The organism is Streptomyces sp. NPDC044984 (genome assembly GCF_040646935.1).
GTDB lineage: Bacteria > Actinomycetota > Actinomycetes > Streptomycetales > Streptomycetaceae > Streptomyces.
The window spans coordinates 222,795-276,280 of the sequence record NZ_JBEZBE010000001.1 but is presented as its reverse complement, the minus strand read 5'-3'; the positions used below and the strand labels follow the sequence as shown (position 1 = coordinate 276,280).

Annotated in this window: 66 protein-coding genes (2 of these 66 cut by a window edge); 14 read left to right on the top strand and 52 right to left on the bottom strand. The window is 69.6% G+C overall.

Annotation, left to right across the window (positions count from 1 at the left end; genetic code table 11):
- A protein-coding gene (locus AB0A94_RS01430; protein WP_361737020.1) for a hypothetical protein crosses the window boundary here: on the top strand, window positions 1-784 show its 3' portion. It extends 761 nt beyond the left edge of the window; the window shows 784 of its 1,545 coding nt (coding positions 762-1,545); the start codon falls outside the window, past its left edge; its stop codon occupies window positions 782-784.
- Between the two features lie 14 nt (window positions 785-798).
- Complete coding sequence (locus AB0A94_RS01425) at window positions 799-1,095, top strand: hypothetical protein (protein WP_361737017.1); 297 nt, start codon at window positions 799-801, stop codon at window positions 1,093-1,095.
- Window positions 1,096-1,102: 7 nt separating this feature from the next.
- Here the strand turns inward: AB0A94_RS01425 and AB0A94_RS01420 are convergent, their stop codons facing one another.
- From AB0A94_RS01420 to tsaB, 4 genes are read right to left on the bottom strand one after another with little or no spacing between them, the layout of a single operon-like run.
- A complete protein-coding gene (locus tag AB0A94_RS01420; RefSeq protein ID WP_361737014.1) occupies window positions 1,103-1,366 on the bottom strand; it encodes a hypothetical protein in 264 nt (87 codons plus the stop codon).
- Entirely contained in the window at window positions 1,363-2,460 is a 1,098-nt protein-coding gene (gene tsaD, locus AB0A94_RS01415; protein WP_361737011.1) for a tRNA (adenosine(37)-N6)-threonylcarbamoyltransferase complex transferase subunit TsaD, read from the bottom strand. The genes AB0A94_RS01420 and tsaD overlap by 4 nt, the downstream gene beginning before the upstream one ends.
- Window positions 2,453-3,034, bottom strand: a complete 582-nt coding sequence (gene rimI / locus AB0A94_RS01410; protein ID WP_361737008.1) for a ribosomal protein S18-alanine N-acetyltransferase — start codon at window positions 3,032-3,034, stop codon at window positions 2,453-2,455. Before rimI ends, tsaD begins: the two co-directional genes overlap by 8 nt.
- The gene (gene tsaB, locus AB0A94_RS01405; protein ID WP_361737006.1) at window positions 3,031-3,684 is read right to left on the bottom strand and encodes a tRNA (adenosine(37)-N6)-threonylcarbamoyltransferase complex dimerization subunit type 1 TsaB; all 654 of its coding nucleotides are present in this window, start codon (window positions 3,682-3,684) and stop codon (window positions 3,031-3,033) included. Before tsaB ends, rimI begins: the two co-directional genes overlap by 4 nt.
- A gap of 119 nt (window positions 3,685-3,803) precedes the next feature.
- Here tsaB and AB0A94_RS01400 point away from each other — a divergent pair, with 119 nt between their 5' ends.
- On the top strand, window positions 3,804-4,352 hold the full coding sequence (locus AB0A94_RS01400) for a hypothetical protein (protein ID WP_361737004.1): 549 nt from the start codon (window positions 3,804-3,806) through the stop codon (window positions 4,350-4,352).
- A gap of 164 nt (window positions 4,353-4,516) precedes the next feature.
- Window positions 4,517-4,705 carry a hypothetical protein gene (locus AB0A94_RS01395; RefSeq protein WP_361737001.1) on the top strand — a complete coding sequence of 63 codons (189 nt, stop codon included), beginning with the start codon at window positions 4,517-4,519 and terminating at the stop codon, window positions 4,703-4,705.
- 79 nt (window positions 4,706-4,784) lie between these two features.
- On the opposite strand, the gene tsaE is transcribed toward AB0A94_RS01395, so the two are convergent.
- From tsaE to AB0A94_RS01375, 4 genes are all read right to left on the bottom strand, one after another.
- Window positions 4,785-5,315, bottom strand: a complete 531-nt coding sequence (tsaE, locus tag AB0A94_RS01390; protein ID WP_361736998.1) for a tRNA (adenosine(37)-N6)-threonylcarbamoyltransferase complex ATPase subunit type 1 TsaE — start codon at window positions 5,313-5,315, stop codon at window positions 4,785-4,787.
- Complete coding sequence (locus tag AB0A94_RS01385; protein WP_361736995.1) at window positions 5,284-6,513, bottom strand: alpha/beta hydrolase; 1,230 nt, start codon at window positions 6,511-6,513, stop codon at window positions 5,284-5,286. The genes tsaE and AB0A94_RS01385 overlap by 32 nt, the downstream gene beginning before the upstream one ends.
- Complete coding sequence (gene alr, locus AB0A94_RS01380) at window positions 6,510-7,718, bottom strand: alanine racemase (RefSeq protein WP_361736992.1); 1,209 nt, start codon at window positions 7,716-7,718, stop codon at window positions 6,510-6,512. The genes AB0A94_RS01385 and alr overlap by 4 nt, the downstream gene beginning before the upstream one ends.
- Window positions 7,719-7,876: 158 nt before the next feature.
- The gene (locus AB0A94_RS01375) at window positions 7,877-9,310 is read right to left on the bottom strand and encodes an NAD(P)H-hydrate dehydratase (protein WP_361736989.1); all 1,434 of its coding nucleotides are present in this window, start codon (window positions 9,308-9,310) and stop codon (window positions 7,877-7,879) included.
- 148 nt (window positions 9,311-9,458) lie between these two features.
- Here AB0A94_RS01375 and AB0A94_RS01370 point away from each other — a divergent pair, with 148 nt between their 5' ends.
- Complete coding sequence (locus AB0A94_RS01370; protein ID WP_361736986.1) at window positions 9,459-10,634, top strand: hypothetical protein; 1,176 nt, start codon at window positions 9,459-9,461, stop codon at window positions 10,632-10,634.
- Window positions 10,635-10,705: 71 nt separating this feature from the next.
- On the opposite strand, the gene AB0A94_RS01365 is transcribed toward AB0A94_RS01370, so the two are convergent.
- From AB0A94_RS01365 to AB0A94_RS01350, 4 genes are all read right to left on the bottom strand, one after another.
- Entirely contained in the window at window positions 10,706-11,542 is an 837-nt protein-coding gene (locus tag AB0A94_RS01365) for an RNA polymerase sigma factor SigF (protein WP_217128243.1), read from the bottom strand.
- 107 nt (window positions 11,543-11,649) lie between these two features.
- Window positions 11,650-11,778: a hypothetical protein gene (locus tag AB0A94_RS01360; protein ID WP_361736983.1), complete on the bottom strand. Its 129-nt coding sequence runs from the start codon at window positions 11,776-11,778 to the stop codon at window positions 11,650-11,652.
- Between the two features lie 5 nt (window positions 11,779-11,783).
- Entirely contained in the window at window positions 11,784-12,155 is a 372-nt protein-coding gene (locus AB0A94_RS01355) for a holo-ACP synthase (protein WP_217128169.1), read from the bottom strand.
- Between the two features lie 1,007 nt (window positions 12,156-13,162).
- The gene (locus tag AB0A94_RS01350; RefSeq protein WP_361736980.1) at window positions 13,163-13,576 is read right to left on the bottom strand and encodes an ATP-binding protein; all 414 of its coding nucleotides are present in this window, start codon (window positions 13,574-13,576) and stop codon (window positions 13,163-13,165) included.
- A 206-nt stretch (window positions 13,577-13,782) separates the two neighbouring features.
- Between AB0A94_RS01350 and AB0A94_RS01345 the strand changes: the two genes are divergently transcribed.
- Together AB0A94_RS01345 and AB0A94_RS01340 are read left to right on the top strand one after the other, a co-directional pair.
- Window positions 13,783-14,619, top strand: a complete 837-nt coding sequence (locus AB0A94_RS01345; protein ID WP_361737540.1) for a helix-turn-helix transcriptional regulator — start codon at window positions 13,783-13,785, stop codon at window positions 14,617-14,619.
- Window positions 14,620-14,627: 8 nt separating this feature from the next.
- Complete coding sequence (locus tag AB0A94_RS01340; protein WP_361736978.1) at window positions 14,628-14,837, top strand: DUF397 domain-containing protein; 210 nt, start codon at window positions 14,628-14,630, stop codon at window positions 14,835-14,837.
- On the opposite strand, the gene glmS is transcribed toward AB0A94_RS01340, so the two are convergent.
- Together glmS and AB0A94_RS01330 are read right to left on the bottom strand one after the other, a co-directional pair.
- The gene (gene glmS / locus AB0A94_RS01335) at window positions 14,798-16,645 is read right to left on the bottom strand and encodes a glutamine--fructose-6-phosphate transaminase (isomerizing) (protein ID WP_361736975.1); all 1,848 of its coding nucleotides are present in this window, start codon (window positions 16,643-16,645) and stop codon (window positions 14,798-14,800) included. The genes AB0A94_RS01340 and glmS overlap by 40 nt on opposite strands.
- Before the next feature lie 110 nt (window positions 16,646-16,755).
- Window positions 16,756-17,538: a hypothetical protein gene (locus AB0A94_RS01330; protein ID WP_361736972.1), complete on the bottom strand. Its 783-nt coding sequence runs from the start codon at window positions 17,536-17,538 to the stop codon at window positions 16,756-16,758.
- A 211-nt stretch (window positions 17,539-17,749) separates the two neighbouring features.
- Between AB0A94_RS01330 and coaA the strand changes: the two genes are divergently transcribed.
- From coaA to AB0A94_RS01310, 4 genes are all read left to right on the top strand, one after another.
- Window positions 17,750-18,739, top strand: a complete 990-nt coding sequence (coaA, locus tag AB0A94_RS01325; RefSeq protein WP_361736969.1) for a type I pantothenate kinase — start codon at window positions 17,750-17,752, stop codon at window positions 18,737-18,739.
- Between the two features lie 16 nt (window positions 18,740-18,755).
- Entirely contained in the window at window positions 18,756-19,703 is a 948-nt protein-coding gene (locus AB0A94_RS01320; protein ID WP_361736966.1) for a DUF389 domain-containing protein, read from the top strand.
- Between the two features lie 794 nt (window positions 19,704-20,497).
- Window positions 20,498-21,100: a hypothetical protein gene (locus AB0A94_RS01315; RefSeq protein WP_361736963.1), complete on the top strand. Its 603-nt coding sequence runs from the start codon at window positions 20,498-20,500 to the stop codon at window positions 21,098-21,100.
- Window positions 21,101-21,435: 335 nt separating this feature from the next.
- Window positions 21,436-22,077 carry a hypothetical protein gene (locus AB0A94_RS01310; RefSeq protein ID WP_361736960.1) on the top strand — a complete coding sequence of 214 codons (642 nt, stop codon included), beginning with the start codon at window positions 21,436-21,438 and terminating at the stop codon, window positions 22,075-22,077.
- Between the two features lie 82 nt (window positions 22,078-22,159).
- Here the strand turns inward: AB0A94_RS01310 and glmM are convergent, their stop codons facing one another.
- From glmM to AB0A94_RS01290, 4 genes are all read right to left on the bottom strand, one after another.
- On the bottom strand, window positions 22,160-23,518 hold the full coding sequence (glmM, locus tag AB0A94_RS01305) for a phosphoglucosamine mutase (RefSeq protein WP_361736957.1): 1,359 nt from the start codon (window positions 23,516-23,518) through the stop codon (window positions 22,160-22,162).
- A gap of 301 nt (window positions 23,519-23,819) precedes the next feature.
- A complete protein-coding gene (gene rpsI, locus AB0A94_RS01300; protein WP_004927169.1) occupies window positions 23,820-24,332 on the bottom strand; it encodes a 30S ribosomal protein S9 in 513 nt (170 codons plus the stop codon).
- Between the two features lie 42 nt (window positions 24,333-24,374).
- Entirely contained in the window at window positions 24,375-24,818 is a 444-nt protein-coding gene (rplM, locus tag AB0A94_RS01295) for a 50S ribosomal protein L13 (protein WP_190166836.1), read from the bottom strand.
- Between the two features lie 233 nt (window positions 24,819-25,051).
- Window positions 25,052-26,248, bottom strand: coding sequence for a glycosyltransferase family 87 protein (locus AB0A94_RS01290; RefSeq protein ID WP_361736953.1), 1,197 nt, complete (start codon window positions 26,246-26,248; stop codon window positions 25,052-25,054).
- A 74-nt stretch (window positions 26,249-26,322) separates the two neighbouring features.
- Between AB0A94_RS01290 and AB0A94_RS01285 the strand changes: the two genes are divergently transcribed.
- The gene (locus AB0A94_RS01285; protein WP_361736950.1) at window positions 26,323-27,213 is read left to right on the top strand and encodes a hypothetical protein; all 891 of its coding nucleotides are present in this window, start codon (window positions 26,323-26,325) and stop codon (window positions 27,211-27,213) included.
- Between the two features lie 19 nt (window positions 27,214-27,232).
- Here AB0A94_RS01285 and truA read toward each other — a convergent pair whose 3' ends face one another.
- From truA to AB0A94_RS01125, 32 genes are all read right to left on the bottom strand, one after another.
- Window positions 27,233-28,090 (bottom strand): tRNA pseudouridine(38-40) synthase TruA, encoded by an 858-nt coding sequence (gene truA / locus AB0A94_RS01280; RefSeq protein WP_361736947.1) that lies wholly within the window; start codon window positions 28,088-28,090, stop codon window positions 27,233-27,235.
- 77 nt (window positions 28,091-28,167) lie between these two features.
- Complete coding sequence (gene rplQ, locus AB0A94_RS01275) at window positions 28,168-28,680, bottom strand: 50S ribosomal protein L17 (RefSeq protein WP_217128181.1); 513 nt, start codon at window positions 28,678-28,680, stop codon at window positions 28,168-28,170.
- Between the two features lie 183 nt (window positions 28,681-28,863).
- On the bottom strand, window positions 28,864-29,886 hold the full coding sequence (locus AB0A94_RS01270; RefSeq protein ID WP_003966937.1) for a DNA-directed RNA polymerase subunit alpha: 1,023 nt from the start codon (window positions 29,884-29,886) through the stop codon (window positions 28,864-28,866).
- 154 nt (window positions 29,887-30,040) lie between these two features.
- Complete coding sequence (rpsK, locus tag AB0A94_RS01265; protein WP_003956432.1) at window positions 30,041-30,445, bottom strand: 30S ribosomal protein S11; 405 nt, start codon at window positions 30,443-30,445, stop codon at window positions 30,041-30,043.
- A 64-nt stretch (window positions 30,446-30,509) separates the two neighbouring features.
- Entirely contained in the window at window positions 30,510-30,890 is a 381-nt protein-coding gene (rpsM, locus tag AB0A94_RS01260; RefSeq protein WP_004984507.1) for a 30S ribosomal protein S13, read from the bottom strand.
- Window positions 30,891-31,082: 192 nt separating this feature from the next.
- Entirely contained in the window at window positions 31,083-31,196 is a 114-nt protein-coding gene (rpmJ, locus tag AB0A94_RS01255; RefSeq protein WP_003998809.1) for a 50S ribosomal protein L36, read from the bottom strand.
- A gap of 59 nt (window positions 31,197-31,255) precedes the next feature.
- A complete protein-coding gene (infA, locus tag AB0A94_RS01250; protein ID WP_003948620.1) occupies window positions 31,256-31,477 on the bottom strand; it encodes a translation initiation factor IF-1 in 222 nt (73 codons plus the stop codon).
- Window positions 31,478-31,628: 151 nt separating this feature from the next.
- A complete protein-coding gene (gene map, locus AB0A94_RS01245) occupies window positions 31,629-32,465 on the bottom strand; it encodes a type I methionyl aminopeptidase (protein ID WP_361736943.1) in 837 nt (278 codons plus the stop codon).
- 299 nt (window positions 32,466-32,764) lie between these two features.
- Window positions 32,765-33,418 (bottom strand): adenylate kinase, encoded by a 654-nt coding sequence (locus tag AB0A94_RS01240; protein ID WP_361736940.1) that lies wholly within the window; start codon window positions 33,416-33,418, stop codon window positions 32,765-32,767.
- On the bottom strand, window positions 33,418-34,731 hold the full coding sequence (gene secY, locus AB0A94_RS01235) for a preprotein translocase subunit SecY (RefSeq protein WP_361736937.1): 1,314 nt from the start codon (window positions 34,729-34,731) through the stop codon (window positions 33,418-33,420). The genes AB0A94_RS01240 and secY overlap by 1 nt, the downstream gene beginning before the upstream one ends.
- A gap of 244 nt (window positions 34,732-34,975) precedes the next feature.
- Window positions 34,976-35,431: a 50S ribosomal protein L15 gene (gene rplO, locus AB0A94_RS01230; RefSeq protein WP_067018996.1), complete on the bottom strand. Its 456-nt coding sequence runs from the start codon at window positions 35,429-35,431 to the stop codon at window positions 34,976-34,978.
- A gap of 2 nt (window positions 35,432-35,433) precedes the next feature.
- A complete protein-coding gene (rpmD, locus tag AB0A94_RS01225; RefSeq protein ID WP_004984515.1) occupies window positions 35,434-35,616 on the bottom strand; it encodes a 50S ribosomal protein L30 in 183 nt (60 codons plus the stop codon).
- Between the two features lie 2 nt (window positions 35,617-35,618).
- Window positions 35,619-36,224, bottom strand: coding sequence for a 30S ribosomal protein S5 (gene rpsE, locus AB0A94_RS01220; RefSeq protein WP_030860989.1), 606 nt, complete (start codon window positions 36,222-36,224; stop codon window positions 35,619-35,621).
- 41 nt (window positions 36,225-36,265) lie between these two features.
- The gene (rplR, locus tag AB0A94_RS01215; protein WP_004927235.1) at window positions 36,266-36,649 is read right to left on the bottom strand and encodes a 50S ribosomal protein L18; all 384 of its coding nucleotides are present in this window, start codon (window positions 36,647-36,649) and stop codon (window positions 36,266-36,268) included.
- 3 nt (window positions 36,650-36,652) lie between these two features.
- A complete protein-coding gene (gene rplF / locus AB0A94_RS01210; protein ID WP_033272455.1) occupies window positions 36,653-37,192 on the bottom strand; it encodes a 50S ribosomal protein L6 in 540 nt (179 codons plus the stop codon).
- Between the two features lie 24 nt (window positions 37,193-37,216).
- Window positions 37,217-37,615, bottom strand: coding sequence for a 30S ribosomal protein S8 (gene rpsH / locus AB0A94_RS01205; protein WP_030831671.1), 399 nt, complete (start codon window positions 37,613-37,615; stop codon window positions 37,217-37,219).
- Window positions 37,616-37,827: 212 nt separating this feature from the next.
- A complete protein-coding gene (locus AB0A94_RS01200; RefSeq protein ID WP_003948630.1) occupies window positions 37,828-38,013 on the bottom strand; it encodes a type Z 30S ribosomal protein S14 in 186 nt (61 codons plus the stop codon).
- 5 nt (window positions 38,014-38,018) lie between these two features.
- Complete coding sequence (rplE, locus tag AB0A94_RS01195) at window positions 38,019-38,576, bottom strand: 50S ribosomal protein L5 (RefSeq protein WP_006130773.1); 558 nt, start codon at window positions 38,574-38,576, stop codon at window positions 38,019-38,021.
- A complete protein-coding gene (gene rplX / locus AB0A94_RS01190; protein ID WP_217128186.1) occupies window positions 38,576-38,899 on the bottom strand; it encodes a 50S ribosomal protein L24 in 324 nt (107 codons plus the stop codon). Before rplX ends, rplE begins: the two co-directional genes overlap by 1 nt.
- A 2-nt stretch (window positions 38,900-38,901) precedes the next feature.
- On the bottom strand, window positions 38,902-39,270 hold the full coding sequence (gene rplN / locus AB0A94_RS01185; protein ID WP_030831680.1) for a 50S ribosomal protein L14: 369 nt from the start codon (window positions 39,268-39,270) through the stop codon (window positions 38,902-38,904).
- A 137-nt stretch (window positions 39,271-39,407) separates the two neighbouring features.
- Window positions 39,408-39,695: a 30S ribosomal protein S17 gene (rpsQ, locus tag AB0A94_RS01180; RefSeq protein ID WP_361736927.1), complete on the bottom strand. Its 288-nt coding sequence runs from the start codon at window positions 39,693-39,695 to the stop codon at window positions 39,408-39,410.
- Window positions 39,692-39,916: a 50S ribosomal protein L29 gene (rpmC, locus tag AB0A94_RS01175; RefSeq protein ID WP_007494763.1), complete on the bottom strand. Its 225-nt coding sequence runs from the start codon at window positions 39,914-39,916 to the stop codon at window positions 39,692-39,694. The genes rpsQ and rpmC overlap by 4 nt, the downstream gene beginning before the upstream one ends.
- Window positions 39,916-40,335, bottom strand: a complete 420-nt coding sequence (gene rplP, locus AB0A94_RS01170) for a 50S ribosomal protein L16 (protein ID WP_007443989.1) — start codon at window positions 40,333-40,335, stop codon at window positions 39,916-39,918. The genes rpmC and rplP overlap by 1 nt, the downstream gene beginning before the upstream one ends.
- A gap of 5 nt (window positions 40,336-40,340) precedes the next feature.
- The gene (rpsC, locus tag AB0A94_RS01165) at window positions 40,341-41,168 is read right to left on the bottom strand and encodes a 30S ribosomal protein S3 (protein ID WP_004927271.1); all 828 of its coding nucleotides are present in this window, start codon (window positions 41,166-41,168) and stop codon (window positions 40,341-40,343) included.
- A complete protein-coding gene (rplV, locus tag AB0A94_RS01160) occupies window positions 41,168-41,515 on the bottom strand; it encodes a 50S ribosomal protein L22 (protein ID WP_019329637.1) in 348 nt (115 codons plus the stop codon). The genes rpsC and rplV overlap by 1 nt, the downstream gene beginning before the upstream one ends.
- A 42-nt stretch (window positions 41,516-41,557) precedes the next feature.
- Window positions 41,558-41,839 carry a 30S ribosomal protein S19 gene (gene rpsS, locus AB0A94_RS01155; RefSeq protein ID WP_010036728.1) on the bottom strand — a complete coding sequence of 94 codons (282 nt, stop codon included), beginning with the start codon at window positions 41,837-41,839 and terminating at the stop codon, window positions 41,558-41,560.
- A 12-nt stretch (window positions 41,840-41,851) separates the two neighbouring features.
- On the bottom strand, window positions 41,852-42,688 hold the full coding sequence (gene rplB / locus AB0A94_RS01150; protein WP_004927281.1) for a 50S ribosomal protein L2: 837 nt from the start codon (window positions 42,686-42,688) through the stop codon (window positions 41,852-41,854).
- A gap of 38 nt (window positions 42,689-42,726) precedes the next feature.
- Window positions 42,727-43,146 (bottom strand): 50S ribosomal protein L23, encoded by a 420-nt coding sequence (gene rplW, locus AB0A94_RS01145; RefSeq protein ID WP_030220990.1) that lies wholly within the window; start codon window positions 43,144-43,146, stop codon window positions 42,727-42,729.
- Window positions 43,146-43,805, bottom strand: a complete 660-nt coding sequence (gene rplD / locus AB0A94_RS01140) for a 50S ribosomal protein L4 (protein ID WP_361736921.1) — start codon at window positions 43,803-43,805, stop codon at window positions 43,146-43,148. Before rplD ends, rplW begins: the two co-directional genes overlap by 1 nt.
- Window positions 43,806-43,813: 8 nt before the next feature.
- Entirely contained in the window at window positions 43,814-44,458 is a 645-nt protein-coding gene (rplC, locus tag AB0A94_RS01135) for a 50S ribosomal protein L3 (protein ID WP_037929559.1), read from the bottom strand.
- Between the two features lie 17 nt (window positions 44,459-44,475).
- A complete protein-coding gene (gene rpsJ / locus AB0A94_RS01130; RefSeq protein ID WP_003948644.1) occupies window positions 44,476-44,784 on the bottom strand; it encodes a 30S ribosomal protein S10 in 309 nt (102 codons plus the stop codon).
- A gap of 409 nt (window positions 44,785-45,193) precedes the next feature.
- Window positions 45,194-46,792 (bottom strand): IS200/IS605 family accessory protein TnpB-related protein, encoded by a 1,599-nt coding sequence (locus AB0A94_RS01125; RefSeq protein ID WP_361736918.1) that lies wholly within the window; start codon window positions 46,790-46,792, stop codon window positions 45,194-45,196.
- 521 nt (window positions 46,793-47,313) lie between these two features.
- Here AB0A94_RS01125 and AB0A94_RS01120 point away from each other — a divergent pair.
- Window positions 47,314-52,224, top strand: coding sequence for a DEAD/DEAH box helicase (locus AB0A94_RS01120; RefSeq protein ID WP_361736915.1), 4,911 nt, complete (start codon window positions 47,314-47,316; stop codon window positions 52,222-52,224).
- Between the two features lie 66 nt (window positions 52,225-52,290).
- Here the strand turns inward: AB0A94_RS01120 and AB0A94_RS01115 are convergent, their stop codons facing one another.
- Together AB0A94_RS01115 and AB0A94_RS01110 are read right to left on the bottom strand one after the other, a co-directional pair.
- Window positions 52,291-52,479: a DUF397 domain-containing protein gene (locus tag AB0A94_RS01115; protein WP_361736912.1), complete on the bottom strand. Its 189-nt coding sequence runs from the start codon at window positions 52,477-52,479 to the stop codon at window positions 52,291-52,293.
- Entirely contained in the window at window positions 52,476-53,321 is an 846-nt protein-coding gene (locus tag AB0A94_RS01110; protein WP_361736909.1) for a helix-turn-helix transcriptional regulator, read from the bottom strand. Before AB0A94_RS01110 ends, AB0A94_RS01115 begins: the two co-directional genes overlap by 4 nt.
- A 143-nt stretch (window positions 53,322-53,464) precedes the next feature.
- On the opposite strand from AB0A94_RS01110, the gene AB0A94_RS01105 reads away from it, so the two are divergent.
- Window positions 53,465-53,486 carry the 5' end (the start) of an ATP-binding protein gene (locus tag AB0A94_RS01105; RefSeq protein WP_361736906.1) on the top strand. It continues 440 nt past the right edge of the window, so 22 of the gene's 462 nt are visible here — the first part of the coding sequence; it begins with the start codon at window positions 53,465-53,467; the stop codon falls past the right edge of the window.

Below are 53,486 nucleotides of genomic sequence, written 5' to 3'. Positions count from 1 at the left end.
GCTCCCGGACCCGCTGAAACGGCCGGCCACCCGCATCGCCCCGGGACTCGTCGAAGCGGGCGTCACCGAGACCGACGACGTGATGCGCACCTACCTGGCCCTCGAACTGGTCGGCGCCCGCGGCTCGTACGTCGTCACCGTGCACGTCCGTGCCCGGCTGGCCCGGTCACGCCTGTCGTGGGAGATCTCCGCCTCCTACCTGCCGCCCGTGTACGCGCACTTGAGCGCCTCGTACACCCGCCCCCTCGGCTTCGGCAAGCACGCCCTGACGGTCCTGCGGGTCACCCGGGAGCAGGTGCGCGACCAGCTCTTCGGATCCGCCCGCCGGATGCTGCGCCGCCCGGCGCGACGGCTCGCCGACACGGTACGGCTGCTGTGGCGGCGCAGCCGGATCTCCCGCCCCCGCAGCTACTTCGACTACGGCGCCGGCGGAACCCTGCGCGCCGTCGTCTCCGACACCGACCGGCAGCGGGACTACACCCAGCGCATGGACGCCAGGGACGCCATCCAGCGGATCCAGCAGGCCGTCCTGCGCGCCACCGAACAGTTCCTCGCGGCGCACCACATCGACACGTCCGACCTGCGCCAGGCCCACAAGACCATCAACAACCAGACGTACAACTTCCACGGACCGATCAACGGCCAGAACGTCTTCGGCGATCACGGGATCAACCTCGTGGCGGGCCTCCACCGGGGTCCCGGCCCCCACCCCGGAGCCGGCAAGGGCACCACCGGCAGCGGCAGTGCGGTCCCGTCGGCACCGTCGGGCAGCGCGGCGAAGTGAGGAAGGCGGCGGAGATGAGCACCTACAACTTCAACGGTCCGGTCAGCGGCCAGAACAACTTCGGCGACCACAACCAGAACCTGCTCATCGGGAACCTCGACGAGCTGGTGGAGCGCGTACGGGCGGAGCAGCCCGGTCAGGCGCGGGAGGCCGAGCTCGTCCGCGACGAGGTCGTCCGCGCGGCGGACGGGAACCGTCCGGTGGACGGTTCCCGGGTGCAGGACTGGCTCGCCACGATCCGCGAAGGCGCGGGCGCGGGCAGCGGTGTACTGGCCCTGGTCACGTCCCTGACCGCGCTCCTGGGGCTGTGAGGCGGCGTCAGTCCCCACCCAGTGACTCGAACCGCCACCGGTGCACCGCCCGCGTGACCAACTCCCCGTCCGGCTCCGGGAGTTCGGGGAGGTCGGCGTCGTACGGGGCGTCCCACCAGGTGATGACCAGGACCCGGTCCTGCGGGGCGCGGAAGGTCTCCCGGCGCAGGGGGCGGCGGGCGAGCTCCCGCGCGTGTTCCTCGGCCCAGGCCACCAGGTCCGCGCCCCGGCCGGGGACCGCCCGGGCCTCCCACATCAGCGCGACCGTCATGAGTACAGGTTGTCCTTGGCGGTCTCGTGCACGTGGTCGTGCGCGTGGGCGGTGCCCGGCACGTGCGGGTCCGTCACCGGCAGCGAGGAGTCGGCCGACAGGTCCCAGTCGGAGGCCGGACGGTTCCGGGCGACCATCTCCGCACCCAGCGCCGCCACCATCGCGCCGTTGTCCGTGCACAGCTTGGGGCGCGGCACGCGCAGCCGGATGCCGGCCGCCTCGCAGCGCTCCTGGGCCAGCGCCCGCAGCCGGGAGTTGGCGGCCACCCCGCCGCCGATCATCAGGTGGTCGACGCCCTCGTCCTTGCAGGCCCGTACGGCCTTGCGGGTGAGCACGTCCACGACCGCCTCCTGGAAGGACGCCGACACGTCACGCACCGGCACCTCCTCGCCCGCCGCCCGCTTGGCCTCGATCCAGCGGGCCACCGCCGTCTTCAGCCCCGAGAAGGAGAAGTCGTACGCGGGGTCGCGCGGGCCGGTCAGACCGCGCGGGAACGCGATCGCCTCCGGGTCGCCCTCGCGCGCGTACCGGTCGATGACCGGGCCGCCGGGGAAGCCCAGGTTCAGCACGCGGGCGATCTTGTCGAAGGCCTCGCCGGCCGCGTCGTCGATGGTCGCGCCGAGGGGGCGGACGTCGGAGGTGATGTCCGCGGAGAGCAGGAGGGAGGAGTGGCCGCCGGAGACCAGCAGCGCCATCGTCGGCTCGGGCAGCGCCCCGTGCTCCAGCTGGTCGACGCAGATGTGCGAGGCGAGGTGGTTGACGCCGTAGAGCGGCTTGCCGAGGGCGTAGGCGTACGCCTTGGCCGCCGAGACGCCGACCAGCAGCGCGCCGGCGAGTCCGGGCCCCGCGGTGACGGCGATGCCGTCGAGGTCGCGGGCGCTGACGCCCGCCTCCTTCAGCGCGCGCTCGATGGTGGGGACCATCGCCTCCAGGTGGGCGCGGCTCGCCACTTCCGGGACGACGCCGCCGAAGCGGGCGTGCTCGTCGACGCTGGAGGCGACGGCGTCCGCCAGCAGGGTGGTCCCGCGCACGATGCCGACACCGGTCTCGTCGCAGGAGGTCTCGATCCCCAGGACCAGGGGTTCCTCAGCCATTGGTTTCGGTTCCTTGTACGCCGTTCCCGTCGACGGGACTCGCCGGGTTCACGGAGGTGGAGGGGTCGGTCAGTCGCATCACCAGGGCGTCCACGTTCCCCGGCTGGTAGTAGCCGCGCCGGACGCCGATGGTCTCGAAGCCGAAGCGCTCGTAGAGCTTCTGGGCGCGCACGTTGTCGACCCGGCACTCCAGCAGCACCTCGGCGCACTCGAAGGCGGTCGCCGCCCGCAGCAGCTCGGTCAGCAGCCGCGAGCCGAGGCCGGTGCCCCAGTGGTCCCGGGTGACGGCGATGGTCTGCACGTCGGCCGCCCGGACGCTGTCGCCGCCCTGGTCGCCGTCGCCGTCGGTCTCCGCACCGGAGGTGGTGAGGCCCGCGTAGCCGACGATCCGGTCGCCCTCCTGGGCGACGACGTAGCGCCGGGTCGCCCCGGGCCCGCGCGCATGGGCCAGCTCGGACCAGAACATCCCGCGCGACCAGGCGTCCTCGGGGAACAGGTCCCGCTCCAGCTCCAGCACGGAGTCGATGTCCCACCAGCGCATCTCGCGCAGCACGGCAGTCTCGGATCCGGTCACTTGGGGGTGACCACCTTGTAGTTCTTGGGGACCTGGGCATCGGGCCGGCGCAGGTACAGCGGCCGGGGCGCGGGCAGCTCCTCGCCCGCCGCCAGCCGCTCGGCGGCCAGCCGGGCCAGGGCGGCGGCGGACACGTGCTCGGGCTCGTGCGCCCTGGGGAAGGTGTCCGGGTACAGCAGGGCGCCGGCGCCGACCGCGGGCAGGCCCTTCACCTGCTCGGCGATGTCGGCGGGCCGGTCCACGGCGGGCTCGGTGAGGCGGGTGCGGGAGTCCGCGTAGCGCGCCCAGTAGACCTCCTTGCGCCGGGCGTCGGTCGCCACGACGAAGGGGCCCTCCAGGTCGGCCGCGCGGGCCAGGCCGTCCAGCGTGCACACACCGTGCACGGGCACGCCGAGCGCGAGCCCGAAGGTGTCCGCGGTCATCAGGCCGACGCGCAGCCCGGTGTACGGGCCGGGGCCGGTGCCGACGACGATCCCGGTGACGGCGTCCAGCCGCAGACCTGCCTCGGCGAGCACCCGGTCGATCGCCGGGAGCAGCAGCTCACCGTGGCGGCGGGCGTCCACCTGGCTCGACGAGGCGATGACGTCGTGGCCGTCGTGCAGCGCGACGGTGACGGCGGGGGTGGCGGTATCCAGAGCGAGCAAGAGCACGCAAACAGCCTACGGCTCCCGCGCCCCGGCCACGGCCGCACGGGTCGGCCGGTCACGTACTGCTACGGTCACGTCGGCGTACGTACATAACAGGGCAGAGCGGGACAGGGGTGACGTCGGTGTCAGGCACCAGCTCGGCGGTCGTGGCGGGGCTGACCGCGGCGGCCCTCGCGACAATCGGCTACCTCGGCCACCGGGCGGCGGTGACCGTCCCGGACGGGCTGCGCCCTCCGGCGTCCGGCACCGCGACGGCCGCCCACAAGACCCTCCGGGACGGGAACCACCCGTTCGCCGTGCCCGCACGGTCGGGGACGGGCGAACGGGTCGTGTACTCACTGGGCGCCGACCGGGTGTGGCTGGTCGGGGAGGGCGGCGAGGTGCGGCGCACCTTCGGGGTCAGCCCCAGCACGGTGGACCCGGCGCCGGGCACCTACCGGGTCACGTCCCGGTCCGGGGCGGTCACCGGATCGGACGGCGTCCCGGTCGAGCACGTGGTGCGGTTCGCCTCCGTGGACGGCACGGCGATCGGGTTCAGCGCGGCGGTCGACGGCTCGGCGCCGCGGCTCGCCCCGGGGGAGCGGGCGGGCGGCATCCGCGAGACCCGCGCGGACGGCGCGGCGATGTGGGGGTTCGCGACGATCGGGCGGAAGGTCGTCGTCGTTCCGTGAGTCCCGGTGTGCGCGTTCCGGCCGGATCGCGTGAACGGGCGCCGTACGTTCCGACAAGACGTCGGCAAGATGTTGCGTTCGGCGTCCCGGGCGTGGTCACATGGTATCCAGCCCGTGGTTAGGTCTACCTAACCACGCCCGCCCCCGCCCTTCAGGAGGCGTCCATGCCGGCCCACCAGAACGCCCGCCGGACCACGGCGCAGCCGCGGCCCCAGCCGGCCTCCGGCCTCTCCGGAATCCCGATGCGCGACCTGCTGGCGTCCTGCGCCGCGGCCGCCGCGGTCTCCACCCCGCCCCGCGCGCCGGAACCCCGGCCCTGCGAACCGGCGAAGGACCACCGCGAGGCCGCGTGACCGCCTCCGCCGCAGGCCGGCAGCACGAGGCCGTGCCCCGCCCGGGCCGGCAGCACGAGGCCGCGTGACCGCTTCCGCCTCAGGCCGACAGCACGGTCAGGTCGGCCGCCGCCCAGCGTCCGCCCAGGCCGGTCACGGTCACCCGGCGCACCTCGTCGGTGGTGTCGCCGACCGCCCGGTGGATGACGACCTGGAGACGGTCCTCGGTCAGCTCCTCGACCTTGCCCTCGCCCCACTCCACGACGATCACCGACTCCGGCAGCGAGACGTCGAGATCGAGGTCCTCCATCTCGTCCAGACCGCCGGAGAGCCGGTACGCGTCGACGTGGACCAGTGGCGGACCGTCCCCCAGCGACGGGTGCACCCGGGCGATCACGAACGTCGGCGAGGTGACCGCGCCCCGCACGCCGAGCCCCTCGCCGAGCCCCCGGGTCAGTGTCGTCTTGCCCGCGCCGAGCTCGCCCGAGAGCAGCACCAGGTCACCGGCGCGCACCAGCTTGGCGAGCCTGCGCCCCAGTTCGCGCATCTGCTCGGGGGAGGTGACGGTCAGCTCGGCGGAGTTCGCGGACGGCGTCGGTTCAGCCGGGTTGTGCGGTGCTGCTGCTTCCATAGCCATTAACCGTAGCCCCTGCGGGCACCGCGCCCACGCGGGTAAGCAGGTCGGCGAGGCGGTCGGTGACCACCTCCGGGTGCTCCAGCATCACCAGGTGCCCGGCGTCCGGGACCAGCACCAGTTCCGCGTCGGGCAGCAGACCGGCGATCGCCTCGCTGTGCTCGCTCGGCGTCACCAGGTCCCGCACCCCGGCCAGCACCAGCACCGGCAGACCGGCGAAGTGGGCGAGGGCCTCGGTCTTGTCGTGGTCGCTGAACGCCGGGTAGTACTCGGCGACCACGTCGATCGGCGTGCCCTCGATCATCCGCTCGGCGAACCGGGCGACCGCCGGGTCCACGTCACGGGAGGCGAACGAGTACCGCTTGATCACCCCGGCGAACAGGTCCGCGGTGGCCCGGCGCCCCCGCTCCACCAGCTCGGCCCGCTGCCCCAGCGCCTTCAGCACCCCCGGCAGCACCCGCCGCACCGCGTTGACGCCGGCCACCGGGAGCCCGAAGTTGACCTCGCCCAGCCGCCCCGACGACGTACCGACCAGGGCGACGCCCACCACCCGCTCCCGGATCAGCTCCGGGTACTGGTCGGCGAGGGCCATCACCGTCATCCCGCCCATGGAGTGACCGACCAGCACCAGCGGCCCCTCGGGCGCCGCCGCGTCGATGACGGCCTTCAGGTCCCGCCCCAGCTGCTCGATGGTGACCGGCTCGCCCCGCTCCACCTGCGCCGCGCCCCGCTCCGAGCGGCCGTGGCTGCGCTGGTCCCAGTGCACGGTCCGTACGACGCCCCGCAGCGCGGCCCGCTGGAAGTGCCAGGAGTCCTGGCTGAGGCAGTAGCCGTGGCTGAAGACCACGGTGACCGGGGCGGGCGCCTTGCGGCCGAACAGCCGGCGCCGGCGCCCCGGGGTCGCCGCCGGATCGGGGTCCACGTCGTCGACCTCGTAGTACAGGCCGGTGCCGTCGTCGGCGTACGCCTTGCCCGGCGTGCCGCGCAGCGCGCCGTACGGCCCCGCGGAGTCGAGGGCGAGCCGGGCCCTCTGGCGCATGCCCCGGCCGACCGTCATCCGCTCTATCGCGACGCCCGCGGCGGCCCCGGTGGCGAGCACGCCTATCGCGACACCCGCGACACCGGTGGCCCGGCGCCAGCCCCCGCCGGACGCGCCGGCTGCGGAGGCGGCGGCCTCCGCGATGCCCTCGCTCACGTACCGCTCCCGTCGTTTCCGTCGTTCCCGTCGTTTCCGCCATGGACGTAGACGCGCGGGACGCGGGTTCCGATCCGGGTGACGATCTCGTACGCGATGGTCCCGGCGGCCTGCGCCCAGTCCTCGGCGGTGGGCTCGCCGCGGTCGCCCGGCCCGAAGAGGACGGCCTCGGCGCCCGGCCCCGGTTCGTCCCCGCCCAGGTCGACGACGAACTGGTCCATCGCGACCCGCCCCGCGACCGTGCGCCACTTGCCCTCGACCAGCACCGGTCCGGTGGAGGAGGCGTGGCGCGGGATGCCGTCCGCGTAGCCGAGCGGGACGAGGCCGAGGGTGGTGGCGCCCGGGGTGACGTAGTGGTGGCCGTAGCTGACGCCGTGGCCGCCGGGGACGTGCTTCACCAGGGCCATCGAGGCGGACAGGGTCATCGCCGGGCGCAGTCCCAGGTCGGCGGGGGTGCCGATCTGGGGGCTGGGCGAGACGCCGTACATCGCGATGCCGGGGCGCACGAGGTCGAAGTGGCTCTCGGGGAGGGTGAGGGTGGCGGGCGAGTTGGCGATGTGCCGCACCTCGGGGTCGATGCCCCGTCCCTCGGCGTACGCGACCATCTCCCGGAACCGGGTGAGCTGGGCGGCGATGGAGGGGTGCCCGGGTTCGTCGGCGCAGGCGAAGTGCGACCACAGGCCGGTGACGCGGACCAGCCCCTCGGCCTCGGCGCGCAGCGCCTCCGCGACCAGCTCCGCCCAGTCGTCGCCGGGCTGGCAGCCGCCCCGCCCGAGCCCGGTGTCGGCCTTGAGCTGCACCCGCGCGGGCCGCCCGGCGAGACGGGCCGCCCGGGTGACCTCGTCCAGCGCCCACGTGCCGCTCAGGGACACGTCGAGGCCGGCCTCGACCGCCTCCCGCCAGGGCCCGCCGGGCGTCCACAGCCAGCACATGATCCGTACGTCGTCCGGCACCCCGGCGCCGGGCGCGCGCAGCGCGAGCGCCTCCTGCGGGGTGGCGGTGCCCAGCCAGGTCGCCCCGGCCTCGACGGCCGCCCGCGCGCAGGCGACGGCGCCGTGCCCGTACCCGTCTGCCTTGACCACTGCCATGAAGGCGGCACCGGGCGCACGCTCGCGCAGGACCCGCACATTGGCCCGCACGGCGGCGAGGTCGATCTCGGCACGGGCCCGCAGCTCCGCACCCCCCGGGGCAACTGTCTCGTTCATCCCGCCCAGTCTCTCAGAGCCCTCCGCCGCACCTTCCCGTCGGCTGAATCAGCCCCTCCGGCGTTTGAGGAGCGGGGGTCCGGAGGCAGCGCCCCCGGGGACGGGACGGGGAAGGGCGCCGGGGCGAAAAACCCTCCGGAACCCGCCCGCACCACCCCTCACCCCCGCACCACGCTCCGCCACGCCCCCGCGATCCCCTCCGCCACGTCGTGCGCCCCCATCGGCGCACCGTCCGCCGCGAACCGCCCCGCCAGCCCGTGCAGATACGCCCCCGCACTCGCCGCGTCCACCGCCGACAGCCCCGCCGCCAGCAGCGACCCCGCCAAGCCCGACAACACGTCACCGCTCCCCGCCGTGGCCAGCCACGACGTCCCCGTCGGATTCACCCGCACCACGCCCCCTCCCGAGGACGCGATCAGGGTCGTGGACCCCTTCAGCAGCACCGTCGCCCCGTACCGCCCCGCCAGCTCCCGCACCGCCGCCAGCCGTCCGTCCTCGACCTCCCCCCGCTCGACCCCGAGCAGCGCCGCGGCCTCCCCCGTGTGCGGGGTCATCAGCGTCGGCGCCCGCCGCCCCCGTACCGCCGACGCCTCCGCCAGCCGCAGCCCGTCCGCGTCGATCAGCACCGGCACGTCCGTCGCCAGCACCTCCGCGACCGTCGCCGCGTCGTCCCCGGCCCCCGGCCCGACCACCCACGCCTGCACCCGCCCCGCGTGCTTCGGTCCCCCGTCCGACACCAGCGTCTCGGGGAAGCGGGCGATCACGGCCTGCCCGGCGGGGCCGACGTACCGTACGGCCCCCGCCCCGCCCCGCAGCGCCCCCGCCACCGCGAGCACCGCCGCCCCCGGGTACCGGGCGGACCCGGCCGCGATCCCGACGACGCCCCGCCGGTACTTGTCGCTCTCGACGGCCGGCACCGGCAGCAGCCGGGCCACGTCCGCGTGCTGCAACGCCTCCAGTTCCGGCTCCTCGGGGAGCGACAGCCCGATGTCCACCAGCCGCACCGACCCCGCGTACTCCCGCGCCGGATCGATCAGCAGCCCCGGTTTGTGCGTCCCGAAGGTCACCGTGAGGTCGGCCCGGACCGCCGCTCCCCGCACCTCCCCCGTGTCGGCGTCGACCCCGCTCGGCAGATCGACGGCGACCACGGCCGCCCGCGCCCGCCCGGCCGCGTCGGCGAGCGGCACCGCCTCCGGACGCAACCCGCCCTTCCCCCCGATGCCGACGATGCCGTCGACGACCAGATCGGCCCGTGCGATCAGCCCTTCGGCGCCGTCCGTGCCCGTGGTCCGGCCGCCCGCCCGGCGCAACGCCGCGAGCCCTCCGCCGTGGGCGCGCTCCGGCGCGAGCAGCACCGCGCTCACACCCGCGCCGCGCCGGGCGAGCCGGGCACCGGCGTACAGGGCGTCACCGCCGTTGTCCCCGCTGCCGACCAGCAGCACGACCCTGCTGCCGTACACCCGCCCCAGCACGTCCGCACAGGCCGCGGCGAGCCCGGCGGCGGCGCGCTGCATCAGCGCCCCCTCCGGCAGCCGTGCCATCAGTTCCCGTTCCGCCGTCCTGACCGTCTCCACGCTGTACGCAGTACGCATGCGTCCGAGTCTCCCGCAGACGGCCCGTCAACTCCCGTATCGGAGAAGCGGACCGCTTGACTCCCTGCCATGCCCTTGCCAAACTCTCCGCCCCCCACCGGATGAATCGATTCAGTCGAATCGGTTCGACGACAGAAGCAGAGGACCCATGGGACGCAGAGCCGCACTTCTCGCCGCAGCCGGCGCCACCGCACTCCTCACCGCAGCCGGTCTCATGACGGCCCCCGCCACCGCGGTCACCACCACCGCGGCCCCTGCCCCCGCCCGCGCCGCGGCCTGCGGCGACGGCTCCTACCAGGCCGAGGCCGTACTGAACGGCAGCACCTGGACCGCCAGGCGCGGCAGCAGCACCGTCTACACCGGCGGCGACATGCGCGCGGCCGTGCAGGCGGCGATCAGCAGCCTGTCCTCCGGCCGCACCAGCAAGGAACGGGTGGTGGTCCGCGGCTCGGGCTCCATCTCCGCCGGTTCCCGCATCTCCCTGCCGAGCTACACGACCCTGGACGTCTGCGGCACCATCAACGTCACCGGCACCGGCTCCGGCGACCAGGCCCCGGTCTACTCCCGCGGCACCCGCGACATCGAGGTGCAGCACCTCAACGTCACCGGCGCCCCGCTGTACGGGATCTTCCTGCGCAACGTGCAGAACGTCGTCCTCGGCCAGATCGACATGCGCCTCTCCCGCGGCCTCGGCGTCCGCATCGACAACCGCGGCGACACCAGCCAGTGGACCCGCAACGTGCGCATCGACAACGTGTACGTCTCCGGCGCGTCCAGCCACGCCGTGGAGACCTACGGCGTCGACGGCCTCACCGTCGGCACGGTGACCGCCCGCAACGTCGGCGAGTCGGGCCTGCTGCTGAACCAGACGATCAACGCCACCGTCTCCAAGGTGGACGCGGAGAACGCGGGCACCGGCACCGGTTACGCCGCCTTCCGCATGGCCAACCGCAACGGCCGGATCGGCAGCTCCTACTCCACCAACATCCGCGTCGGCGAGGTCGTCGCGCGCGGCGGCGGACGGGGCGTGTTCTGCGTCTCGGAGAGCGGCGGCGCGACCATCGACAGGATCACCCTCTCGAACACGGGCAACAACGCGATCCTCATCGAGAACTGCTACAACGTGAACCTCGCCACCCAGAGCGGCACGGTCACCGGCGGCGGCGAGATCCGCCTGGCGGCGCGCTCGGAGTTCCCGAACAACCGGGACATCACCGTCCAGAACCTCACGGTGACCAACTCGTCGATCCGCGAGAGCCCCTGCGGCGAGAACACGACGTTCCGCAACAACCGGCTGGTGAACAGCAGCCAGTCGATCTGCTAGCGGACGCGGCACACGTACGGGGTGCGGCATGGTGAGCCGCACCCCGTACACCCGCGACGCCCGCCGTCGCCTCAGTTCGTGGTGAGCATCCCCGCCCGCAGCCGCTTCAGCGTGCGGGACAGCAGCCGCGAGACGTGCATCTGGGAGCAGCCGAGCCGCTCACCGATCTCCGCCTGCGTCAGCTCCTCCACGAACCGCCAGTGCACGATCTTGCGCTCGCGCTCGTCGAGCTCGGCGATCATCGGGGCGAGCGCGTGGAAGTCCTCGACCAGTTCCAGCGCGGCGTCCTCGGTGCCGATGAAGTCCGCGAGCACGCTCTCGCCGTCCGGCTCGCTGCCGATGGCGGCGTCCAGCGAGGCGGAGTTGTAGCCGTTGGAGGCGATCCGGGCCTCGTTGACCTCGTCCTCGGTCAGGCTCATCAGCTGGGCGAGTTCGGCGGTCGTGGGCGTACGGCCCAGCCGGCTGCGCAGTTCCTCGGTGGCGCGGGCGAGCTGCACCCGGGCCTCCTGGAGGCGGCGCGGCACGTGCACGGACCACGACGTGTCCCGGAAGAACCGCTTGATCTCGCCGACGATGTAGGGGATCGCGAAGGAGGTGAACTCCACCTCGCGGGACAGCTCGAACCGGTCGATCGCCTTGATCAGTCCGATCATGCCGACCTGGACGATGTCCTCCATCTCCTCCGGCCCGCGGCTGCGGAACCGGCCGGCCGCGAAGCGGACCAGGGACATGTTCATCTCGATGAGGGTGTTGCGCGCGTACTGGTACTCGTGCGTGCCCTCCTCCAGCTCCGTCAGCCGGCGGAAGAACTGCTTGGACAGCTCCCGGGCGTCCTTCGGTGCGACCTGACCGGGATCGGCGACCTCCGGCAGCTCGGTCACCGTCTGAGCTCGGTCGGTCCGCGCCATCGTCGACGTCACTGTTCGCCCTCCCTGGTCGATCGGCCCCACTTCCGGCACCGGCTCAACCGCGTCTACCCCGGTCCACGCGATACACGCACCCTTTTCTCACACATTCACCGACGGCGGCGACGCAGCAGCCGCACGAGGGCGAAGACGACGGTGAGCACGGCGGCGACGACGAGGAAGGCATCGCCCCAGACGGGCAGGTCGACCCCGACCCCCGGGAAGGCCAGTGCCGGCACCGCCCTCACCCCTCCGCGATCACGACCGCCGAGGCCACCCCGGCGTCATGGCTGAGCGACACGTGCCAGGACCGTACGCCCAGCTCGGCGGCGCGCGCCGCCACCGTCCCCTTCACCCGCAGCCGGGGCTGCCCGTTGTCCTCGCACCACACCTCGGCGTCGGTCCAGTACAGCCCCGCGGGCGCGCCGAGCGCCTTGGCGAGGGCCTCCTTGGCGGCGAACCGCGCGGCGAGCGAGGCGACACCGCGCCGCTCCCCGCTGGGCAGCAGCAGCTCGCTCTCCAGGAAGAGCCGCTGGGCCAGCGCGGGCGTACGCTCTAGCGACTCCGCGAACCTCTCGATCTCGGCCACGTCGATCCCGACTCCGATGATGCTCATGCGGGCACCTTACGGGGGCGGGAGCGGGGGCACGCCGCAGCGGGCGCCCGCCGACGAGTGACCGTGGGACCGCCCGCTTCTTCGTCAGTGTCGTACTTCCGCGACCCGCGTCAAGGGCGCTGCGTTCCGCTGCGCTCCACTCCGCGTCGCCTGCGGCGATGGCCCTCCGGGCCACCCTTGACCCGGCCCGCTCCAGCACGGGGAAGAAGCGAGCGGGCGGCCCGGGGAAAGCGGCTGCCCAGGCACACCTGCGGCCGACCGTCGGCCCGGAGGAGCCCGGCGTTCGCGGACGCGGTCGCGCCTCGCCGGCACGCCGGGCCGGCTCAGCGGCGAACGTCCGGCAGGGGCGGGGCCGCCAACCCATCATGCCTGGGGAGCGACGGAAGCATGTGTCCATGGACGAAGGACCAAGAGGACGGTCAAGGCCTCCCGGTCATGAAAATCCGCTCCCATCCCCCCTCGGGCACCCATCGCCCACCTGCTGGACGACTTGGGCACCCAGCGCCCACCTACTGGGCGACTTGGGCACCCAGCGGGGCGTACGCGTTTCTCGAGACACTCGGCGGAGGGCCCCAGGAGAACGAACCCACAGCCCTAAAGGCGCCCCGCCAGGGACACCCCCTTCGAAAACCGTGAACACTAAACCGGTCTAGTGTTCACGGTTTCCCCCACACCCACCGAACCCCCCCACCGGACCGCCACCACCCACCAGCCCTCCACCCACCGGGCGTTCGCCGCTCAGCCGGCCCGGCGTGCCGACGAGGCGGGGACGCGTCCGTGAACCCGGGGAACTGGTCAGCGGGCCCTGGATCGCAAGCGTGCCCGGGCCCCCGCTTTCTCCGGGCCGCTCGCTCGCTTCTTCCCCGTGCTGGAGCGGGCCGGGTCAAGGGTGGGCCGCAGGCCCATCGCCGAAGGCGACGCGACCGCAGGGAGCGCCCTTGACGCGGTTCGCGGAAGCACGACACTGACGAAGAAGCGAGTGGCCCAACGGCCACTGACGAACCCCGTCAGGCCGCACTCAGTTCGCACCACACGAACTTCCCCCGGCTGCCCTCCCGGGCCAGCGGCTGCCACCCCCACAGGTCGGAACACGCTCGCACCAGTGCCAGTCCGCGCCCGTCCTCCAGCCCCAGATCCGCGGACCGCTCGAAGGGCAGCGGCGCATCGGGCGGCGCGGGGTCGGTGTCCCACGCCCCGATCCGCAGCACGCCACCCGCCCAGCGCACCCGCAGACTCGCGGGCCCCTTGGTGTGCCGTACGGCGTTGGCGATCAGCTCCGCGGCGAGGAGTTCGGCCACGTCCACGAGCCCGATCAGCCCGTGCATCGTGAGGATGAGACGGAGGGTGCGGCGACTGACGGTGACCGCGCGAGGGTCGTTGGGGATGGAGAGGGAGTACTCCCAGGACTCGTTTTCAGGCATGCGTGAACTCCATTCAGATGACGAGGAGTTGCGGCTCGCGGGCGGTGGCAGTGCCGCAGCCGTCGTGGCAGGACGGAGCGGTGCGCTTCCGCTGCGCTTACGTGACGTCACTGACGGTAGACCTATTTTTTTAAGTTCTGCAAGCGAGTCACGTAACCTGACCCTCGAACGAGTTGCGTCAGCAGGTGCGTTGGGAGGCACGGTCGATGGTCCTGAGGCGCGAACCCACGGCACGTCAGATGCGCTTGGCGGTAGAGCTCCGCAGACTTCGCGACGCTGCCGGACTCACCGCTCGCGAGGCTGCGACCCTGCTCGGGGTCAGTTCGGCGCAGATCAGCCAGATCGAGGCGGGGCTCAGCGGTGTGAGCGAGAAGCGGCTACGCCGCCTCGCGGCCAATTACGCCTGTACCGATGAAGCGTTCATCGACGCCCTGGTCGCCATGGCAACCGATCGCACACGCGGCTGGTGGGAGGAGTATCGGGGCTTGCTGCCGACGCCGTTCCTCGACCTGTCCGAACTGGAACACCACGCCCGGTTCCTCCACCACGTGGCGATTCTTTACGTGCCCGGCCTCTTGCAGACGGAGGAGTACGCGCGTGCCGTCTTCTCGTCCCGGCTGCCGGAACTGACCGATGAAGAAATCGAGTTGCGCATCCAGCACCGAAAGGCACGCCAGCAGTTCACGATTCCGTACGAAGCTCTGATCCACGAAGCGGCGCTGCGCATCAGGGTCAGCGACCGTGCCACCGCCAGGGCTCAGCTCGCCAGACTCCTCGAACTCTCCGAAGCGGACCACATCACCGTACGCGTCATTCCCTTCGACCTGGACGGATTCGCCAGCGCCTCAAGCACGATGACGTACGTAGGCGGCCCCCTGCCCAAGCTCGACACTGTGGTCCGCGACGCGCTGCACGGCTCAGCCTTCATCAACGCCGAGGCACAGCTCACCACCTATCGGACCAGTTTCCGTAAGGTGGAGGCCGCGTCACTCGAACCCGAACAGTCGCGTGAATTCGTCCACAGGCTGGCGAAGGAGTTGTGAGGAACCCCATGGACACCTGGAAGAAGTCGTCCTACTCGGGCCCGGGCGACGGCAACGAGTGCGTCGAAATCGCGAGCCACCCCACCCACATAGCCATCCGCGACTCAAAAGCCCCGGCCAGGGCAACCCTCACCTTCCCGGCCGGAGCCTTCGCCACCTTCCTGGACGGCGTGAAGACCTACTCCACCGTCACCGACTTCGCCAGGTTCCGAGGCTGATCCACCTCGTTCCCCCGCGCCGTCGCCAGCTCGCACGCGAACACCTGGAGCGGCACCGTCGCCACCAGCGGCTGGAGCAGCGTCGGGGTGGCCGGGATGCGGATCAGGTGGTCGGCGTACTCGGCGACCGCCTCGTCCCCCTCCTCCGCGATGACGATCGTGCGCGCACCCCGCGCCCGGATCTCCTGGATGTTGGAGACGATCTTGTCGTGGAGGACGGACCGGCCGCGCGGCGACGGTACGACCACGACCACCGGCACGTCGTCCTCGATCAGCGCGATCGGCCCGTGCTTCAGCTCACCCGCCGCGAAGCCCTCCGCGTGCATGTACGCGAGCTCCTTCAGCTTCAGCGCGCCCTCCAGCGCCACCGGGTAGCCCACGTGCCGCCCCAGGAACAGCACCGTGTTCTTCCCGGCCAGCGACCGGGCCAGTTCCCGTACCGGCTCCATCGTCTCCAGGACGCGCTCCACCGCACCGGAGATCGACGACAGGTCCCGCACCACCGCGCGGATCTCGTCCGCCCACTTGGTGCCCCGCACCTGGCCCAGGTACAGCGCGACCAGGTAGCAGGCGACCAGCTGGGTGAGGAACGCCTTGGTCGAGGCGACCGCGACCTCCGGCCCGGCGTGCGTGTACAGCACGGCGTCGGACTCGCGCGGGATCGTCGAACCGTTGGTGTTGCAGATCGCCAGCACGTGCGCGCCCTGTTCGCGGGCGTGGCGCAGGGCCATCAGGGTGTCCATGGTCTCGCCGGACTGGGAGATGGCGATGACGAGGGTCTGCTGGTCGAGGATCGGGTCCCGGTAGCGGAACTCGCTCGCCAGTTCCACCTCGCAGGGGACCCGGGTCCAGTGCTCGATGGCGTACTTGGCGATCAGCCCGGCGTGGAAGGCCGTACCGCAGGCGACGATGACGACCTTGTCGACCTCGCGCAGGACGTTCGCCGGGATGCGGACCTCGTCCAGGGTCAGCGAGCCCGCCCCGTCGATCCGCCCGAGCAGCGTGTCGGCGACCGCCTTCGGTTGCTCGGCGATCTCCTTGAGCATGAAGTAGTCGTAGCCGCCCTTCTCGGCGGCGGAGGCGTCCCAGTCGACGTGGTACTCGCGGACGTCGGCCGGGGCGCCGTCGAAGTCGGTGACCGTGACCGCGTCCCGGCGCAGCTCGACCACCTGGTCCTGGCCCAGCTCAATGGCGTCCCGCGTGTGCGCGATGAACGCGGCCACGTCCGAGGCGAGGAACGCCTCCCCCTCCCCCACGCCCACCACCAGCGGCGAGTTGCGGCGCGCGCCGACCACCACGTCCGGCTCGTCCGCGTGCACGGCGACCAGGGTGAACGCGCCCTCCAGGCGCCGGCAGACCAGCCGCATCGCCTCCGCGAGGTCGGCGCAGGCGGAGAACTCCTCGGCGAGGAGGTGGGCGACGACCTCGGTGTCCGTCTCGGAGGCGAGGTCGTGGCCGCGCTCCGTCAACTCCGCGCGCAGGGCGGCGAAGTTCTCGATGATGCCGTTGTGGACGACGGCGACCCGGCCCGCGTTGTCGAGGTGCGGGTGGGCGTTGGCGTCCGTCGGACCGCCGTGGGTGGCCCAGCGGGTGTGCCCGATGCCGGTGGTCCCGGTCGGCAGCGGCCGCTCGGCCAGCTCCTTCTCGAGGTTGACGAGCTTCCCGGCCCGCTTGGCGGTGGCCAGCCCGCCGTCCGCGAGCACGGCGACGCCCGCCGAGTCGTACCCCCGGTACTCCAGCCGCTTCAGCCCGGCCGTCACGACGCTCAGCGCCGACTGCGACCCCACGTATCCCACGATTCCGCACATGACCGGCAGCCTACGGTCCGTCAGCCGTCGGAAAAGGCCTTCGCCTGCCCGAAATCGGAAATTCCCACCGGTGCAGGAAGCACCGGTGGGAACGGAACGCGAGGGGTACGTCAGCCGAGCTTGCCGAGCTGGGCGTCGGAGATCGCCGTCGGGAAGTCGAAGTCCTTGCCGGTGACGGCGGAGGCGAAGTTGGTGACGGTGAAGGAGGCGACGGTGGCGCCCTTGCGTGCGACGACCAGCTTCATGGGCGTCTTCACGTCCTCCTCCGCGGCCAGGACCGCCGTGATCGCGACCGCCTCGTCGGCGCCGCCGGGCGCCTCGGTCTTCTCGACCGACAGGATCTTGAACGGCTCGCCCATGGCGTCGTAGGTGAAGCCTCCGGCGCACTTGCCCGCAGCCGCGTCCACGTCCTTGATGACCTGTTCGGCGCCGCCGTCCTCGTAGGAGGCGAGCGTGACGATCATCTTCTCCGCGCCGAGTCCGGCGGCCAGGGCCTCCTCGGGGCTGGCGTCAGCGGCCGGCTTCTGCGGCTCGCCCGTCCAGGACCGCTTCACCGTGGCGGCCGGCGAGCCGGCGGGCACGCCCATTTGCAGGTGGGCGAGCGGCTGGCAGGCCGCGTCCTCCGCCTTGACCTTGTCGGCGGCGATGTCGTCCGTGGCGGGCAGCTCCGCCACCTTGCCGTCCTTGACGTCCGCCTGCGCCAGCGCGGCCTTCTCCAGCTCGGCGGCGGTGAGCGCCTTGGCCGCCGGCGCGGCGGAGGCGGTCGAGTCGCCCTTGCCCTTGCTGTCGCCGGCCTTGTCCTCGTCGCCGGAGCCACCGCAGGCGGTGGCGAGCAGGGCGAGCGCGGCGGCGGAGGCGGCGAGCACGGTACGGCGGACGGCGGTGGTTCTCACGTGGGAACTCTTTCTCGAAGGTGCGGAGGACTCCGCAACGCATTGCGCGCAATTTAAACGGATCTTGAACACAGCCGCCGCACAGATGATCACCAGGAGATCACCCGGTATGCGACCGTGACGGCCGCGTGATCTCGGACGACCACGGGAACGGCGGGCGGCGTGACACAGCCCACCCGCCGCCCCGTTCAAACTCCGTTAACAATGGACTGTGATCTCTCCGGTCTCCCCGATACCCCGGAGCGCCCACCGGCAGCGGCCGGAGGCGACTCCCTACGTGGACCTCACCCGCGCCGAGTGGAGCGCGTTGCGCGACAAGACCCCGCTGCCCCTGTCGGCGGCGGAGGTCGAACGGCTGCGCGGCCTCGGTGACGTCATCGACCTCGACGAGGTGCGGGACATCTACCTCCCGCTGTCCCGGCTGCTCAATCTCTACGTCGGCGCCACCGACGGGCTGCGGGGCGCGCTGAACACGTTCCTCGGCGAGCAGGGCTCCCAGTCGGGCACGCCCTTCGTCATAGGGGTCGCCGGTTCGGTGGCCGTCGGCAAGTCCACGGTGGCCCGGCTGCTCCAGGCGCTGCTCTCCCGCTGGCCCGAGCACCCGCGCGTGGAGCTGGTGACGACGGACGGGTTCCTGCTGCCGACGAAGGAGCTCCAGGAGCGGGGCCTGATGTCGCGGAAAGGTTTCCCCGAGTCGTACGACCGCCGTGCGCTGACCCGCTTCGTCGCCGACATCAAGGCGGGCAAGGGGGAGGTCACCGCCCCCGTCTACTCCCACCTGATCTACGACATCGTCCCCGGCGAGAAGCTCACCGTGCGCCGCCCGGACATCCTGATCGTCGAAGGGCTCAACGTCCTCCAGCCCGCGCTGCCCGGCCAGGACGGCCGCACCCGGGTCGGGCTCGCCGACTACTTCGACTTCAGCGTGTACGTGGACGCCCGCACGGAGGACATCGAGCGCTGGTACCTCAACCGCTTCAAGCGGCTGCGCGAGACCGCGTTCCAGGACCCGTCGTCGTACTTCCGCAAGTACACCCAGGTCTCCGAGGAGGAGTCCCTCGACTACGCCCGCACGATGTGGCGCACCATCAACAAGCCCAACCTCGTGGAGAACATCGCCCCGACCCGGGGCCGGGCCACACTGGTGCTGCGCAAGGGCCCGGACCACAAGGTCCAGCGCCTCAGTCTGCGCAAACTCTGACCACTACGCTGCCGCCATGCTGCACCTGCGCCTGATCACACCGGCTGACAAGACCGACGACGCGGTCCGACTGATCGAGGGGACGATCGGCACCGCGCACCTGTGCGTGCTGGCGGGCGCCGCCCGCGATCCCGCCGGGGACGTCGTGATGTGCGATGTGGCGCGGGAGGCGGGCGACGAGCTGCTCAGCGGGCTGCAGCGGCTGGGGCTGGACACCAGCGGTTCCATTGCCGTGGAGAACATCGACCTGTCGCTGTCGAAGCGGGCCGAGGAGGCGGAGGAGGACGCGCCGGGCGAGGCCGCGGACGCGGTGCTGTGGGAGCACCTGACCGAGGCCACCCACGAGGAGTCGACCCTCTCGGTCACCTACCTCGCGTTCCTCACCCTGGCCACGATGATCGCGGCCTGCGGCGTGGTGCTGGACAACGCGATCCTGATCGTGGGCGCGATGGCGGTGGGCCCGGAGTTCGGGCCGCTGGCCGGCATCTGCACGGCGGCGGTGCAGCGCCGGCCGCGCCTCGCGCTGCGCTCGGGGATCGCCCTGCTGGTGGGCTTCGCGGTGGCGATGCTGGTGACGGTGGGGTTCAGCCTCTTCATGGACGCGGTCGGGCTGTTCACCAAGGAACAGCTGGAGGGCGACCGGCCGCAGACCGGCTTCGTGTACGCCCCCGACTGGTTCTCGTTCGTGGTGGCGGTCCTGGCCGGAGCGGCCGGCACGCTCTCGCTGACGTCCGCGAAGTCCGGCGCGCTGGTGGGCGTCGCCATCTCGGTGACGACGGTCCCCGCCGCGGCGAACGCCGCCGTGGCGCTGAGCTACGGCGACACGGTCCAGACCTGGGGGTCGACCGAGCAGCTGCTGCTCAACCTGCTGGGCATCACCCTGGCGGGCACCGCGACCCTGCTGGCCCAGAAGTACTTCTGGGCCGGGCAGCACCGGCGGCTGCGCAGGCGGGCGCAGGCCTGACGGGGCCCGAGCGGCCGTTGCTCATCAGTGGAGATCTCGCCAACCGTCGTCCGGCAGCGGAACCGCCCCCTTCCCCATACCCGACCTTCTGCCTGGTGTTACGCCCCGCGCGGCCGGAACCGACCAGTCCGTCCTGCGCGCATCCATCAGCGACCGGGGGAACAGCGCCGCCACGGGGAGGGGCGCGTCGCATGCCACACCATCTGCCATCCGTGCATCTCGTACTGGACGGACATCGCCGTTCCTGACGCCGCGGGGGGCCGAGGCGTCCTCACCGACTCCTCGCGCTCACCGGCGCCTTCCCGGTCGTCTCCCTCCAGTGCAGAAGGGGATGCACGCTTGCGTTCCAGATCACCGTGATCCGTCGGGCACGGACCGCGTCGACCCAGGTTCCTTGCCGGAGTCCTTCCCCTCTCCCTCGCGGTCGTCGCGGGTCTCGCCGCCCATCCACAGGCGACCGACCCGGCCTCCGCGGACGACGCCGTTCCCGTGAGCGGCTCTCCCGACTGGAACGAGGTCACGGCCGTCGAGCAGCTGCGGGAGGACCAGTGCCCGATGTCGGTTCCACGTCACCGATCGCGGTTGGACCCCGGCGTCCGACCCGCGTGTCGGCGACAGCCTGCGCAGCCCCGACGGAACCCTCGTACGGTGGCGACGGTGCGCCACCGTACGGAGGGTTCCGGCGCCTCGGACGGTCTACGACCTGACGGTGTCCGGCCTGCACACGTTCAAGCCGAAACACCCTCGGGGTCACTACGTGCAGACCTGCTATCCGAAGTGAGGAGGAAACACAGATGCAGCGCTTCACCGAGTTCGTCTTCGGCGTGCCGTGGGTGATGGGCTTCTTCCACCAGGACTGGATCTACGACGGGCCGACGGCCGCCGACGTCGTGGCGAAACACCTGGCGGAGGAGAACGTCGAGGAGGCCCTGGCGGTCCGCCGGGACGCCCGGACGCTCGCCGACCACCTTCCCTCCGAGACGCTCGAGGTGCTGTGGACGGCCGGAGCACAGTACATACCGGGCTTCGACCGGATCACGGGAGCCGAGTGGACCCGGACGGTTGTCGGCCTGTGCGACGCCAGACTGTCCGCGCAGGCGGACGTCCGTCCCCTCACCGGCGCCGACACGGAGGACGGCCGGCCCCAGCGGGACGCGGTCGTCGCCGAGATCCGGCGGGCGGATTTCCTGGCCGCCGAGGTGCATGAGGCGCTCGTCGACTGCGCTCACGGCTGCACGCCGGATCTGGCGTTCCGTATGCTGCTGAAGGCCGTGGAGAACGCCACCGGTGCGACGCTGTCTCCGGACCAGTACCAGAAGATGGAGGCCATCGGGTCGGCCCTCCACTACGGCGAGTTCGTGGTGGACCGCGTCCGGTTCCGGGTGAAGTCCCCCTGACCGCGAGACAGGGGCCCGCACTCACCCGAGTGCGGGCCCCGCCGTGCGTATCCCTGCGGTATGAACGCAGTTGGGTCCTCGCCTCCGAAACTACGCCCGGCCGACCAGCTGCTGCTCGGCCCGGACGGAACGTTCCCCGAAGAACTCCGAGAGCCCGACGGACCTCTTCTCGTTCGACGTGACGCTGGACAGCACGGCGTCCCTGGGCACCGTCTACCACCACACCGGAGACAGTTGGGCCGCCCAGAACGTCGTGTCCATCACGCTGAAGAGGTCTCCGCACAAACCCGGTTACATGGTGTACACCGCGTACCCCAAGGGTGAGAGGCCGTGAGATGACGACGGGACGACAGGACATCTGGGTCGACTTCGGGCTCAGCGGGCTCACCAAGTGGTTCGCCGGTCCCTGGGCCGGCGAGGCCACTCCGGAGGAGATCGTCGCCGGCGCGGCGGACTGGGAGGACGGGGCCTACGCGGCAACGCTCCTGGAGGATGCCCTGCGTCTGCTGGAGTCGCCGGTGCCCACCCGGGTGACCGACCTCCTGTGGCGTGCGGCGACCGGGCTCCCGGACGGCCACGCCCTGGGGTCGGACGGGCGCACATGGCTGCGCGACGTCGTCCGGATCTGCGCCGAGCGGATACGCCGCGACGATCCGTCCTTCACTCCCGTACCGCCGGAGCCTCCGGTGGACGGGTCGCTGAGGGAGGCGGTCCTGGCGGAGATCCGCGAGGCCGCGCCGGCCGTGGCGGCCGCCGTCCGGGCCGGCGGGGCCGAGGTGGTGGCCGCGCTGGAGCAGGTGGTCGTGGAGGTCGATCCCGACCTCGGGTTCCGGCTCTTCCTGCGGGTCCTGAAGGCGCACCTGGTCCCGGTCGCGGAATCGCGGTACCTGCGGTACCACGAGCTCGGTGAACGCTTCGGCTACCACGAACTCGTGGTCGACGACGGGACGCTGCAGTCCGTTCCCGACACGGTCTGACGGACGCGGCACGCCGCTCGGCAAAAGGCCCGTACCCCTGTCGTCAGGGGTACGGGCCTTCGCCGTACGGAGCCCGCGGCGCCTACCCCAGCGCCGACTTCACCACGTCCGCCAGGCGGCTCGCCACCGAGCGGGCCTGGTCGATGTCCGCGGCCTCGACCATGACGCGGACCAGCGGCTCCGTGCCGGAGGAGCGGAGGAGGACGCGACCGGTCTCCCCCAGCTCGCGTTCGGCCTCGGTGACGGCCGCGGCGAGTTCCGCGGAGGTCTTCACGCGGGACTTGTCGACGTCCGGCACGTTGATGAGGACCTGCGGGAGGCGCTCCATCACCGAGGCCAGGTCCCGCAGCGTACGGCCGGTCTGGGCGACCCGCGCCGCGAGCAGCAGGCCGGTGAGCGTGCCGTCGCCGGTCGTCGCGTGGTCGAGGACGATGACGTGGCCGGACTGCTCGCCGCCGAGGGCGTAGTCCTTCTCCTTCATCTCCTCCAGCACGTAGCGGTCGCCGACCGCGGTCTGCACGAACCGGATGCCCTCGCGTTCCATGGCGAGCTTGAAGCCGAGGTTGGACATCACGGTCGCGACGACGGTGTCGGAGCGCAGTGCGGAACGTTCCCGCATCGCCAGCGCGAGCACGGCGAGGATCTGGTCGCCGTCGACCTCCGCACCGGTGTGGTCCACGGCCAGGCACCGGTCGGCGTCGCCGTCGTGGGCGATGCCCAGCGCGGCCCCGTGCTCGACGACCGCGGCCTTCAGCAGGTCGAGGTGGGTCGAGCCGCAGCCGTCGTTGATGTTGAGGCCGTCCGGGTCGGCGCCGATGGTGACGATCTCGGCCCCGGCCCGGGTGAACGCCTCCGGCGAGACCTTCGCGGCGGCGCCGTGCGCCTCGTCGAGGACGATCCGCAGACCGTCCAGCCGGTTCGGGAGGACGCCGACGAGATGGGCGACGTACTGGTCGAGCCCCTCCTCGTAGTCGCGCACGCGGCCGACGCCGGCGCCGGTCGGGCGGTCCCAGGGGGCGCCGGTGCGGTGCTCCTCGTACACGGACTCGATCCGGTCCTCCAGCTCGTCGGCGAGCTTGTGGCCGCCGCGGGCGAAGAACTTGATGCCGTTGTCCGGCATGGCGTTGTGGCTCGCGGAGAGCATGACGCCGAGGTCGGCGCCGAGCGCGCCGGTGAGGTGGGCCACCGCCGGTGTCGGCAGCACGCCGACCCGCAGGACGTCCACGCCCGCGCTGGCGAGGCCCGCGACGACGGCGGCCTCCAGGAACTCTCCGGACGCGCGTGGGTCACGTCCGACCACGGCGGTGGGCCGGTGTCCTTCGAACGTGCCCGCCTCGGCCAGTACGTGCGCGGCGGCGACGGACAGGCCGAGCGCCATCTCCGCCGTCAGGTCCGCGTTGGCGACACCGCGCACGCCGTCCGTGCCGAAGAGTCGTCCCACTTGTCCTCCTGAGGGTGCGTCAGTATCGAAAGCCGTTGCCGAGGTCGTGCCGGGGCGCCGGCTCCGTCCGCGCGGTCGACGGTCGTGCCGCTGACGGCGCCGGTGATGTGTCCGGCGGCCGCGGTGTGAGTGCGGCTCCGCATCCGCGGCCACGTGCCACAGCGGCCATGTCCGGCCATCCGATCACATTAGCCTTTGAGTGCCTTGTGCCGTTATACGCCCACGGCGATGAATAAACGAACGCCCCGACAGCACTGTGGCGTGCCGCCGGGGCGTTCGGAGTACGCGCGAGCGCCTGCGATTAGCGCTTGCTGTACTGCGGGGCCTTACGGGCCTTCTTCAGACCGGCCTTCTTGCGCTCGACCGCACGGTCGTCGCGCTTGAGGAAGCCGGCCTTCTTCAGCGGGCCGCGGTTGTTGTCGACGTCCGCCTCGTTCAGCGCACGGGCGACACCCAGACGGAGCGCACCGGCCTGACCGGAGACACCGCCACCCGCGATGCGGGCGATGACGTCGTAGCGGCCTTCGAGCTCGAGCACCTTGAAGGGCTCGTTGACTTCCTGCTGGTGCACCTTGTTCGGGAAGTAGTCCTCGAGGGTGCGACCGTTGATCTTCCACTTGCCGGTGCCCGGGACGATCCGGACGCGGGCGATGGCGTTCTTGCGGCGGCCCAGGCCGGCGGCCGGCTGGGGCTCGCCGAAGCGGGAGGCCATGGACTCCGAGGTGTACTCGCCCTCGACGGGCACCTCGGACTCGGTGGTGTAGCTGTCGATGTCAAGCTCTTCGAGCGGCTGCTCGGCAGTGGTCTCGGCCACGATTCTCCTCAGATTCTCTTCAGTCTTAGGGGGTGGCCGGACTTACTGCGCGACCTGGGTAATCTCGAACGGCACCGGCTGCTGGGCAGCGTGCGGGTGCTGGTCGCCCGAGTAGACCTTCAGCTTCGAGAGCATCTGACGGCCCAGGGTGTTCTTGGGGAGCATGCCCTTGACGGCCTTCTCGATGGCCTTCTCGGGGTTCTTCTCGAGCAGCTCGTCGTAGCGGACGGAGCGCAGACCACCCGGGTAGCCGGAGTGGCGGTACGCCATCTTCTGGGTCCGCTTGTTGCCGGACAGGTGCACCTTGTCGGCGTTGATGATGATGACGAAGTCACCGGTGTCGACGTGAGGGGCGTAGATCGGCTTGTGCTTGCCACGCAGGATGGAGGCCGCGGTGGAGGCCAGACGACCCAGGACGACGTCCTGAGCGTCGATGACGTGCCACTGGCGCGTCACATCGCCGGGCTTGGGGCTGTACGTACGCACGGTTCGTAGCCTTCGCTTCTTCAGTGAATGAGTCCTGACAAGGTCACCGAAGACGATCACGACAGCCCTGACCGCACAGCGGTGACGCAAACCGCGTGCCGGTCGCTGGTCATCGGCCCGGTGGACCGGTGTAAGGGCCCCTCACGTGAGAATGAGTAAGCCACTACACACAACGAAAATGCAGGATACCCATCGTCGGCCGGACGGGTCAAAACGAGCCCATCCGTGAGGGGCTACACCGATTCTACGGCCGTACGCCGCTCCCCCGCCGCCCCGCCCGGGCGGTCCGTCTCCCGCGTCCCCCGTACGCAGTGACGGGCAACCGTCACCGCCAGCGCGCACAGCGTGAAGGAGTCCCGGAAGGCCCGGCGCCGCACCGGCTCCAGCCACGGCCAGGTCACCCCCGGCAGCTGCGGCACCAGGGCCAGCCAGAACCAGGGCCGCCGCGCCACCGCCCCGGCGTACGGCAGACCGGCGAGCAGCAGCGGCAGGACGACCAGGAGGTAGTGGCTGTAGGAGGGCCGCGAGACCAGGAACGCCGAGAGCATCAGGCCCGCGGACGTCTCCGCCAGCCGCAGCTCCACCGGACCCGGCCCGCGCCAGCGCCGGTACGCGCACCCCACGCCCACGGCGGCCGCGAGCAGGCCGAGCAGCACGGCCGGGGTCCCGGGCACGCCGAGCCGGGGCAGCACCGCCGCCGGCGAGGCCTCGTAGAGCCGCACGAAGGCGTCGTCGCCGCTCAGCAGGAACGGCAGGGTGCGGGTGAGGAAGCCCGTGGGGTCGGGCAGGAACAGCGCCGCCGATACCGAGGCGACCGCCGGGATCAGCACCAGCACCGCCAGCGCCCCCCAGCGGCGCGCGAAGAGGAACAGCAGCGCCATCGGCGCGAGCAGCGGCTTCAGCGCCACCGCCACCCCGATGACGGCACCCGCCGCGACCCACCGGCCCCGGCTCGCCAGCAGCAGGCACAGCGGCAGCGCCAGCGCGGCCGTCACCGTCCAGTTGCCCAGCCGCACCAGCTGCCCGAACGGCGCGAAGCCGGCCGCGAGGCCCAGCAGCCCGAGGGCGGCGAGCCTGCTGCACAGCGGCACCCGGTACAACCGCAGGGCGCAGGCCCAGCCGAGCGCGAGGGCCAGGACCACCGCCACCGGCACGGCCGCGCCGAGCACGGACCGCGGCAGCAGCGCCTGCGGGGCGGCGGCCACGACCGCGCTCGGAAAATAGAGGAAGTGCCGGTCGTCGTAGGGCGAACCACCGTCCAGCCAGACCCGCGCGGCGTCCACGACGATCGCGTTGTCCATCCCTCCGTCCGAGGTCACCAGCACCGTACGCACCGTCAGTGCCCCCAGCACCGCCGCGAGTCCGGCCCACAGGGACCCGCCCGCGGGGCGCACCAACCACCCGGAGATGTCGCTTTTGCCCGTCGCCATGGCGGCAACGCTAGGGCCTGCGGGCCCCGTTGAGACGGACCAGCACACCCCGTGCCCCGTCTAAGATGCGCCCCATGAGTCTTGGGCAGGGGGGACCCCAGCAGCAGTGGGATCCCTGGAAACCGAATTCCCAGCAGCCCTGGAACAGCGGCGGCTCCGGCCAGTCACCCGACTGGGCCGCGCTCGCCGACGCCTCCGAGGCCCGCGCCAAGCGGCGCCGGCTGCTGTTCATCGGCGGCGGGGCGCTCGCCACCGTCGCGATAGGCACGGCAGTGGCGGTCGCCGTCGTCTCGGCGAACGGAAGCGGCGGCGAGGCCTCCCCCGGCGTCTCCTCCCAGGTTCCCGGGGGCTCCGACATCGACATACCGAGCCCCACGGGCACGGTCCCGTCGTTCGCCCCGACGAGCGCCCCGCCGCCGCTGGACCCGAAGGACTTCATCGCCAGCGCGAAGAAGGACAAGGCCCCGCTGAGCCCCGACATCCTCTTCCCCGGCACCCAGCTGACCATGGGTGAGACGGTGTACAAGAAGGGCCCGACGGCGGACACCGGGAACTGCGCCTCGGCCGCGAAGTCCACGCTCCCGAAGGTCCTGGAGGACAACGACTGCACCCGCCTGATCCGGGTCACCTACACCAAGGACGACGTGGCGGTGACGGTCGGCGTGGCCGTCTTCGACACCGAGGCCCAGGCGACCAGGGTCAAGCAGCAGGCCGACAAGAAGAGCATCGTCAAGTCGCTCTCGGGCGGCGGCGTCAAGGACTTCTGCTCCGGCGCGATCTGCCGCACCACCACCAACTCCTACGGCCGCTACGCCTACTTCACCATCGCCGGCTTCACGGCCGGCAAGGACGTGACGACGAAGGACAAGGCCGTCTTCTCCACCGGCGACGACCTCCAGACCTTCACGGTCCGTCAGATCCACCGCAGGGGCCAGGCCCAGGCGTCGGCGGCGGCGAACGAGTAGCGCCGCCGCCCCGGCCGGTTCAGCAGCAGCCGGCCGTCGGCAGGGTCCGCTTGTTGCGGGCCTCCTTGCTGCGGGCCGCGAGGAGTTCGTCGGCCGGGTAGCCGACCTCCTCCAGGGTCAGGCCGTGCGGGCGTACGACGTGGACGGCCGAGTCCCGTACGCCCGCCGCCAGCACCTTGCCCGGCCAGTCCGGCGGGCGGTGGCCGTCACCGACGAACAGCAGCGCGCCGATCAGCGAGCGGACCATGTTGTGGCAGAAGGCGTCGGCCCGGACGGTCGCCGTGACGATCCCGTCCTCGCCGCGCACCAGGCTCAGCTCCTGGAGCGTACGGATGGTCGTCGCGCCCTCGCGCCGCTTGCAGTACGCGGCGAAGTCGTGCTCCCCCAGCAGCCCGCGGGCCGCCTCGTTCATGGCGTCGACGTCGAGCGGCCAGTCGTGCCACAGCACGTGCCCGCGCAGCAGCGGGTCCACCCCGCCCGGGTTGTCGGTGACGCGGTAGGCGTAGCGCCGCCAGATCGCGGAGAACCGGGCGTTGAAGCCACTGGGCGCCTCCCTGAGGGCCCACACCCGTACGTCCTTCGGCAGCCGCCCGGCGAGCCGCTTGAGCAACTTCGTGTGGTGCTCGACCCACACCTCCCGTGGCAGATCGACGTGCGCGACCTGGCCCCGGGCGTGCACACCGGCATCGGTACGGCCGGCCACGGTCAGCTCGTACGTCGTCCCCCCGGACCGCGTCACGGTCCGCAGCGCGTCCTCGATCTCCCCCTGCACGGTCCGCCGCCCACCGGCCTGCCTGGCCCACCCGGAGAACTCGGTCCCGTCGTAGGAAAGGTCCAGCCGCACCCGCACGAACCCGGGCTCTACTTCGTCACTCACCCAGAGATCCTCTCAGCAACACGAAAGCGGGCCCGCCCCTCGAAAGGAACGGACCCGCACAGCCCTCGGCAGGACGCTTACGCGTCCTTCGACTCCTCGGCGGCCTCGTCGGCCTTGGCCTCGGTGGTCTCCTCGGCCTTGGTCGTGTCGACCTTGGTCTCGGCGGCCTCCGCGTCCTTGGCCGCACGCTTGGTGGCGGCCTCGGCCTCGCCGGTCGCCTCCTGCGCCACGGTCAGCGCCTCGACCAGCTCGATGACGGCCATGGGCGCGTTGTCGCCACGGCGGTTACCGATCTTGGTGATGCGGGTGTAGCCACCGGGACGGTTCTCGTACCGCGGGCCGATCTCGGTGAAGAGCGTGTGGACGATGCTCTTGTCCGTGATCACCTGGAGCACCTGACGGCGGTTGTGAAGGTCGCCCTTCTTCGCCTTGGTGACCAGACGCTCGGCGTACGGACGCAGCTTGCGCGCCTTCGCCTCGGTGGTGGTGATGCGGCCGTGCTCGAACAGCGCCTTCGCGAGGTTCGCGAGGAGCAGCTTCTCGTGCGCGGCACTGCCGCCCATACGGGCACCCTTGGTGGGCCTCGGCATGGTGTTTCTCCTAGGTGTCTGCCCCGGCCGTATCAGGTACCGGGGTCAGTATCCGAGCAGACGGTCGTCTGTCGGAGATCCGAGCACAGGTCCCGAAGGGACCGTGCTCGGAAGGGGCGCGGGGAACTGCGCGACAAGCCGCAGCGCACCCGCGCCCGAAAATCCGGCCTCCCCGCGGAGCGCTCAGTACTGCTCGGTCTCCACGAAGCCCGCGTCCGCGTCGTCGTCCGCGCCGAACGCGTCCGCCGCGGCGGTCGGGTCGAACCCGGGAGGCGAGTCCTTCAGCGCGAGGCCCATGCCCGCGAGCTTCGCCTTGACCTCGTCGATGGACTTCGCACCGAAGTTGCGGATGTCCAGCAGGTCGGCCTCGGAGCGGGCGACGAGCTCACCCACGGAGTGGATGCCCTCACGCTTGAGGCAGTTGTACGACCGAACGGTGAGCTCCAGCTCCTCGATCGGCAGCGCCAGGTCGGCGGCGAGGGCGGCGTCCGTGGGGGACGGGCCCATGTCGATGCCCTCGGCGTCGATGTTCAGCTCGCGGGCGAGACCGAACAGCTCGACCAGGGTCTTGCCGGCGGAGGCCATGGCGTCACGCGGACGCATCGCCTGCTTGGTCTCGACGTCGACGATCAGCTTGTCGAAGTCGGTGCGCTGCTCGACACGGGTCGCCTCGACCTTGTAGGTGACCTTGAGAACCGGCGAGTAGATCGAGTCGACCGGGATGCGCCCGATCTCCTGGCCCACCTGCTTGTTCTGCACGGCGGAGACGTAGCCGCGACCGCGCTCGACGGTCAGCTCCATCTCCAGCTTGCCCTTGCCGTTGAGCGTGGCGAGGACGAGGTCGGGGTTGTGCACCTCAACACCGGCCGGGGGCGCGATGTCGGCGGCGGTGACCAGACCCGGGCCCTGCTTGCGCAGGTACATCACGACCGGCTCGTCGTGCTCCGAGGAGACGACCAGCTGCTTGATGTTGAGGATCAGGTCGGTGACGTCCTCCTTGACGCCCGGCACGGTGGTGAACTCGTGCAGGACGCCGTCGATGCGGATGCTGGTGACGGCGGCACCGGGGATCGACGACAGGAGGGTGCGGCGGAGGGAGTTGCCGAGGGTGTAGCCGAAGCCCGGCTCCAGCGGCTCGATCACGAACCGGGAGCGGAATTCGTCGACGACCTCTTCGGTCAACGAGGGACGCTGAGCGATCAGCATGTGTGGATCAGATCCTTCTTTCGTGGACGCCCGCTATTTGACGCCCGACGGAAACCGCACCCGGTGAAAAGTGCGGGTACTGCAAGGGTACGGGCGGTACGGCCCTGACGAGCCGTACCGCCCGGAACCCGGAGCCGAACGAAGCGGCCGTGCGTCAGACGCGGCGGCGCTTCGGCGGACGGCAGCCGTTGTGCGGGGTCGGGGTGACGTCCTGGATGGAGCCGACCTCGAGGCCCGTGGCCTGCAGGGAACGGATCGCGGTCTCACGACCGGAGCCCGGGCCCTTGACGAACACGTCGACCTTGCGCATGCCGTGCTCCTGGGCGCGGCGGGCGGCCGACTCGGCGGCCATCTGCGCGGCGAACGGCGTGGACTTCCGGGAGCCCTTGAAGCCGACGTGGCCGGCGGAGGCCCAGGAGATCACGTTGCCGGACGGGTCCGTGATCGACACGATCGTGTTGTTGAACGTGCTCTTGATGTGCGCGTGGCCGTGAGCGACGTTCTTCTTTTCCTTGCGGCGCACCTTCTTGGCAGCGCCCTGACGACCCTTGGGGGGCATGTCGTTCTCCTACGGGAGGTGGTCGGTCCTACAGCGAAGACCGTGGACAGAGGTCCGCTGCGGACTACTTCTTGCCCGGCTTCTTCTTGCCGGCGATGGCGCGACGCGGGCCCTTGCGGGTACGCGCGTTGGTGCTGGTGCGCTGACCGCGGACGGGCAGGCCGCGACGGTGGCGCAGACCCTGGTAGGTGCCGATCTCGACCTTGCGGCGGATGTCGGCCTGGATCTCGCGACGGAGGTCACCCTCGGTCTTGATGTTGTTGTCGACGTACTCGCGGATCGCGACGAGCTGCTCCTCGGAGAGGTCGCGAACGCGGGTGTTCGGGTCGACGCCGGTGGCGGCCAGCGTCTGCTGCGAAAGGGTCCGGCCGATGCCGAACACGTAGGTGAGGGCGATCTCCACGCGCTTTTCGCGCGGGATGTCAACACCGGAAACGCGTGCCATTCAATGGCTCCAGTTGATTGTCGGAGGTCTTCCACAGGACCGGATCCCGGCCCGCCGTACCAGGTACGAGCCAGGTCCCCGGCCTCCGAGCCGGGGGTGTCGAGCCGTGCGGCTCGGGACCTGCGTATGAACATGTACTGCTCGCGTCGCGCGAAGTTCTGCGGAAGTCGCAGAGGGTGGATCGTGCTGCGGTCAGCCCTGGCGCTGCTTGTGGCGCGGGTTCTCGCAGATGACCATGACCCGGCCGTGACGGCGGATCACCCTGCACTTGTCGCAGATCTTCTTGACGCTCGGCTTGACCTTCATGGGTGTGAGGTTCTCCGGGTCAGTGCCATCACCCCGGCGGGCCGGGGAGCGGGCAAGATCTACTTGTAGCGGTAGACGATCCGGCCACGCGTCAGGTCGTACGGAGACAGCTCCACCACGACCCGGTCGTCAGGGAGGATGCGGATGTAGTGCATGCGCATCTTGCCGCTGATGTGTGCCAGGACCTGGTGGCCGTTCTGGAGCTCCACCTTGAACATGGCGTTCGGAAGAGACTCGACGACAGTGCCTTCGATCTCGATGGCACCTTGCTTCTTGGCCACGCTTCGCCCTTCGAATCGACTACCTTGATCGACTCTGGCGTGCACCGTGTGTAGTACATGCAGGCATGCGGGTGCACAAGAGCCGACGAGTCAGTCTACGTCAGCGCACCCGGAAACACGAATCGGGAATCCTGCCCCACCCCGGAGATCCTTAACCGAGCGGGTCGGGGGCGGCCGTGATGCCCATCTCCGCGAGCTTGGCCCTGCCCCCGTCGGGGGCCGTCAGGACCAGCGGCCCCTGCTCGGTGAGGGCGACCGAGTGCTCCCAGTGGGAGGACCAGGTGCCGTCGGTGGTGATGACCGTCCAGTCGTCGGAGAGGACCTTCGTCCTCGGGGTGCCCAGGGAGACCATCGGCTCGATGGCGAGGCAGAAGCCCGGGACCAGCTTGGGGCCCTTGCCCCGCTTGCGGTCGACGTAATTCAGCAGGTGCGGGTCCATGTGCATCTCGGTGCCGATGCCGTGGCCGCCGTAGTCCTCGATGATCCCGTACTTGCCGCCGCCCGGCTTGGGCTGGCGCCGGATGTACGTCTCGACGGCGCGGGAGATGTCGACGAGCCGGTTGCCCTGCTTCATGGCCGCGATGCCGGCCCACATCGACTCCTCGGTCACCCGGGACAGCTCGATCAGTTCCGGGGAGTGGCCGGACCCGACGAACGCGGTGTAGGCGGCGTCACCGTGCCAGCCGTCGATGATCGCGCCGCAGTCGATGGAGATGACGTCGCCGTCCTTGAGGACGACGTCGTCGGAGGGGATGCCGTGGACGACGACCTCGTTCACCGAGGTGCAGATCGTCGCGGGGAAGCCGCCGTAGCCGAGGAAGTTCGGCTTGGCGTTGTGCTCCGCGAGCACCTTGCGGGCGACCTGGTCCAGATCCTTCGTCGTGGCCCCGGGCACGGCGGCCTCACGGGTGGCCGCGTGGATGGCGGCGACGACCAGCCCCGCCTCACGCATCTTGGCGATCTGCTCAGGGCTCTTGATCTGCACCATGGGAGACGACGGCCTTTCTGGGACCAGGAGAGGAAACGAACACTTCCAACGATACGGGGCCCCGGCCCCGCTCCCGCGGGCAGCCGTGCCTCCCCCGGTGCCTGAAGGGCCCGGGAGGTACCCCCAGGGCGACACGGGTGGGCGACGGGGGCACCCTCCCGCTCATGGGGGTCCCCCGCTAGAGCGCAGCCGAGAGCGGGGGAGGCATCCCGCGAGCGCCGGGCCGCGCGACCCACCCCCGGTCAAGCCACAGCCGCGGCCCCTGTGCGAAGGAACCGCGGCTGCGACCGACGTACGAACTACTTACCGCTCTCCAGCGCCTCCAGCGCACGCCCCGTGACCTCGTCGACGGGCCCCATCGCCGAGATGGTGACGACCAGCCCCTGCGCCCGGTAGTAGCCGATGATCGGCTCGGTCTGCGTGTGGTAGACCTCCAGCCGGGTCCGCACGGTCTCCTCGGAGTCGTCGTCCCGCTGGTACAGCTCACCCCCACAGACGTCGCACACGCCCTCCTGCTTCGGCGGGCTGTACGTCACGTGGAACACGTGCGCGGACTCCTTGCGGCAGATCCGCCGCCCGGCGATCCGCTTGACGACCTCGTCCTCGGGGGCCTCGAGGTCGAGGACCGCGTCCAGCTTGATGCCCTCGGTCTGCAGCAGCTCGTCCAGCGCCTCGGCCTGCGACACGTTGCGCGGGAAACCGTCCAGCAGGAAACCGCCCTCGGCGTCGGGCTGCTCCATGCGGTCCTTGGCCATGGCGATGGTGACCTCGTCGGGAACGAGGTTTCCCGCGTCCATGTAGGACTTGGCGAGCTTCCCGAGCTCGGTCTGCCGGCTGATGTTGGCGCGGAACAGGTCGCCCGTGGAGATGTGCGGGATGCGCAGCTTCTCGGCAAGGCGGGTGGCCTGCGTACCCTTACCGGCACCCGGCGGCCCGACGAGGACGATTCGCATCAGCGGAGGAACCCTTCGTAATTGCGCTGCTGGAGCTGGCTCTCGATCTGCTTCACCGTCTCGAGACCCACACCCACGATGATCAGGATGCTGGTCCCGCCGAACGGGAAGTTCTGGTTTGCCCCGAAACCAACCAACGCCATCGTCGGTACGAGAGCGATCAGACCCAAGTACAGCGAACCCGGCCAGGTGATCCGGTTGAGTACGTAGCTCAGGTACTCAGCGGTCGGTCGGCCAGCCCGGATGCCCGGGATGAAGCCACCATACTTCTTCATGTTGTCCGCGACTTCCTCGGGGTTGAAGGAGATCGCCACGTAGAAGAACGCGAAGAACACGATGAGCAAGAAGTACAGGGTCACGTAGATCGGGTGGTCACCGCGGACCAGGGTCGACTCGATCCAGGTCTTCCACCCGGAGGTGCCACTGGAGAACTGCGCGACCAGGGCCGGGATGTACAGCAGCGACGAGGCGAAGATGACCGGGATCACGCCCGCCTGGTTCACCTTCAGCGGGATGTAGGTCGACGTGCCGCCGTAGGAGCGGCGGCCGATCATGCGCTTCGCGTACTGGACGGGGATCCGGCGCTGGGCCTGCTCGACGAAGACGACCAGACCGACCATGACGAACCCGACGAGCATGACGGTGCCGAACTCGATCCAGCCGTCCGCGAGGCTGCCCTGCTCCTTGATGGCCCACAGGGCGGAGGGGAAGGTCGCGGCGATCGAGATGAACATCAGGATCGACATGCCGTTGCCCACGCCGCGGTCGGTGATGAGCTCACCGAGCCACATGACGACGGCCGTACCGGCGGTCATGGTGATGACCATGGTGATGGTCACGAAGATCGACTGGTCCGGGACGATCTCGCTCGCGACCGGGCAGCCCTGGAACAGGGCGCCGCTGCGGGCGGTGGCCACCAGGCCGGTGCCCTGCAGGATGGCCAGCGCGACCGTCAGGTAACGGGTGTACTGCGTGATCTTCGCCGTACCGGCCTGGCCCTCCTTCTTGAGGGCTTCCAGACGCGGGATCACCACGGTCAGCAGCTGCAGAATGATGCTCGCCGTGATGTACGGCATGATGCCCAGCGCGAAGACCGTGATCTGGAGCAGCGCGCCGCCGCTGAACATGTTCACCAGACCGAACAGGCCCTGGTTCGCCTCGGCGGCGTCGATACAGGTCTGGACGTTCTTGTAGTCGACGCCCGGAATGGGGACGTGCGTACCGACGCGGTACACCACGATGATGCCGAGCGTGAAGAGCAGCTTCTTGCGCAGGTCGGGCGTCTTGAACGCCCGGGCGAACGCGGTGAGCACGGTGCCTCCTGCGACCCCCCGCGCAACTGCGTCAAGGGTGACGGTCTTGAGATTCCGACTAAGGACGATTACGTAACGGTCAACTGCCGCCCCGAGTGCCCCGCGTGGGGCGCCCGGGGTCAATGGGCAGCGCAGGCCACCTTACCGGCGACCATGCCGCCCTAGGAACGACCAACCGGGGATACCCCAAATGTGGGGTATCCCCGGTCGGGATCGCTCTACGTCATCGAGACACCTGAACGGGTCAGACGAGCTCGGTGACGGTGCCGCCGGCGGCGGTGATCTTCTCCTTGGCGGAGCCGGAGACGGCGTCGACCGTCACCTGCAGCGCCACGGAGATCTCGCCCTGGCCGAGGACCTTGACGAGGCTGTTCTTGCGCACGGCACCCTTGGCCACGAGGCCCTCGACGGTGACCTCGCCACCCTCGGGGTAGAGCGCGGCCAGCTTGTCGAGGTTCACGACCTGGTACTCGGTCTTGAACGGGTTCTTGAAGCCCTTCAGCTTCGGGAGGCGCATGTGGAGCGGCATCTGGCCACCCTCGAAGCGCTCCGGAACCTGGTAACGGGCCTTGGTGCCCTTCGTACCACGACCGGCCGTCTTACCCTTCGACGCCTCACCACGACCGACACGGGTCTTGGCGGTCTTGGCGCCGGGGGCGGGACGGAGGTTGTGGATCTTCAGCGGGTTGTTCTCCGCCATGATCAGTCGACCTCCTCGACCGTCACGAGGTGGCGGACGGTGTGCACCATGCCGCGGAACTCGGGGCGGTCCTCCTTGACGACCACGTCGTTGACCTTCTTCAGGCCGAGCGAACGCAGGGTGTCACGGTGGTTCTGCTTGCTGCCGATGTAGGACTTGACCTGCGTGATCTTGAGCTGCGCCATGATCACACACCCGCCCCGGCACGCGCACGGAGCAGAGCCGCGGGGGCGACGTCCTCGAGGGGCAGACCACGGCGGGCCGCGATCTCCTCGGGACGCTGCAGGCCCTTGAGGGCCGCCACGGTCGCGTGCACGATGTTGATCGCGTTGTCGGAGCCGAGCGACTTCGACAGCACGTCGTGGATACCGGCGCACTCGAGCACGGCGCGCACCGGACCACCGGCGATCACACCGGTACCGGGCGACGCGGGCTTGAGCAGCACGACGCCGGCAGCCTTCTCACCCTGGATGGGGTGCGGGATGGTGCCCTGGATGCGGGGGACCTTGAAGAAGTGCTTCTTGGCCTCCTCAACGCCCTTGGCGATGGCGGCCGGCACCTCCTTGGCCTTGCCGTATCCGACACCCACGGTGCCGTCACCGTCGCCCACCACGACCAGCGCGGTGAAGCTGAAGCGACGACCACCCTTCACAACCTTGGCGACGCGGTTGATCGCGACGACGCGCTCAACGTACGCGGTCTTCTCGGCGGCAGCTGCGCCGCCGTCACGGCCCTTCCGGTCCCGCCGCTCGCCGCCACCGGCACCGCCACCGCGGCGCTGGGGTCCAGCCATTGGAATTACCTCTCTCTGTTTCCGCTAGCTACGGAACCGGCTCAGAACTTCAGTCCGGCTTCGCGGGCGGCGTCCGCCAGGGCGGCGATGCGCCCGGCGTACTGGTTGCCACCACGGTCGAACACGACGGCCTCGACACCGGCGGCCTTGGCGCGCTCGGCGACCAGGGCGCCGACCTGCTTGGCCTGCGCGGACTTGTCGCCCTCGCCGCCCCGGACCGACGCGTCCAGGGTGGACGCCGACGCCAGGGTGTGGCCCTTCAGGTCGTCGATCACCTGCGCCACGATGTGGCGGTTGGAACGGGTCACGACCAGGCGAGGACGCTCGGCGGTACCGGCGACCTTCTTGCGGATCCGGATGTGACGACGCTTGATAGCAGCACGCTTGTAGGCGTCGCCCTTGAGGATCTTCTGCCCGTATGCCATGGCTTACTTACCCGCCTTTCCGACCTTGCGGCGGATGACTTCGCCCTCGTACTTGACGCCCTTGGCCTTGTACGGGTCGGGCTTGCGCAGCTTGCGGATGTTGGCCGCAACCTCGCCGACCTTCTGCTTGTCGATGCCCTCGACCGAGAAACGGGTCGGGGCCTCGACCTTGAAGGTGATGCCCTCGGGCGCCTCGACCGTGATCGGGTGGCTGTAACCGAGGGAGAACTCCAGGTTCGAACCCTTGGCGACAACGCGGTAACCGACACCGCTGATCTCGAGCTTCTTCACGTAACCCTGGGTCACGCCGGTGATCATGTTCGCCACCAGCGTGCGGGACAGGCCGTGCAGGGCCTTGTTCTGACGCTCGTCGTTGGGGCGGGTGACGTTCAGCACGCCGTCCTCACCCTTGGCGATCTCGATCGGCGCCACGACGGTGTGGGTCAGCGTGCCCTTGGGGCCCTTGACCGAGACCGTACGGCCGTCGATGGTGACGTCCACGCCGGCGGGAACCGCGATGGGGAGCTTGCCGATGCGCGACATAGCTGTTTCCTCCGTTCCCTTCCGCTACCAGACGTAGGCGAGGACTTCCCCACCCACGCCCTTCTTGCCGGCCTGCTTGTCGGTGAGGAGCCCGTGCGACGTGGAGATGATCGCCACGCCGAGGCCGCCCAGCACCTTCGGCAGGTTGGTGGACTTCGCGTACACCCGGAGACCGGGCTTGGAGATCCGCTTGATGCCCGCGATGGAGCGCTCACGGTTCGGGCCGAACTTCAGCTCGAGGACGAGGTTCTTGCCGACCTCGGCGTCCTCGGTCTTCCAGCCCGTGATGAAGCCCTCCTGCTGGAGGATCTCCGCGATGTGAGACTTGATCTTCGAGTGCGGCATCGCCACGGAGTCGTGGTACGCCGAGTTCGCGTTCCGCAGACGCGTGAGCATGTCTGCGATCGGATCAGTCATGGTCATGAATTGGCCTTCGGCCTCTCTCGCCGGGGTTTCCTGGTGCGCCATCCCTCTCCCCGATCCGAGACGGGACGGGTGCGGCGCGGTGGACCTACGGCGTAGTAAGTCGTACGGGCACGGCAGGTGCCCAACCCCGCAAGCCTAAGCCATGCGGAGCGGGCCTCCCGCCGTTCCCAATGCTTACCGAGAGCCCTGGGAGTCCGGAATTACCCGGGTTACCAGGAGCTCTTGGTCACGCCCGGCAGCTCGCCACGGTGAGCCATCTCACGAAGGCACACGCGGCACAGGCCGAACTTGCGGTACACGGAGTGCGGACGACCGCAGCGCTGGCAGCGGGTGTAGCCGCGCACTCCGAACTTGGGCTTGCGAGCAGCCTTCGCGATGAGAGCCTTCTTCGCCATCTCGCTCACGCCTCCTTGAACGGGAAGCCGAGGTGACGGAGAAGGGCGCGGCCCTCTTCGTCGTTGGTCGCCGTGGTGACCACGGTGATGTCCATACCCCGGACACGGTCGATCTTGTCCTGGTCGATCTCGTGGAACATGACCTGCTCCGTGAGACCGAAGGTGTAGTTGCCACGGCCGTCGAACTGCTTGGGGGACAGGCCGCGGAAGTCGCGGATGCGCGGCAGCGCGAGCGACAGGGTGCGGTCCAGGAACTCCCACATGCGATCGCCACGGAGCGTGACGTGGGCACCGATCGGCTGGCCCTCACGCAGCTTGAACTGCGCGATGGACTTGCGGGCCTTGGTGACGGCCGGCTTCTGACCGGTGATCGTGGTGAGGTCGCGGATGGCGCCCTCGATCAGCTTGGAGTCGCGAGCGGCGTCGCCCACACCCATGTTGACCACGATCTTGACGAGGCCGGGAACCTGCATGACGTTCTCGTAGGAGAACTGCTCGCGCAGCTTGCCCGCGATCTCCTCGCGGTACTTCGTCTTCAGACGCGGAGTGGTGGTGGTCGTCATCAGATGTCCTCACCCGTCCGCTTGGCAACGCGGATCTTGTTGCCTTCGTCGTCGAAGCGGTAACCGACGCGCGTGACGACCTTCTTGCCGTCCTTCTCCACGACCAGCTGGACGTTGGAGACGTGGACCGGGGCCTCGGTGGTCACGATGCCGCCGGCCTGCGAGCCGCCGGCGGTCGGGCCGGCCTTGGTGTGCTTCTTGACCCGGTTGACACCCTCGACCAGGACACGGTCCTCACGGGGGAAGGCCGCGATGACCTTGCCCTGCTTGCCCTTGTCCTTACCGGTGATGACCTGGACCAGGTCGCCCTTCTTGATCTTCATGCTCACAGCACCTCCGGCGCGAGGGAGATGATCTTCATGAACTTCTTCTCGCGCAGCTCACGGCCCACGGGGCCGAAGATACGGGTGCCGCGAGGGTCGCCGTCGTTCTTCAGAATGACGGCGGCGTTCTCGTCGAAGCGGATGTACGAGCCGTCCGGACGGCGGCGCTCCTTGACGGTGCGAACGATGACCGCCTTGACGACGTCACCCTTCTTCACGTTGCCACCGGGGATCGCGTCCTTGACGGTGGCGACGATGACGTCACCGATGCCCGCGTAGCGGCGACCGGAGCCACCGAGCACACGGATGCAGAGGACTTCCTTCGCACCCGTGTTGTCGGCGACGCGCAGTCGCGACTCCTGCTGGATCACGTCTATCTCCTGTTTGTCTGCCGGTTCCCCGGGGGCCGCTCATCCGCTTGAGCGAACGGCCCCCGGAGCCTGGCGGAACTGTCCTGCGAGGGATGCCCCGCAGGAACGTACTTGTGGAATTCCCTTGCGGGAATTACCTACTTGGCCTTCTCGAGGATCTCGACGATGCGCCAGTGCTTCGTCGCGGACAGCGGCCGGGTCTCCATCAGGAGGACGCGGTCGCCGACGCCTGCGGCGTTCTGCTCGTCATGGGCCTTGAGCTTGCTCGTGCTGCGGATGACCTTGCCGTACAGCGCGTGCTTCTTGCGGTCCTCGACGGCGACGACGACGGTCTTGTCCATCTTGTCGCTGACGACGATGCCCTCACGGGTCTTGCGGTCGCCCCGAGCCCCGGTGTTCGTCTCAGTCACGTTGTTCTCGCTCATGCGTTCTCCACCGTTTCGATGCCCAGCTCGCGCTCGCGCATCAGGGTGTAGATCCGCGCGATGTCCTTACGGACGGCCTTCAGCCGACCGTGGTTCTCGAGCTGACCGGTCGCCGCCTGGAAACGGAGGTTGAACAGCTCTTCCTTGGCCTCGCGGAGCTTCGCGAGAAGCTCCTCGTTGCCCAGCTCGCGCAGCTCGGACGCCTTGGTACCGGCCGACATCACGCTTCACCTGCCTCGCGCTTGACGATCCGGCACTTCATCGGCAGCTTGTGGGCCGCACGCGTCAGCGCCTCACGGGCGATCTTCTCGTTGGGGTAGGACAGCTCGAACATGACCCGGCCCGGGTGCACGTTCGCGATCCACCACTCCGGCGAACCCTTACCGGAACCCATGCGGGTCTCGGCCGGCTTCTTCGTGAGCGGGCGGTCCGGGTAGATGTTGATCCAGACCTTGCCACCACGCTTGATGTGGCGGGTCATCGCGATACGGGCCGCCTCGATCTGGCGGTTGGTCACGTACGCCGGCGTGAGGGCCTGAATGCCGTACTCGCCGAACGCGACCGTCGTACCGCCCTTGGCCATGCCACGACGCTTCGGGTGGTGCTGCTTGCGGTGCTTGACCCTACGGGGGATCAGCATGTCGGTCAGGCCTCCGTTCCGGTGCTCTCAGCCGGAGCGGCAGCCGGCGCCTCGGCCTTGGGGGCCTCGGCAGCGGGAGCCTGCTGCGGCTTGCGGCCGCGACCGCCGCGCTCGCCACCGCGGCCACCACGGGCCGGGCGGTCGGCGCCACCGCGGGCCGGGCGGTTACCCGCACGGGCAGCGGCGTTCTCGGCGCGGACCTCGGCGATGTTCTTGACGTCGCCCTTGTAGATCCAGACCTTCACACCGATGCGGCCGAAGGTCGTCTTGGCCTCGAAGAAGCCGTAGTCCACGTTCGCACGGAGCGTGTGCAGGGGCACGCGGCCCTCGCGGTAGAACTCCGAGCGGGACATCTCGGCGCCGCCGAGGCGGCCACCGCACTGGATCTTGATGCCCTTGGCGCCCGCCTTCATCGCCGACTGCATGCTCTTGCGCATGGCGCGGCGGAAGGAGACGCGGGAGGAGAGCTGCTCGGCGACGGCCTGGGCCACGAGCTGAGCGTCCGTCTCGGGGTTCTTGACCTCGAGGATGTTCAGCTGGACCTGCTTGCCGGTGAGCTTCTCGAGGTCGCCGCGGATGCGGTCGGCCTCGGCGCCGCGGCGGCCGATGACGATGCCCGGACGAGCGGTGTGGATGTCCACCCGCACGCGGTCACGGGTGCGCTCGATCTCGACCTTGGAGATGCCGGCGCGCTCCATGCCGGACGTCATCATCCGACGGATGGCGACGTCTTCCTTGACGTAGTCCTTGTACAGCTTGTCGGCGTACCAACGCGACTTGAAGTCGGTCGTGACACCGAGCCGGAACCCATGCGGGTTAACCTTCTGGCCCATTACCGGGTTCCTTCCTTGCTGCTGACGACCACGGTGATGTGGCTGGTCCGCTTGCGGATCCGGTAGGCGCGGCCCTGGGCGCGCGGACGGAACCGCTTCAGGGTCGGGCCCTCGTCGACGTACGCCTCGGAGATGTAGAGGCTGTCGGCGTCGGTGTGGTCGTAGTTGTGCGCGGCGTTGGCGATGGCGCTGTCCAGCACCTTGCCGACCGGCACGCTCGCGGCCTGCGGGGCGAAACGCAGGACCGCCTGAGCCTCCGTGGCGTCCATGCCACGGATGAGGTCCACCACGCGGCGGGCCTTCATGGGCGTGACGCGGATGTACCGCGCCTGGGCCCTGGCTTCCATGGTTGTCCCTTCAGTGTTTGTCATGGTCATTCACCCCGCTGACTAGCGGCGCTTCGACTTCCGGTCGTCCTTGACGTGACCCCGGAAGGTGCGCGTCGGCGAGAACTCGCCGAGCTTGTGGCCGACCATGGACTCGGTGACAAACACCGGGATGTGGGTCTTGCCGTTGTGCACCGCGATCGTGTGGCCCAGCATCGCCGGGACGATCATCGAGCGACGGGACCAGGTCTTGATGACGTTCTTGGTACCGGCTTCGTTCTGCGCGTCCACCTTCTTGATCAGGTGGTCGTCGACGAAGGGTCCCTTCTTCAAGCTACGAGGCATCTCAACCCGTCCTTAGCGCTTCTTGTTCGTCTTGCGGCGGCGGACGATGTACTTGTTCGACGCCTTCTTGGGCGAACGAGTACGGCCTTCCTTCTTGCCCCACGGGGACACGGGGTGGCGGCCACCGGAGGTCCGGCCCTCACCACCACCGTGCGGGTGGTCGACCGGGTTCATCACGACACCACGGACGGTCGGGCGGACGCCCAGCCACCGCTTGCGACCGGCCTTGCCCCAGTTGATGTTCGACTGCTCGGCGTTGCCGACCTCGCCGACCGTGGCGCGGCAGCGCTGATCGACCAGGCGGATCTCTCCGGACGGCATGCGCAGGTGGGCCATCGAGCCCTCCTTCGCGAGCAGCTGCACGGAGGCACCGGCGGAGCGGGCGAACTTGGCGCCGCCACCGGGACGGAGCTCGATCGCGTGGATCGTGGTACCGACCGGGATGTTGCGGAGGGCCAGGTTGTTGCCCGGCTTGATGTCGGCCCCGGGACCGTTCTCGACGCGGTCGCCCTGCTGCAGGTTGCGCGGGGCGAGGATGTAGCGCTTCTCACCGTCGGCGTAGTGCAGCAGCGCGATGCGCGCGGTGCGGTTGGGGTCGTACTCGATGTGCGCGACCTTCGCCGGCACGCCGTCCTTGTCGTGACGACGGAAGTCGATCACGCGGTAGGCGCGCTTGTGGCCACCGCCCTGGTGGCGGACGGTCACACGACCGGAATTGTTACGGCCGCCCTTGCTGTGCAGGGGACGGACCAGCGACTTCTCCGGCGTGGACCGCGTGACCTCGACGAAGTCGGCGACGCTGGAGCCACGACGGCCCGGAGTCGTCGGCTTGTACTTGCGGATACCCATTTCTCAGTCCTCGTCCGATATCGAACGATCCTGACCGCTTACGCGGTCGGACCGCCGAAGATGTCGATACGGTCGCCCTCAGCGAGGGTCACGATCGCGCGCTTGGTCGCCGCGCGCTGGCCGAAGCCGGTGCGGGTGCGCTTGCGCTTGCCGACGCGGTTGATCGTGTTGACCCCGGTGACCTTGACCTCGAAGACCGCCTGGACGGCCTCCTTGATCTGGGTCTTGTTGGAGCCCGGCGCGACGATGAACGTGTACTTGTTCTCGTCGATGAGCGCGTAGCTCTTCTCGGACACGACCGGCTTCAGCAGGACGTCACGGGGGTCCGTGAACGCCTTGCTCGCCGGGGTGACGACGGTGTTCTTGCCTTCGGCCTCGTGGCGACGCGCCTTGGCGACACGCGCAGCCTTGGCCGCCTTGGCGGCCTTCGAGGCGATCGAGGGGTGACGGGCAGCCATCAGACCTCGCTCCCTTCGTTGTCGTTGGCCTTGTTCGGGCCGGCGACGAAGGACTCGAAAGCGGCCTTGGTGAAGACCACGTCGTCCGAGACGAGAACGTCGTACGTGTTCAGCTGGCCCGGCTCCAGGATGTGGACCTGGGGCAGGTTGCGGGCGGACAGCCACGCGGCCTCGTCGGCGCGGTCGACGACCAGGAGCAGGTTCTTGCGCTCCGAGATCTTGCCGAACAGCGTCCTGGCGGCCTTCGTGGAGGGGGTCTCGCCCTCGATCACGCCGGAGACGACGTGAATGCGGTTGTGGCGCGCCCGGTCGGTGAGGGCGTGACGCAGGGCGGCAGCCTTCATCTTCTTGGGGGTGCGCTGGGAGTAGTCGCGCGGCACGGGACCGTGCACGACGCCACCACCGGCGAACTGCGGCGCGCGGGTCGAACCCTGACGGGCGCGACCGGTGCCCTTCTGGCGGTACGGCTTCTTGCCACCGCCACGGACCTCGCCGCGGGTCTTGGTCTTGTGGGTGCCCTGGCGGGCAGCGGCCAGCTGCGCGACGACGACCTGGTGGATCAGCGGGATGCTGACCTTCTCAACGCCGAAGATCTCCGCGGGGAGCTCGACGGTACCGGCCTTGTCGCCCGCCGGCGAAAGGATGTCAACAGTGCTCATCGGTTACCTCAGGCCCCCTTGGCCGCGGTGCGGACCAGGACGAGGCCGCCGTTCGGACCGGGAACCGCGCCCTTGATGAGCAGCAGACCCTTCTCCGCGTCAACGGCGTGGACGGTCAGGTTCTGGGTGGTGACCCGCTCGTTGCCCATGCGACCCGCCATGCGCAGGCCCTTGAACACGCGACCCGGGGTGGCGCAGCCACCGATGGAACCGGGCGAGCGGTGCTTGCGCTGGGTGCCGTGTCCGGCGCCGAGGCCCTTGAAGTTGTGACGCTTCATGACACCGGCGAAGCCCTTGCCCTTGCTCTTGCCGGTCACGTCGACCTTCACGCCGGCCTCGAACACCTCGGCGGTGACTTCCTGGCCCAGCGTGTACTCGGAGGCGTCCGCGGTGCGGATCTCGACGAGGTGACGACGGGGGGTGACGTCGGCCTTGGCGAAGTGGCCCTTGAGGGGCTTGTTCACCTTGCGCGGGTCGATCTCGCCGAAGGCGATCTGGACCGACTCGTAGCCGTCGACATCGTTCGTGCGGACCTGGGTGACGACGTTGGGGCCGGCCTTGACGACGGTGACCGGAACAACACGGTTGTTCTCGTCCCACACCTGCGTCATGCCGAGCTTCTCGCCCAGGATGCCCTTGATCTGCTTGGTCATCTCTCAGATCACCGGCCTCAGAGCTTGATCTCGATGTCGACACCGGCCGGGAGGTCGAGTCGCATCAGAGAGTCAACGGTCTTGGGGGTCGGGTCGAGGATGTCGATCAGGCGCTTGTGCGTGCGCATCTCGAAGTGCTCGCGCGAGTCCTTGTACTTGTGCGGCGACTTGATGACGCAGTACACGTTCTTCTCAGTGGGCAGCGGCACCGGGCCCGCGACCGACGCACCAGTGCGGGTCACCGTCTCGACGATCTTCTTCGCCGAGGAGTCGATGACCTCGTGGTCGTAGGCCTTGAGCCGGATGCGGATCTTCTGTCCCGCCATGGCTACTTCGTAGTCCTGTCTCTCTTTACGCTCCGGAACCCGGCGTTCCAGGTCTCGTCCTCCGACCCACGCGGTCGGGTGTGTCGCACTCCCGCCGACATGAATGTCCCTTGTCCGAACATCCCTGCGGGATTGACACGGCCCTACCAGAACCGCGGACCGGGGGCGAAAGGCCCACCGGGCGCCTGGCCGGCGCCGCGCTCACGCTTCCCGGAAGATTCCCGTACGTCCGTCCCTGATCAGGGACGACGAGTACTGTGGGACTCGCTTCCGGTCCTCCCGGCGGGAGGCGCGCAGCATCAACACTCGACCGAGCAACTCCGACAGTCTGCCATACGGGGACCGGGGCTGGCCAATCGGGCGGAAGAGATTACCGTTCCTAGTCAGCGAGCAGCAATGGGTCCTGGACCTATTGCTGCTCGCTGCGGACATCCCGAACGGTGTTGGATGTCCTGGTCGCCCGCGTTCGCTCCGCGTCCGGCGGCACGGATCGTGTCCGTGGTCCGGGAATACGGGGGCGGGGTCCCTCACGCCCGGGAACATCCGGTCCGGCCTGGACGGTCCGATGCCCGCGCACATCCCTCTGGTGTGCACGGGGCGGTGCCGTCCGACGCCGGACCGAGTGGCCCTGGGCGCGTCGTCCGATCGCGATGCTCGCCGCATCGTGACGGGTGGTCGTGCGGGTGGTGCTGGTCAGGAACTTCTGCCAGTGCTGCGCGCCCCATTTCGAGGTGTAGGCGGGGTCGACGGCGATGACCGCGATTCCCGTCTGGTCGGCCATGGAGGTCAGGCGGGCACGGAGCCGGCCGGTGGGCATGCCGGAGACCAGGTGCCGGAACCGCTTCTTGCGGCCGTGTTTCTCGCGGGTCTTCTCCGCGGTGAAGTCGAGGTCCTCAACGGCGATCGCCTTGACGCCGCAGGTCTTCGCCCAGTGCAGCAGCCGGGTCAGGGCGTGGCGCACCTGGGCGTCCCGGTGGCCGGCGGTGCCGGTCAGGTCGTAGAAGAACCGGCGCGGGCTACCAGTGGGGTTGCCGTGGACATCGAGGCGCCAGGCGGCCAAGTGGTCGGCGTTCATGTCCACCCCGATCACCCCGTGCGCAAGCGCTGCGGCCAGGGGAACGACCGGGGACACCGAAATCTGCCACGATGCCGTCACATACCAGCGGCCCCGGGCCACGTCGTAGTCGATGCGGTAGGCGACCGCCCGGTCCGCGGCCACGCGGTCGGCCCATTCCTGCCCCCGGTGGGCGAAGGTGACCCGGCCGGTGAAGACGTACCGGCCGTACGGAGCGTTGGCCAATCCGGTGAGCGGGGCGGGTAGCCGGATACTGACCTCACCGTCCGGGCTGATGCGGATAGTCTCGTTGCCATACCGCTTCCCCGACTCCCCGTCCGCCTGCAGGAACCAGCGCTGCGCCTCCCAGCGTTCACGCCACTGGGATTCGGTGAGCCGGGCTGCGGGCAGGTGGTGCCGGGTACGAGCCAGGCGCTTGCCACCCCGCACCACGCGCACGACCCCGGCCGCCCAGTCGGCGCGCTCCCGCGCCAGCCGGTCCTCCAGCACGCGCAGACGGCGGGCCTTGGCGTGCCATTCGTGCCTGCTGCGATAACCGCCCGGCGCCCGCTTTGTACCCTTGGACCCGACCGGCAGTGACAGCCGGTGGGCGATCATGCGGACCCCCGCCTCCAGCGACCGGATGCGGGCCAGACCACAGCGGCGGGCCAGCGCCCACTGGTCGTGCGTGGCCTTGGTGATCGCCCCCGCCCAGCGGGCCGACGAGTGGGGCGTCAGCTCCCGCTTACGCACCGCCCACGCCCCCGCGTCATGTTCCAGGCCGTCACGGCAGCGCGCCTTCAGGTCATGGCTGGCCAGCGCGCCCAGATGCGCGCCCACCCGCCGCAGTACCTCGTCATCGTCGACAGTGAGCTGCCCCAACCGGGTACGGACCGCCACCCCCGACGGGCCGGGAACGACGAACGGCGCCGCGACCTCCCGTAGACCACCCATCGCCTCACCCCCGCCGTCGGCCCAGTCCCAAGAAGTCCGATCACCACATCCAACGAGCACTCCTCCGTAAAGGTCACGCATTCGACGGGCGAACTTCTCTTCCACTCACTGGAATGCGGCACGGCAGCTCCGGCCGCCGCCACCATGCTCACTCGTACACGCCAGAACACACTCACACTCAGCAAAATCCCAGCAGCTCACCACCCCGGGGGGCGGCTGGGATCAAACGCGGGAGCGTGTGTGCGCCTGGTCCCGTGCTCCGGGGAGACGCCAGGCAACCCGCAGATCCTCCACCGAGCACGCCATGGACTACCTGGTCCGCAACCACGGCGACGCGGTGGCGGAGCTGGTCGGCGACGGGACGATTCCCCCGCCTCGGGACACCGGCGCCGCCATCACACCGTGAGGTGCGGGCGGCTCGCGGCCATCCGTGTCAGTGGCTCGGTCTACTGTTCTTGGGCGGCGCCTGCGGTCAAGACGCCGCCTCCCGTCATAGCGCGCTGAGCAGAGAGCGAGCCCTCGTGACCACCACCGTCCACGATGTCCTCCGGGTCATCCGTGAGAAGTCGACGACCAACCGCGAGCTCGGGACCGCTTTCGAGCGGCTCATGGTGCGCTTTCTCAGTACGGACCCGGTATGGAGCGAGCAGTTCAGCCGAGTGTGGATGTACGGCGAGTGGCCGGGCGCGGCCGGCAACCGGCAGGACCTGGGCATCGACCTCGTGGCGCAGGAGCGCGAGACCGGCGCTCTCTGGGCGATCCAGTGCAAGTTCTACGAACCGGATCACACGGTTCAGAAGATCGACCTCGACTCGTTCTTCACCGCCTCCGGACAGGGCCGCTTCGCTCACCGCCTGATCATCTCGACCACGGACAGGTGGGGGCCGAACGCCGAGGCGGCTCTGGACGACCAGCAGATTCCCGTCCAGCGCCTCGGCCTGTCGGACATCGCCGCCAGTCGGGTGGAGTGGCGGCTGCCCGCGAGCGGCGACGCGGAGCGGGTCGAGTTGTCCCTGCGGGGCAAGAAGTCTCCCCGCCCTCACCAGCGCGAGGCCATCGACGCGGTGTTCCAGGGCTTCGCGGAGCATGACCGCGGCAAGCTGATCATGGCCTGTGGCACCGGCAAGACCTTCACCGGCCTGAAGATCGTGGAGCGGCTGGCGGCCGAGCGGGCCGCGAGCGGCCAGGGCGAGCACACCCGGGTCCTCTTCCTCGTCCCGTCCATCGCCCTGTTGTCGCAGACCCTGCGGGAGTGGCGGTACGAGACCGAGACCCCGCTGCGCGCCTTCGCGGTCTGCTCCGACACCAAGGTGGCCCGCGGGCAGGTCGACGCCGACGACCTGGACATGGCCACGCACGACCTGGCGCTGCCCGCCACCACGGACCCCGCCCGCCTGCTCTCCCAGATGAGCGGCGACGGGACCGAACCGCCCGTCGGCCTGACGGTGGTCTTCTCCACGTACCAGTCGATCGGCACGATCGCCAAGGCGCAGGAAATGGGTCTCGACGCCTTCGACCTGATCCTGTGCGACGAGGCGCACCGCACCACGGGCGTCACGCTCGCCGGTCACGACGAGTCGAACTTCGTCCGGGTCCACGACAACAATGTGGTCCGCGCCGCCCGCCGCCTCTACATGACGGCGACCCCCAGGATCTACAACGAGGACACCAAGGCCGACGCGAAGGACGCCTCCGCCGTGCTGGCCTCCATGGACGACGAGAGCCTGTACGGCCCGGAGTTCCACCGGCTCGGTTTCGGCAAGGCGGTGGAGCAGGGGCTGCTCACCGACTACCGGGTCCTCATCCTCACCGTGGACCAGGAGGTCGTCGCCAAGTCCTACCAGCAGGGCCTGGCGGCCGGCGGCCCCGAGCTGAACCTCGACGACGCCGCCAAGATCATCGGCTGTTGGAACGGCCTGGCGAAGCGCACCGGCACCTTCGGGGACGGCACCGGATTCCTGCCCGGTGAGGAGCCGATGCGCCGGGCCGTCGCCTTCGCCCGTTCGATCAAGGACTCCCAGGCGATCGCGGACCGTTTCAACGACATCGTCGCCTCCTACGAGGACGCGGACGAGGAACTGCTGAACTGCCAGGTCGAGCACGTCGACGGCACGTTCAACACGCTGCGCCGCAACGACCTGCTCGACTGGCTCAAGGAGGACCCGGGTCCGAACAACGCGCGCATCCTGTCCAACGCCCGCTGCCTCTCCGAGGGCGTCGACGTCCCGAACCTGGACGCGGTCCTGTTCCTCCAGCCGCGCAACTCCGTCGTCGACGTCGTGCAGTCCGTCGGCCGCGTGATGCGCCTGGCGCCCGGCAAGCGCTACGGGTACATCATCCTGCCGGTCGCCGTGCCCGCCGGGATGTCCCCGGAGGAGGCGCTGGCGGACAACCGCCGCTTCAAGACGGTCTGGCAGGTCCTCCAGGCTCTGCGCGCCCACGACGACCGGTTCAACGCGTCTGTCAACCAGATCGAGCTCAACAAGAAGGCCCCGAACACCATCGGGATCGGCGCGATCGGCGCCGGGGACGAGTCGGTCGGCGACAAGGACGGCAGCAGCACCGAGGCGAGCGAGCAGGCGAAGAAGGACAAGGAGCGGCAGTCCGCCCAGTACGTCCAGGACCGCCTCGAGTTCGACGAGGCGTGGCGCACGGCCATCTACGCCCGGATCGTCGACAAGGTCGGTGAGCGTACCTACTGGGAGCAGTGGGCCAAGGACATCGCGCTGATCGCGGAGCGGCACGTCGCCCGCATCAGGGCCGGCCTGGAGGACCCGCGCAAGGCGGCGGCCTTCGAGGAGTTCACGGGCGAACTGCGGGCGAACATAAACCCCGGCGTCACCGACTCCGACGCCGTCGACATGCTCGCGCAGCACCTGATCACCAAGCCGGTCTTCGACGCGCTCTTCCAGGACTACGCGTTCGCCGACCACAACCCCGTCTCGCAGGCGATGCAGCGGATGCTGGACGTCCTGGACGACCAGACCATCTCGGCGGAGGCGAAGACCCTCCAGGGCTTCTACGAGTCGGTACGGGTCCGCGCGGAGGGCATCACCGACCACGAGGGCCGCCAGCGCGTCATCACCGAGCTGTACGAGAAGTTCTTCAAGACGGCTCTGCCCAAGACGGCGGACTCGCTCGGCATCGTCTACACGCCGACGGAGGTCGTCGACTTCATCCTGCGGTCGGCCGACCAGGCGCTGGAGCGGCACTTCGGCCGGTCCCTGTCGGACGAGGGCGTGCACGTGCTCGATCCCTTCACGGGCACTGGCACGTTCGTGGTGCGGCTGCTCCAGTCCGGCCTGATCAAGCCGGCGGACCTGCTGCGCAAGTACACGCAGGAACTGCACGCCAACGAGATCGTGCTGCTTGCGTACTACATCGCGGCGGTCAACGTCGAGGCCGCGTTCCACGATCTGTACGCGGAGACCGGGGCCGGCGCCGGGGACACGTACGTCCCGTTCGAGGGCATCGTGCTCACGGACACCTTCCAGCTCGCGGAGCCCGAGAAGGGGCGGCTGTTCGGGGACGTGCTGTCCGGGAATAGCGAGCGGGCGCGGAAGCAGATGGGGCAGGACATCCGGGTCGTGCTGGGGAACCCGCCGTATTCGGTGGGGCAGGACAGCCAGAACGACGACAACAGGAACCTCAAGTACGAGGCTCTGGACAGCCGCATCCAGGAGACCTACGCGGCCAGGTCGACGGCGAAGAACAAGAACTCCCTGTACGACTCCTATCTGCGTGCCTTCCGCTGGGCCTCGGACCGGATCAAGGACGAGGGCGTCGTGGCGTTCGTCTCCAACGGCGGCTACATCGACGGGAACACCGCCGACGGCGTGCGCAAGTGCCTGACGGACGAGTTCGACGCGGTGTACTGCTACAACCTGCGGGGCAACCAGCGCACGGCCGGGGAGCTGTCCCGCAAGGAAGGCGGCAAGATCTTCGGCTCCGGCAGCCGCAATACGGTCGCCGTGATCGTCCTGGTCAAGGGTGGCCGTACGGATGCGCCGCGCGGGTTGTTCTACCGGGACATCGGCGACTATCTGAGCCGCGAGGACAAGCTCGGCATCGTCAGCGGGCAGGGCCTGGACTCGGTGGAGTGGCAGCGGATCACGCCGAACGCGGACGGGGACTGGATCAACCAGCGGGACGAGCGGTTCGCGACGTTCCAGGCGATCGGCGAGAAGGAGAAGTCCGCGCGGGAGGGCGGAGTGTTCGCCCTGTACTCCAGCGGTCTCAAGAGCGGGCGTGACCCCTGGGTCTACAACTTCTCCGAGCAGAGGCTCCGGGAGAACGTTGAGTCGATGGTGGACTTCTACAACGGGCAGGTGGAGGGGTTCGCCAAGCACGCGAAGGAGGCGTCTCTCGGCTCACCGAGCTCGGTCCAGGCCGAAAAGTTCATCGACTACGACGCGAAGAAGTTCAGCTGGAATCGAGCTGATAAAACGAATGTGGCCAAGGGCGTCCAATATACGTTCGACCGTGATCGTCAGTTCATTGCTTCGTATCGTCCATTTCTCCAGCAGCACGTCGTCTTCGACGCGCGACTGAATGACATGGTGTATCAGATGGCTCGGCTGTTTCCGACACCACAGCACGAGAATTTCGGCTTCTATATCACTGGACTTGGCTCGGACAAACCTTTCTCCGCCCACGCCGTCAAGCATCTCCCTGACCTGGCGTACTGGGGTTCCAGCAATGGCCAGTTCTACCCCCGCTACACCTACCGCGAACTCACCGTGGAAGGCGGCTTCGACTTCGGCGGCGAGGACGGCGGCACCGCGTACGAACGCGTCGACAACATCACCGACGCCACGTTCGCCGCGTACCGCAAGACGTACGCCGACACGGACCCCGGTCTCACCAGGGACGACATCTTCTTCTACGTCTACGGTCTGCTCCACTCCCCCGCCTACCGCGAGGCCTACGCCGCCGACTTGAAGAAGTCCCTGCCGCGTATCCCCATGGTGCGTGGCTTCCGGGCCTTCGCCGAAGCCGGGCGTCGGCTCTCCGAGCTGCACATCGGCTACGAGTCCGCGAAGCCCTTCGGCGGCATCGTGATCTCGCTCGGCAACACCCGCCCGGACATGTCCGACGCCGAGCTGTTCCGGGTGACCAAGATGAAGATCCCCAAGACCAAGGGTGTCCAGGACCGGACGCGGATCGTCTACAACAACCACATCACCCTGGAGAACATCCCGGAGGAGGCGTATGAGTACCAACTCGGGGCGCGCTCCGCCATCGAGTGGATCATCGACCGGTACCAGGTGAAGACCGATCCCAAGTCCGGCATCGTCAACGACCCCAACGAGTGGTCCGACGACCCGCGCTACATCGTCGACCTGCTCAGGCGCATCGTGACGGTCAGTCTCGCCACCATCGAGATCGTCAGACACCTCCCGCCGCTCGACATCATCGAAGACGCCGGCTGATCCGACGCCGACGCGGAACACCCCACGCGAGGCTCCGGCTTCGCGTGGGGTGCGGGCGTCGTGGGGTCAGCTCTGCGACGCGTAGGTCACGAAGTCCGCCCACGCCCCCTGCGTGAACGCGAGTCGGGGGCCGGAGGTGTCCTTGGAGTCGCGGACGTGGACGGTGGTGGGGGTGGGGGCGATCTCAATGCAGTCGCCGGGCTCGCCGCTGCTGCTGTAGCTACTCTTGAACCAGTGGAGTTCCGCAGTGCTCATAGTCTCCCCAGCATTTGCTCGATGAAGGCCTGCGACTCCCTCGGCGTGAGAGCCTGCGCCCGGATCATGCCATAGCGCAGTTCAAGGATCCGAAGGTCCTTGGGGCTCGACACCGGGCGACCGTTGAACGCGCCGTCGGAACGTCCCATCGCCGTGCCGTCGGCGAACTTCAGCACCTCGATCAGACCTTGCGATCCGGCGTGCTCCTGCCGGTCGGTCGGCATGACCTGAAGCGTTACGTTCCTCAACTGCGCCACTTCCAAGATGTGTTCCAACTGTCGGCGCAGCACCATTTTTCCACCATAGGGACGTTCGAGCGTCACCTGCTCCTGGACGAAGCTGAGCGTGGGAGCGGGCTCCCTCCTGAGAACGGCCTGCCGCGTCACACGGGCGGCGGTCTCCCGCTTCACTACGTCGTTGGTGAGCGCGGGCTGTGTCATCTCGAACAGCGTGCGCGCGTACTCCTCCGTCTGCAACAGCCCATGGATGTTGTGGTTGCTGTACAGCAGCATCTCCACCGACCGCTCCTCCAGCTCGGCCAGTTGCCGCACCTTCTTCGGATACCGGGCCTTGCGCATGTCCTCCATGAAGGCCCTCAGATGCCCCTGCGCCTTCAGGATCTGGTCCGCCCTGTCCAGGCACTCCGGGCGGGGGATCCGGGCCCCGCGTTCGATCTTGCGGATCATGTCCTCGCCGTACCTGAGGGCGTCCGCCAGCTCGGACACGCTCATTCCGGCGGACTCGCGGCAGACCCTGAGCAGGCGGCCCACCGCCTGCACCACCGGCTCGATCTCGTCGCCCGGCTCGACATCCCACCCCGCCTCGTCGACATCCTCGTCCACGGCTCCTCCTCCGGCGCGTACGCGTACTCGTACTCGTACAACGCCGAGACAGCCGAGACAGCCGAGACAAAAGCCGGGACAGTGACGGTACGTGAAGGCGTTGTCACTCATTCACGGAAGCATGTTCCGACACGCTGAGTGATGTGAACCAGGAAATCAGTGACC

Excerpts from the sequence above, each read along its gene's own strand:
- AB0A94_RS01425 (WP_361737017.1), top strand. The coding sequence starts at position 799 with ATGAGCACCTACAACTTCAACGGTCCGGTCAGCGGCCAGAACAACTTC.
- AB0A94_RS01420 (WP_361737014.1), bottom strand. The coding sequence starts at position 1,366 with ATGACGGTCGCGCTGATGTGGGAGGCCCGGGCGGTCCCCGGCCGGGGC.
- tsaD (WP_361737011.1), bottom strand. The coding sequence starts at position 2,460 with ATGGCTGAGGAACCCCTGGTCCTGGGGATCGAGACCTCCTGCGACGAG.
- AB0A94_RS01395 (WP_361737001.1), top strand. The coding sequence starts at position 4,517 with ATGCCGGCCCACCAGAACGCCCGCCGGACCACGGCGCAGCCGCGGCCC.
- tsaE (WP_361736998.1), bottom strand. The coding sequence starts at position 5,315 with ATGGAAGCAGCAGCACCGCACAACCCGGCTGAACCGACGCCGTCCGCG.
- alr (WP_361736992.1), bottom strand. The coding sequence starts at position 7,718 with ATGAACGAGACAGTTGCCCCGGGGGGTGCGGAGCTGCGGGCCCGTGCC.
- AB0A94_RS01375 (WP_361736989.1), bottom strand. The coding sequence starts at position 9,310 with ATGCGTACTGCGTACAGCGTGGAGACGGTCAGGACGGCGGAACGGGAA.
- AB0A94_RS01370 (WP_361736986.1), top strand. The coding sequence starts at position 9,459 with ATGGGACGCAGAGCCGCACTTCTCGCCGCAGCCGGCGCCACCGCACTC.
- AB0A94_RS01365 (WP_217128243.1), bottom strand. The coding sequence starts at position 11,542 with ATGGCGCGGACCGACCGAGCTCAGACGGTGACCGAGCTGCCGGAGGTC.
- AB0A94_RS01355 (WP_217128169.1), bottom strand. The coding sequence starts at position 12,155 with ATGAGCATCATCGGAGTCGGGATCGACGTGGCCGAGATCGAGAGGTTC.
- AB0A94_RS01350 (WP_361736980.1), bottom strand. The coding sequence starts at position 13,576 with ATGCCTGAAAACGAGTCCTGGGAGTACTCCCTCTCCATCCCCAACGAC.
- AB0A94_RS01345 (WP_361737540.1), top strand. The coding sequence starts at position 13,783 with ATGGTCCTGAGGCGCGAACCCACGGCACGTCAGATGCGCTTGGCGGTA.
- AB0A94_RS01340 (WP_361736978.1), top strand. The coding sequence starts at position 14,628 with ATGGACACCTGGAAGAAGTCGTCCTACTCGGGCCCGGGCGACGGCAAC.
- glmS (WP_361736975.1), bottom strand. The coding sequence starts at position 16,645 with ATGTGCGGAATCGTGGGATACGTGGGGTCGCAGTCGGCGCTGAGCGTC.
- AB0A94_RS01320 (WP_361736966.1), top strand. The coding sequence starts at position 18,756 with ATGCTGCACCTGCGCCTGATCACACCGGCTGACAAGACCGACGACGCG.
- AB0A94_RS01315 (WP_361736963.1), top strand. The coding sequence starts at position 20,498 with ATGCAGCGCTTCACCGAGTTCGTCTTCGGCGTGCCGTGGGTGATGGGC.
- AB0A94_RS01310 (WP_361736960.1), top strand. The coding sequence starts at position 21,436 with ATGACGACGGGACGACAGGACATCTGGGTCGACTTCGGGCTCAGCGGG.
- AB0A94_RS01290 (WP_361736953.1), bottom strand. The coding sequence starts at position 26,248 with ATGGCGACGGGCAAAAGCGACATCTCCGGGTGGTTGGTGCGCCCCGCG.
- AB0A94_RS01285 (WP_361736950.1), top strand. The coding sequence starts at position 26,323 with ATGAGTCTTGGGCAGGGGGGACCCCAGCAGCAGTGGGATCCCTGGAAA.
- rplQ (WP_217128181.1), bottom strand. The coding sequence starts at position 28,680 with ATGCCGAGGCCCACCAAGGGTGCCCGTATGGGCGGCAGTGCCGCGCAC.
- AB0A94_RS01270 (WP_003966937.1), bottom strand. The coding sequence starts at position 29,886 with ATGCTGATCGCTCAGCGTCCCTCGTTGACCGAAGAGGTCGTCGACGAA.
- rpsK (WP_003956432.1), bottom strand. The coding sequence starts at position 30,445 with ATGCCCCCCAAGGGTCGTCAGGGCGCTGCCAAGAAGGTGCGCCGCAAG.
- rpsM (WP_004984507.1), bottom strand. The coding sequence starts at position 30,890 with ATGGCACGCGTTTCCGGTGTTGACATCCCGCGCGAAAAGCGCGTGGAG.
- rpmJ (WP_003998809.1), bottom strand. The coding sequence starts at position 31,196 with ATGAAGGTCAAGCCGAGCGTCAAGAAGATCTGCGACAAGTGCAGGGTG.
- map (WP_361736943.1), bottom strand. The coding sequence starts at position 32,465 with ATGGTGCAGATCAAGAGCCCTGAGCAGATCGCCAAGATGCGTGAGGCG.
- AB0A94_RS01240 (WP_361736940.1), bottom strand. The coding sequence starts at position 33,418 with ATGCGAATCGTCCTCGTCGGGCCGCCGGGTGCCGGTAAGGGTACGCAG.
- rplO (WP_067018996.1), bottom strand. The coding sequence starts at position 35,431 with ATGGCGGAGAACAACCCGCTGAAGATCCACAACCTCCGTCCCGCCCCC.
- rpmD (WP_004984515.1), bottom strand. The coding sequence starts at position 35,616 with ATGGCGCAGCTCAAGATCACGCAGGTCAAGTCCTACATCGGCAGCAAG.
- rpsE (WP_030860989.1), bottom strand. The coding sequence starts at position 36,224 with ATGGCTGGACCCCAGCGCCGCGGTGGCGGTGCCGGTGGCGGCGAGCGG.
- rplR (WP_004927235.1), bottom strand. The coding sequence starts at position 36,649 with ATGGCATACGGGCAGAAGATCCTCAAGGGCGACGCCTACAAGCGTGCT.
- rplF (WP_033272455.1), bottom strand. The coding sequence starts at position 37,192 with ATGTCGCGCATCGGCAAGCTCCCCATCGCGGTTCCCGCCGGCGTGGAC.
- rpsH (WP_030831671.1), bottom strand. The coding sequence starts at position 37,615 with ATGACCATGACTGATCCGATCGCAGACATGCTCACGCGTCTGCGGAAC.
- AB0A94_RS01200 (WP_003948630.1), bottom strand. The coding sequence starts at position 38,013 with ATGGCGAAGAAGGCTCTCATCGCGAAGGCTGCTCGCAAGCCCAAGTTC.
- rplE (WP_006130773.1), bottom strand. The coding sequence starts at position 38,576 with ATGACGACCACCACCACTCCGCGTCTGAAGACGAAGTACCGCGAGGAG.
- rplX (WP_217128186.1), bottom strand. The coding sequence starts at position 38,899 with ATGAAGATCAAGAAGGGCGACCTGGTCCAGGTCATCACCGGTAAGGAC.
- rpsQ (WP_361736927.1), bottom strand. The coding sequence starts at position 39,695 with ATGAGCGAGAACAACGTGACTGAGACGAACACCGGGGCTCGGGGCGAC.
- rpmC (WP_007494763.1), bottom strand. The coding sequence starts at position 39,916 with ATGTCGGCCGGTACCAAGGCGTCCGAGCTGCGCGAGCTGGGCAACGAG.
- rplP (WP_007443989.1), bottom strand. The coding sequence starts at position 40,335 with ATGCTGATCCCCCGTAGGGTCAAGCACCGCAAGCAGCACCACCCGAAG.
- rpsC (WP_004927271.1), bottom strand. The coding sequence starts at position 41,168 with ATGGGCCAGAAGGTTAACCCGCATGGGTTCCGGCTCGGTGTCACGACC.
- rplV (WP_019329637.1), bottom strand. The coding sequence starts at position 41,515 with ATGGAAGCCAGGGCCCAGGCGCGGTACATCCGCGTCACGCCCATGAAG.
- rpsS (WP_010036728.1), bottom strand. The coding sequence starts at position 41,839 with ATGCCTCGTAGCTTGAAGAAGGGACCCTTCGTCGACGACCACCTGATC.
- rplB (WP_004927281.1), bottom strand. The coding sequence starts at position 42,688 with ATGGGTATCCGCAAGTACAAGCCGACGACTCCGGGCCGTCGTGGCTCC.
- rplW (WP_030220990.1), bottom strand. The coding sequence starts at position 43,146 with ATGGCTGCCCGTCACCCCTCGATCGCCTCGAAGGCCGCCAAGGCGGCC.
- rplD (WP_361736921.1), bottom strand. The coding sequence starts at position 43,805 with ATGAGCACTGTTGACATCCTTTCGCCGGCGGGCGACAAGGCCGGTACC.
- rplC (WP_037929559.1), bottom strand. The coding sequence starts at position 44,458 with ATGACCAAGCAGATCAAGGGCATCCTGGGCGAGAAGCTCGGCATGACG.
- rpsJ (WP_003948644.1), bottom strand. The coding sequence starts at position 44,784 with ATGGCGGGACAGAAGATCCGCATCCGGCTCAAGGCCTACGACCACGAG.
- AB0A94_RS01125 (WP_361736918.1), bottom strand. The coding sequence starts at position 46,792 with ATGGGTGGTCTACGGGAGGTCGCGGCGCCGTTCGTCGTTCCCGGCCCG.
- AB0A94_RS01115 (WP_361736912.1), bottom strand. The coding sequence starts at position 52,479 with ATGAGCACTGCGGAACTCCACTGGTTCAAGAGTAGCTACAGCAGCAGC.